Below are 57,550 nucleotides of genomic sequence, written 5' to 3' on the forward strand. Positions count from 1 at the left end.
GCCATTACCTCAACGGTGAAGGCTTGGCGGAAACTCCCGCGGGCCCGATTCGCTTTGAGGGCGATTACAAGCAGACCGATGTCTCGGTCAGCTACGGCGAGGGCGGCGGCCCGCTGGGCCTGGGCTTTGGCTACGGCACGGACAGCAAGCGCGGCGGCGCGCTGCTCAATGACTTCAAGAACAAGTGGATGCTGGTCGGCTCCTACGACTTCGGCGAGGTCCGTGCCTGGGCGGTCTACAACCGCGACAACTTCGCGGGCGGCCCGCTGTCACGCAGCAAGGTCGATGCGCAGATGATCGGGGCTTCGTGGGACCTGACGCCCAACAGCAAGGTCATGGCCAACTACATCCGCAAGGACGTGCAGAGCGATCCGGCTGCCAAGCTCAAGCGCTTCCAGGCAGGCTACTCCTACAAGATGAGCAATCGCACCTCGCTCTACGCCTTTTATGACCGCCAGGACCCGAACAACCGCGTGGCCAATGACGTGATTCGCGTTTACGGCGTCGGCATCCAGCACAACTTCTGAAGGCCACAGGAACCGGCCTGAACATCCGGTTCGCAAAGCCCGCCGCCGGCGGGCTTTTTGTCATAGGCAACAGGAATGCCTAAACAGGTTTCATTATTTTGGAAGGCATAGCCATGTCGATTAAACGTTGGATCATCACAAGCATTCTGGCGACAGCCAGCGCCGTTGCTTCATCCGCTCCGCAAGACATCGTGATAGGCCAGGTCGGCCAGCTCAAGGACCCAGCCTCTGCGGCGAGCCAGGTCAAGGTGGGCGTTCAGCTGTATTTCGATGCCGTGAACGACCGGGGTGGCATCAACGGGGCAAGGCTGAAGCTCGTCACCAGGGACCGCGGGCCGGAGGGCGCCGACTCGGTGGAGAAAACCCGGGAGATCCTCCAGGAAGAGAAGCCTGTCGCGCTCATTGGTTTTTCCGGAACCGCCCCGGTGGAGGCCCTCGTTCGGGAAAAGGTGCTCGCCGCAGCCGGCATCCCTTTGGTAGGGCCTCGCACGGGAGCCGTTTCGCTTCATGAGCCGGTGGATCCCTGGATTTTTCATACGCGCGCCAACTATGCCCAGGAGGTACAGAAGATTGTGTCCCACATGGGCATCATCGGGCACAAACGCATCGCGGTTCTCTACGAGAAGAGCCCGTTCGGGATCGAGGGCTATGACCGGGCACTGCGCGCCATCAAGGCAAAAAACCTGCAGCTCTCCGGCACCGCGAGCTACGAATACGGCACGACCAACGTCGGCGAGGCGGTCACAACGATTCTCAAAGCGAAACCCGACGCGGTGATCGCCGTGGCGACGAGCGCCGCGACCGCCGAGTTCTACAAAAGCTTCCGCCAGGGCGCAAGCTCGGCGTTTGTCGTTGCGCTTTCGGTGACTGATGGCGCCGCCGTTGTGAAAAGAATCGGCAAACAGGCGGCCTACGGCCTGGGCATAGCGCTGGTTGTCCCCGATCCCTCCAGCAAGACGTCCATTCTGGTGAGGGAGATGCAGGAGGACCACAGAAAATATGGCGCACCGGGGTCCGACTTGAACCTGGCGGTGACCGAGGGCTACATCGCGGCCAGGGTGTTGGCCGAAGGCTTGAAGCGCGCCGGGCCTAACCCGGCTTCGGCAAAGATCAAACGATCCTTGGAGTCATTGAGAGACCTGAATCTTGGCGGATTCAGCATCAATTTTTCTCCGAACAATCACTCGGGCTCGTCATATGTCGACATCATCGTATTGAGCCCGGACGGTAGAATGCTTCGCTAATTCAAACACAACCGCCGAAAGCAAATCGGCGCCAAAGAAGGCAATGGACTATAACGTCGCGTCGGTAGATGAAGCACTCGGCTTATTGATGCTCGTAGCCCAGAACCCGGGGTTGGGCGTGACCGAGCTTTCCAAAAGATCGGAAATCACCAAGGCCAGGGCGTTCCGCCTTCTCAGCACGCTGGAGCGGCGCGGTTTCGTGCAGCGATCAGGTGATGCCGCCACATACCACCTGGGCTACAACGCCTTGCTGGTGGGGCTCGCCGCCGATGAGCAGGTCAGCCTGGTGCGGCAAGCCGGCAAATACCTTCAGCAGCTGGCCAGCCAGTTCAACGAGATTGTGCAGATCCGCGTGCGCGACGGCTTTGAGTCGGTGTCCGTCGCGCGGTGGGACTCCACCCACGATGTGCGCATCCACGGCTCCGTCGGCATGAGAAGGCCTCTTCACGGCGGCGCCTCCGGAAAGGTGTTGCTGGCCTACGCGTCCACGGAATTTCTGAACGAGTTCTTTGCCCAGGACTTCCAGAAGTTCACCACCAACACCATCGTCCAGCGCTCCAAATGGAACGAGGAGCTGATTAAGATCCGCAAGCAGGGCTACGCCACGTCCCTGGGCGAAATCGCAACGGAGGTCCTCTCCATTGCTGCGCCGGTTCGCGACGGCACGTCAAAAGTCATCGCAGCCATGGCAATCTCGATTCCTTCAAGCCGCATTACGCCCAAAGGGCTTGAAAAGCTGGCAAAGCCGCTGTGCGCGGCGGCCGACGACCTTTCGGCGGAGCTCGGCTACCGCGCCGGCGCGTCCGCGGCCTGACTGTGGCGCAGGGCCTCAGGTCCTCGCTTCACTTGATCAAGAACGCTTCGGGATCACGGGAAGCACCACGTGCGATGGGTACCGGCTGCTCATATGCACCTTGTTGAGAGCCGCTCTGCTTGTCGTCGCCTGGGCTTCAGGATCCCCGGTGTTCGGGTTGACGTCAAAGTGTGGGAAGTTGCTGCTCGARATGTCAACCCGGATGCGATGCCCGGCCTTGAAAAGGTTGCTGGTGGGAAAAGCCTCAATGCGTATGGGATAGATGGTTCCGGGCGTCATCAACTCCGGGCTCTCCCATGAGTCCCTGTACCGCACCCGCAAAATCCCGTCGGTGAGGTTCATCGCAAAACCATCTGGATAGTCTTCGTTGGCCGGGTAGACATCGACCAGCTTGACGGTGAAATCCGTGTCGGGGCAATCGGAAGATATCCATAGATTCGCCACCACAGGCCCTGTGATTTCAATGTCTTGCGGCAGCGGATCGGTGGAAAAGGAAAGCACGTCATCACGGTCCGTCAAGGGGTGGAAGGGTTCCGCGCAGCCAAAGAAGCGCTCATCGGTCGTCTGGTCAAAGGCACCGGCCAGTATCCCGGGCGGGCGGGAAACCACGCCGCCGCCCAAAGTGGGCACCGGGTTTTCCGGGTCGAAGCGATACTGCAAGACGCCGGTATCGCCCTGCGGGATGGCGAGCGAAAGAGAACGATTGGTGTGCAGGTGGTAGGGCTTGTACTGCGCATCTGGAATCGGCCAATCCTGCTCGGAGCGCCAGCGGCCGCCGTGGTCAAGCCGTCCTTCAGAATTCTTCCTGCCCGAGCCGCCTCCCATGACAAACAGCCGCACCGGTGCATCCTCTTCGGCGGCCGGCAGGCCTTTGAGCCAGCGGTCAAACCACTTCAGCCTGGCTTCGAGAAAAGTCGCCGCAAGGTGAGGGCCGAAGGTGGATTGTTCGCCGAAGTCCACATCGCCTGAATAGCTCAACCAGCGGTTGCCGTGCACCCACGGGCCGAAGACGAGTTGCACGGGTGCGCCCATCTTCTTGAGGCTCATGTAGTTCTCGGCCGCGGTGCGCGTATAGACGTCGTACCAGGAAGACATGTGAACCGTGGCTACATCTTTCAGGTGATGGTAGAAGCCTTCCGCATAGATGCCGGGCTGCTTCCAGTACTCATCGAACGAGCCCCGCTCCCATTGGTCGAAGAGAAACTCTTCATACTCGGGTGTTTCGGAAAGCGGGGAATTCCCGCGGCGCCACGGCATTCTCCTGAACCAGTCGTCGACATCGATATTCTTCAATGTGCTCGCGACAGCCGTGTTTCCCGACCTCTGGGCGATGCTGGATGCGAAGAGGACGGCCCAGGCCGCCTGCTTCAACTCATAAGCCCCGCCCTGGCGAATGCCGCTTTGGTAGCCGTTTGAAAACCCGCCGGAGTCGACATACATCGCCACCAAGCCCGGCGCGCCCGTGGACGCCAGTGCCATTTGTGTATGCGCCGCGTAGGAAAGGCCCTTGGTCGCTATCTTGCCGTTGGACCAGGGCTGGCGGACTATCCATGCGCAGGTGTCGTGGCCGTCGTCGGCTTCGCTGAGGTATTTGGTGAACGTTCCTTCGGAGCCGTACCTGCCGCGGCAATCCTGGTAGACAACGATATAGCCTTGGGCCACAAAATACGTGGCGACCTCTTCCCGCGACATGGGGCCCGTGCTTCCCGGTTCGCGTTCAGTGCGGCTGTCGAGGTGCTTTCCGTACGGGGTGCGTTCCATGATCACTGGGAATGATCGTCCCTCCTCGCCGGGCTCCGCCCTCGGGCGGTAGATGTCGGTGGCCAGCCTGGTGCCGTCCCTCATGGCAACCATCACATTGCGTTCAATCACCATAGCGAGATTGCTGAACGTCGAGTCTTTCATTGATTTCCCTGGTTGGGCGCGGCGGAAACCGCCACCGCCCGGTTTGTTGGTTGGCTTACTTTGAGGCCGTGTCTTTGATACTGCTCGCGAGGGTGAGCCCGTCGCTGCGCGGGGCCATGCTCAGGCCTTTTCGCAATCCCCAGGCCGCCTTCGCGTTGTGGACTGGTACGAGGGCAACGTCCTCAGCGGCCAGTCTTGCGGCCTTTCGCTGCAGCTCCTCGCGTTCCTTCTCGTTCAGTGTCCTGGAGGCGGACTGGATGGTCGCGTCAAACTCCTTGTTGCTGTAGCGGCCGTAGTTGTTGGCTCCGGTTCCCAGGGCCTTGTCAAAGGTGGTGACTGAGGCGGTGTAAGGCTCCAGCGAATCGCCGAGAACCGCGCCGACGCCAAACATGGCCAGGCTGAACTCAGGCATGCCGCCCGCACCGCCGCTTGTGGCCCGGGTCACAAAGTTGGCATAGGGGAGGGTCCTGGCGTCGGTTTTGATGCCGGCCTGGGTCAGCATCTGGGCAATGGCCTCGCAGACCCTCGCGTCGTTGAGGTAGCGGTCGTTGGTGCAATGCAGGACCACCTTGAATCCGGAGGGATACCCGGCTTCGGCCAGCAGGGCTTTGGCGCGCGCCGTGTCCGCGGCTTGAAGCTTCAGCGCAGGCTCGTATCCGAAGAATCCGGCGGGAACGATCTGCGTTGCGGGTTCGGCATCGCCCTTCATGACGAACTTGTTGATGGCCTGCCTGTTGATGGCCATTGTGATCGCCTGGCGGACTCTCTTGTCCTGGAAGGGGTTTTTAGCCAGCGGCTTTCCGTCGTTGCCCGTGACGTAGGGGGAAACCGGGCGGAACTGGTCCATGTGCAGGTGATTGAACATATAGGATGGCGTCGAGACCACGGACACCTTCTCGCTTTTCTTCAAGGTGTCGCTCAAACCACCGGCCGCCCCGTCAATGACGTCGACACTTCCGCCCAGCATCGCGGCGGCCCTTGCCGGTTCTTTGGGGATGAACTGGTAGGTCACTTTGGACCAGGCGGGCTTGGCACCCCAGTACGCCTCATTGCGTGTCATGGTCACTTGCTGGCTTGGAATCAGTCCTGCGTACTTGTAAGGCCCGGTGCCGATCGCCGCTTTCCCCTTCTCGAAGTCCTCCTCCTTGATCTCCGCACCGCTTCCTTTGGGAAGGATGGCCACGAGGCCCACGTTTTCAGGCAGGGTCGGCGCTGTCTCTTTCGTTTTGATGATGACCGTCAGCGGATCCTGGACCCGGACGCTGTCGACCGTTCTCAAATAGGTCTTGAATGTCCGCGGGCCGGCGAGCGCCTTGGCCCTGTCCAATGAAAACTTCACGTCGTTGGCCGTCATGGGCTCGCCGTTGTGGAATTTGACGCCGGGACGCAGCTTGAACTCCCATTGCTTGTCATCTATCGCCTTCCAGGACAAGGCCAGCAGCGGAACGGGGTGCAGCTTTTCGTCCTGACCGATCAGCGAGTCGTAGACGTTCACCCAGACACTGCGGTTCGCGGCGCTCAGAACATGCGGGTCGGCGGACGTCACTTCGGACTTGAAACCGATGCGCAAGTCCGCGGCCGACGCAATACCCGACAGCGTCACAGCCATAGCAGCCACCAGCAAGCGACGCGGATGATTCAATACGATTTCCATTCCCATGCTCCATTCGGTTAGACCAGGTTTTCCCACAAAAAGAATCTCATCTCAATGTATCAATCAATGATACGTTGTTTTGTTGTATGATACATCAGGTCGATCGGCTTTGAAAGCGTCCCGTTCGCTGCGGGCGGGCTTTCCACCCGTTCGGAAGAATGGCGGTCAACTGGGAGCATGCGCCGACGTGTCTGGCCGCTGCTCCCCGCCATGCGCACGCGCGTGTAGAAGTCCTTTGAATCTTGCGCACCGATAATCAGTGCATGAACACCCCATCGAAGACGACCGCATCCGGCGCAGCAAGCATTGACTTCAACACCCTGCCGCTGACGCCCGCCATGCTGGCCAACCTGCAGCAGCTCGGCTACCTCGGCATGACACCTATCCAGGCGGCCAGCCTTCCGGTGGCGCTGCTCGGCAAGGACCTGATCGCCCAGGCCAAGACCGGCAGCGGCAAGACCGCGGCTTTTGCCATTCCCCTGCTGGCCAACCTCAATGCGCGGCGCTTTGCGGTGCAGGCCATGGTGCTGTGTCCCACGCGCGAACTGGCCGACCAGGTGGCGACCGAGATCCGGCGGCTGGCGCGTGCCGAGGAAAACACCAAAGTCGTGGTGCTGTGCGGCGGTGTGCCGCTGCGCAACCAGACAGCCAGCCTGGAAAACGGCGCCCACATCGTGGTCGGTACACCCGGCCGCATCATGGACCATTTGGCGCGCGGCAACCTCACGCTCGAGGCGCTCAACACCCTGGTGCTCGATGAAGCCGACCGCATGCTGGACATGGGATTTTTTGAGGACATCGTCACCGTCGCCAAGCAGTGCCCCAAAGAGCGGCAAACCCTGCTGTTCTCGGCCACCTACCCCGAAGGCATCGCCAAGCTGAGCCAGCAGTTCATGAAGGCACCGCAAACCATCGCGGTCCAGGCCCAGCATGAAAAAACCAAGATACAGCAGCGCTGGTACCAGGTGCCCGACAGCGACCATGATGAAGCCCGCCTGGGCGCCGTCGCGCAGGTGCTGCGACACTTCCGCCCGGCCAGCACGCTGGCGTTCTGCAACACCAAGTCGCAGTGCCGCGCACTGGTGGCTTATTTGAAGGAGCAGGGCTTCAGCGCGCTGGCTTTGTTCGGCGAACTCGAGCAGCGCGAGCGCGACCAGGTGCTGGTGCAGTTCGCCAACCGCAGCTGCTCGGTGCTGGTGGCCACCGACGTCGCCGCGCGCGGCCTGGATATCGCGCAGCTCGCGATGGTCATCAACGTCGACGTCACGCCCGACGCCGAGGTGCATATCCACCGCATAGGCCGCACCGGCCGCGCCGACGAAGAGGGCTGGGCCATCAGTCTGGCCAGCATGGACGAGATGGGCTACGTCGGAAAAATCGAAGTGCTGCAGAAAGCCGAATCAGAATGGCACAAACTGGCCGAGCTGACGCCTGCGAGCAATGAGCCCTTGCTGCCGCCCATGGTGACCCTGCAGATCGTCGGCGGCCGCAAGGAAAAAATCCGCGCGGGCGACGTGCTGGGCGCATTGACCGGCGAGGCCGGCTTCACGCGCGAACAAGTCGGCAAGATCAACGTCAATGAGTTCTCCACCTACGTCGCGGTGGAGCGCAGCATTGCGGAGCAGGCGCTGCACAAGCTCACGGCCGGCAGGGTCAAGGGCAAAAGCGTGAAGGTACGCCTGCTGGAAGAGTGATACCAGGGTGCATGCCGCCCTCGGCGCTCTTGCCGCCACACTCCTGAGTCCGACTTAGAACCGGCAGCCACACGCGCAGCCTGCGCGGCTATGCTTGCCTGGTTCTCGTTGGCGCGGAACGTTGACGCTCGCGGTCAGTGCGGTCAGCGCTGTACGCCACAGCGCTGATTCTGTGTTCGGTTTTTCTGCCTGTCCCCTGACGGGCATCAACGGTGCCTTCGCACTCCCATTTTTTCAGTTCTCCTCGCGCGCCTCGTCCGCGTGGACAGGCGCGTGCGTGTCTGGGTCTGTGTTCATCCTTGTGGGGCGCCGGTGTTTGTGTCCATTCTCTCTATGAGAGATGCGTATTTGTGAATGCTCAAACACTATTGGCGCCTTTCCCCACATCTCTTTACAGTCCAGCGACCAAGAAATCGAAAAAGAAAAGAAAGAAAAGGCGAGGTGAGGTTTATGTTGAATCAACAGGTGATGGCGTGCGAAGGCATGCTTGAGCTCCTTCAAAACAAAAGCGACCGATGAAAGGCGCCGCCCTTCTCATCGTGATAACGGCATGGATCGCCTTGTGCGGATGGGTCGTCGAAAAAACCGGCAACCTGATACCCGACCGGTCCCTGCGCTTGCTGACCAAATTTCTGCTGTTTGTGCTGATCGCCACTGCGCCGCTGCTCAACGCGATGGCAAAAGCCGCCGAATTTTGCACGTCCGGAACGTGGAGCGAACAGAAATCGCAGTGGTGCGCCGTTGCGATGAGCGCTTACGGCACGCATCGCAAGAGGGTGCAATGAGCGGCTGGCGTCCTTTATGCGCTGCTACCGGTCTTCCGCAGCATGTCGCTCTCTGGATAACCGAAAAATGTTGAAGCTGGCTGGTTTTGATGCGCTATTCGCCGCAGCGGGAAGTTTGTACTTCCTGCTTGCCCTGGGCGGAATCTGCTTTGCGCTTTGGATGGGCAAGACCTGGACTCGCAAGCTCGTCTATGCGGCGATAGTTCTCGCGCTGTTCATTTCGCCCATTGCGCGTGAAATGTATGGAGCGATCGAGTATCGCGGCAAGCTTGCGGCGGCGCAGAGCTTGTTTGAGGAACGGTGCAAGACGGCGGGGGAGAAGATCTACAAGACGGTGGACGACGTTGAGGGCGTGCTGCTGATGAACGTAAGGTCTGAAGACAAAGCTCTCAATCGAGCTAATCCGAATTGGTCAGATGCAGGATTGCCGGACGAGTCAGGCGGCGATGACTACATCAGAACGTTCCTGTTCTGGGAGCAGCGAGCACCTGCATCGAGTTATGGCTATCGCGGTTACGTAAACAACCTTTCATCGAATACGGCAGGCCACAGAACGTTCTCGGGATACGCGTTCGTGGATGTTAAAGAAGCTGATGGCTCTGTTTATCGCTACCGATTGAGTGGCCCTAGATCGACTGAGCTCCTGCGCCAAACCACCGACGAGCCACCAGCGCGCTACGCAGTTTCGTTCGCCAATCTGAACGACCCTGCCGGCCGCCAGTTGTGGGTGGCCGGTACCACGGTGACGGTAACTGACACTGCAACTCAAGAAATGCTGGCGAGCAGCACGTGGTACGCATTGGAGCCGGGACAGGGAAGCCGGGCAGGGGGGCGTCAGCCGTGGGGATTCGCGACGATATGCCCCAGGTCAGGCAATGGAAATTCACCTACCAGATTCTTTGTGGACCAAGTCTTAAAGCCTAAACAGAGAGGTTAAACAGATGACGACGGCAATTGCGACCTACCTCAAATTCGCCAACATACAAATAGCGGCAGAAGCGCTGTATGGGAAGAAAACGGCCCCCGTCGATGCGACTTACGAGGGGGCGCTAACTGTAGATAACTTAACCACCGGCAACGAACGCACCAGTGTATTCACTTTGACCCAGGCAAAGGAATTCAGTCTTGACTGGGAAGTCGTAGAGCACAAGAGCAATACATCCACGGGCTTTTCTGGGACGCTCCTCCGCGCATTGCGCACAGATGAAGCTCGCGGGGTCGCCGCAGACGAACTCGTCATGAGTTTTCGCTCCACAGAGTTCGCCGATGACGCTGTCCGGGACAACCAGGCGACCAATGCCCTGGAAATCAAGGAGAAGGGCTGGGCGTTCGGGCAGATTGCCGATATGGAAGCCTGGTATGCCAGCCTCAAACAAAGCGGCAAGCTTGATCCGGGGGCGGCCATCGCCGTGACCGGCTACAGCCTGGGCGGCCACCTGGCGGCAGCCTTCAATCTATTGCACAAGGGCGACACCACATCTTTTGGCGCGCCGCTGATCAAGGAGACCTATACCTTTAATGGTGCGGGTGTGGGGCAAATAAATGCGGGGCATACGCTGCGGGATGTCATTGATGCATTCAGTCAGTATCGGAACGCGCCCGCTTTGGTGAACCTGGGGGACGCGCAGCTGAACGATATTTATATGAGCATTCGTTCTCGCATGGATGGAAGGCGGATGCCCGCTGAAACGGACTTCAGCCAGGTGCAGGCCTTGATCGTCCAGTATGGAGATGCGGCGCGTCCCATTCTGGAGGCCTTGCAGCGGGTCGACAAGGTGATGCGTGAACAAGAGCGCGTCAGCGGTATCCGCAACGGCAGCACCGGCCCCCTTGATGTACCGCTGGACCGGATTGAAGCGGCCACCATGGACTATCAAATGGCGGTGGTGCTGGCCTCCATGAACACCAGCTCATATCACACTGCGCCGATTCAAGCAGGATGGGACGCTTTTCGCGATGTCCGGACGCCGGCTCCGGCGCCCGGGCTCTCCAATGTGTTTGACATCTACGGCGCGACTTACCCGTCGGCCGTTTCCAACTCCCAGTTGCACTACGGCGAGCCCATCAGGGTTGCGATCGAAAACCAGCCTCTGCTTCGCGGCAATGTAGTCTGGAACTCCCTTGTCCAGTCCTTGTTGTATGCGGACGTGAAGCTGCTGACGGACAACTTCAGCCAGAACGATTTCGGTGATACGCACAGCCTGGTGTTGATCGTTGACTCGCTGTCGGTGCAGAATGCCTTCGCCCAGCTGGACAACACTTTCACGCTGGGCAAGGCGCAATCGCTGATGAATGTTGCGACGAACGCCAAGGCCGAAACCAGCACATTCAGCCAGGGGCACGCGGAAGGAGATGCCCTCGAGAAGCTGCTGACGGCGTTGGCCGCCCAGCTCGGCATCGGCATTCCGGAGCTGAAGCCCAGCCTGGACGGCAACACCTGGTTTGAAGTTCAGGACAAAAATGGAAGTACGGGCCGCGCCACATTCCACGCGGCGTTAAACAAAGTCGTCAGCTCGGAAATCTACGGATCGCTGCTCGGAAAAACAAGCATCCAGTTGGTCGACGCCAATTTGTCCCATCAGGCCAAGGCGCGGGTTGGTTTTGAAGAGATTGCGGCCCTTCAGACTCTCAGTCCATTTGTGATGAGCGGCGTGGGAGAGGCGGGAAAAGCTGCACTGGATGGCCTGTGGCTGGGCAGCACCTGGGGAGAGAGCTATACCGATTGGCTGCAAGACAGGTCCTTGAGCACCCTGGGCAAGGCGCCCGCAGCTTTCACGGATCAGTGGATCGATGACAGGGCCGCCATGCTGCAGGCCTTGATCAGTGCCAACACCCGGAATGCCGACGCCAACCCTGATGGCTACCTGGCCGTGCAAGGCTCACTCAATGAAAGTGTCAATACCCGATACATTGACTTGCCTACCGGCAACCTGCTGCAGGTCAATAACACACGTATCGACCCCAATACCGCATCGAACGAGAATAAATATGTCATTTTCGGTGGCAAGAGCGACAACACACTTAACGGTGGCTCCGAAGCGGATCATCTTTACGGCGGTGGCGGCATTGACACCTTGAATGGCAAAGCCGGAATCGACTATCTCGAAGGCAATGCCGGTGACGACGTCCTGGATGGTGGCCAAGGCAATGACACGTTGGCTGGCGGAGCCGGCAACGACACCTACCAATTCACCGGCGCCTTCGGATCCGACACCATTGTCGACAGCGACGGCACGGGCATTATCCAGGTGGACGGCAACCCGCTGCAAGGCGGCAAAAAAGTGGAAGGGCTGGACAAGGTCTGGCGCAACGAGGAGCAAGGCTATACCTTCACCCTGGCAGGCAGCGGCGCCGACCGCAGCCTTCTCATCATGAAGGACAACGGGCTGGATGCCATCCGTGTAAAGAACTGGCAAGACGGCCAGCTTGGTTTGGCCATGGATAGCGCCGCTTCGCCGCCGCTTGTCGTGCAGCACATCTACAACGGGGATCAGCATGCCCCGCTGGCGGGTGACGGCTATGACTGGCTGTCCACCCACTGGGGCGCTGACGGCACGTTAATAGGTGGCGTGGAAGAAGCAGATTTCTTCGACGTCATTCATGGCAGCTATGCCGGTGACGAGATCAGCGGCCTGGGCGGCAAGGATGTGTTGCAGGGCTGGCTGGGAGACGACGAGATCGATGGCGGCGAAGGTGACGACCTGATTGCCGGTGGGCCGGGCCGTGACCTCATTCATGGCGGCGCAGGCAATGACGTCATCATGGGTGCCGGAAATTTCTATGCCCTCGACTACAACCCGTATTCCTACGCATCGGTCCAGGCATGGGACCCCGTATTGGGCACGAGCGTCCTTGGACAAGTGCAGTTTGACCCCGTCGGCACCAACGAGTGGATCAACGGGACACTGACCTGGATCGATCTCACCAGCCCAGACCCCGACGTCATTGTCGCTGGCGATGGGGACGACCTAGTGTTTGGTTCGGGTTATGACGATGTCGTTGCGGGCGACGGGGGCAGTGACCTGTTGTGGGGGATGGAGGGCAACGACATCATGGTGGGCGGCGCCGGCGGCGACGTTCTGGTCGGCGACGTCGACGGCGTGGACTACGCCTTGCTTCAAACACAAGGCAGCGATGTTCCGCCGGTCATCTACGGAAAAGATTTCCTGGATGGCGGTGACGGCGATGACATATTGCTGGGGGGCGGCGCAGGCGATGCGCTTTATGGAGGCGCTGGAAATGATGTGTTGGCGGGAGACGGCTCCTCTGGTCTGCTGCTTGACGGCAGTTATGCCAACCACCTGGTTTCTTCCGTCCAGCAGGGAGACGACTTCCTCGACGGCGGCGATGGCGATGACACGCTGACGGGCGCCGGCGGTGACGACATACTGATGGGCGGCGCCGGGGCGGACATGCTCGACGGCGGCAGCGGCAATGACAGTTTTTCGGCCGGCGCGGGTGATACGGTCACCGACAGCGAAGGCGTGGATGTCCTGATGTTGGCAGACGGCGCGCCTGTTTCCGTGACCGCCGGCGGCGCCGACCTGTTGCTGGGCTATGGCAACCGGGGCACTTTGCGTATCGTGGATGCCTTGCGTGGAAGCATCGAGTTCATCGATGGTGCTCCGATAGAGGACTGGCTCAAGAACAACCTGCGCGAAGCGGTTCATGTCGCGTCCAGCGGCGAGAACCAAAGCCTGAGCGGCGGCGCCGGCGACGACACCTTGGAAAGCGGGCATGCGCACGTCAGCTTGGCGGGAGGGACCGGGAATGATACCTACGTCATCGGCAATGCCGGCGTCACGGTGATCGAGCAGGACGACGAGGGGGCGGATACCGTGCGGAGCAACGCCAGCTTCAGCCTGCCCGAGAACGTCGAGAACCTCACGCTCACCGGAGCGGCCGCCAACGGAACCGGTAACACCTCGGACAACGTCATCATGGGCAACGCGGCTGCCAATCTGCTGGCAGGGGGTTTCGGTAATGACGCGCTTGACGGCGGCAGCGGCGATGACACCGTGTATGGCGAAGGCGGCGACGATGTGCTGTATTCCAGCCGCGGCCGCGATACGCTCGCCGGCGGCGACGGACTGGATACCTATGTGCTGAACTACGGCGCAGACCGAAACATTGCGGTTGATGATTCGGCTGAAGGCTCCATCATCAAACTCGGCGCTCCAGGCATGAAGTTCGATGACCTGAGCGCCGCACGCCGCGGCGACGACCTGGTGGTCGAGGTACGCGGAACCGCGGCTTCCATGCTCATCAAGGACTATTACGCCGCCGCCCAGACTTCATGGGTGTTCGAGGACGCGCAGGGCAACACGACCACCGGCGATGCGCTTGTGGAGGCAAGCAGAACGGACTGGACGCAGTTGCAGGCCAAACTCCTCAAGGACTTCCAGTCCGGCGCAGTCGGTTCGATTTCGCGGAGCTACGCCGACAGCGGCTATGTGCAACAGGGTGATGGCTCGTGGTACCGGGCCGCCAGCTACACCATGGGCATGGCGAAAACCTATGAGGTCAGGACGGAATTCTCCAAATCCGTCCATACACCCTTCAATGATCCCGGCCACCCCTGGAGCACCGCATCTTCCTATGTGTCGTATGCCGACTGGGCCACCCAGCAATGGGGACAGGAGACGGCGAGTGACCGGATCGCCACCGTCAGTTTCGATACACGCGTGCTTGAGAGTGGCACCGAAACCATTCAGTCCTACCACGATGCCACCACCCATGAAACAGCCTGGAGCGCGGTGCATTGGACGGGAGACGGCGGAACGCACTCGGAATCGGGCTGGGTCTACGAGTCATCAATGGATTGGCCCGCCGCGCATCCGACAGAGTTCATCAACTTTTATACGCGCTACAACCTCGACAGCGACTACTACGAGGGTGCCGTCGGGCCGCTCAGCTTCCAGGATCCGGGCGCGAGCGCACTTGCCGGTGAGCTGCCGGATTACGTCGCGGTCGATTTCCTGCATCGGCGAGACAGCTACCAGCTCGGCTCTTCGATACTGGCCGATGGCGACCAGACGGTGTGGGCGGACCCGTATTCGGCGGTGATAGGCGGCACAGGCAACAACATCATTTTCGATGCCGGCTTCGCTTATGGTGGAACCGGCAACGCGCAGCTGATAGGCGGCGGAACGCTGATGGCCGGCATCGGCGACCAATACCTGGAGCGTGGCGACCTCATGGTGGTGGGTGATGGCCATGACACCGTGGTGGGGCACAGCGACAGCCGCATCCTGGTCAATCCGGCCAACCTGGGCATAGACCTTRTCGGCGAGGATTTCGACTGGGAATCGGACATGGACTTCCGAGGCCAATCGTATGCGGTCAAGGCCATCTACCAGGCCATGGGCTATGCGAACTGGGAGAAAAACTATCAATACGGCGGCAAATACCGCCTGGACTTTGGTGAGGACTTCCAGGGCTACTTTGATTCGATGGAGGATGCACGCGCCGCCTTCGTCCCCAGCGATGCCTGGCCGAGCTTCGACCTTGCCATGGCCGACGCCCTTACCACCTGGCGTTATGTGGAGCCTTTGACGGTGCTGTACAAAACCCCGTACACCAGCGTGGAAGACCCCGAGAGCGATTTGGTAGCCAGCAGCTACTATGCCGCGCACGGCATCACAGGCACCATGCTGGCGGCCGATGACTTTGCGGCCTTGCAGCCGCTGCTTGACGCCGGCTTGCTGCCCGGGGCCGTCGTCAGCTTCGGCCCGGGGCTTGCGCTGGCGGACCTGAGCGTCTCGTGGAGTGAAGCAGCAGCCCCCCTGGACGGCACCCCCCACGCCGCGCTGGACATCCTTTGGGGCGCGGACCAGGGCCTGCGGATCCTGATGCCGCGCAGCGGCGATGCGCTGGACAGCGTGGTGCAGCGATTCGAGTTCGCCGACGGCACGGTCAGCAGCCTGCTGGACCTGATGGCCAGGGCGGATATCAAGATGGTGGGGACTGCCGATGCCGATACCCTGGCCGGCACCGCCGGCATCGACCGGCTTGAAGGCATGGCCGGCGATGACGAATACACCGTCAACAACCGGGGCGATGTGGTGGTCGAGAGAAAGAACGAAGGAAACGATACCGTCCACAGCAATGTGGACTACACCCTTGCCGCCAATGTCGAGAACCTGACGCTGGTGGGAGGCGCAGCCCTGAACGGCACGGGCAATTCCTTGAACAACTGGCTGGTAGGCAATGACGGCAACAATGTACTGGTGGGCGGCTTCGGCGCGGATACCCTGCTCGGCGGTGAAGGCGACGACGTGATCGATGGCCTGGCCCCGGCTGCCGATGCTGCGGCGACGGCGTATGTCACGAGCGCTGCCGCGGGCAAGTATGTCGTCGACGATGGTGCCGCCATGGTGTTTGCGCTCAGCGACGGCGCAGTTCCTGCCGTATCGCCAGGACAGTCGCTGAAGGTCGTGGATGGCGGCAACTCGGTCCAGGTATATGTCACGCCCGGCAGCAAGCTGGATGGCAGCGAACTGATGGCGAACGAAACCGGCATCCACCTGAGCGGCAAGCTTTCCGACTACGGCCAGGCCATAGACCAGGATACGGGTGTGTACACCTTCACCCGCACTGCGGGCTTGGGGCCGGGGCAAAGCGAAAGCGCCTTGGTGACGGTGTCGGACGCGGATACCCGTCTCTACTTCGCCGACGGCGTGATAGGGCTCAATGGCATTGCCGATGCGCGCCTGGTGGACATGGATACCTTTGTGTTTCACCCGATCCAGCAGGATTGGCTCGCGGGCGGGGCGCAAGCCTGGCCTGCCAGCGTTGCGCTCATGAGCCAGGGCGCGGACCAGCTCGCGGGCGGCGCGGGCAACGACTGCTATTTTGTGGACGATGCGGGCGACGCCGTGATAGAGAAGGCCGGGGAAGGCGCGGACACGGTGCAGGCCTGCATCAGCTACACGCTGGGCGCCAATGTTGAGAACCTGAGCTTGATCGGTACGGCGGCGCTCCATGGCACCGGCAATGCACTGGACAACATCATCATCGGCAGTGCCGCCAACAACGTGCTTGAAGGCGGCCTGGGCAATGACGTCCTGAGCGGCGGCGCGGGTGATGATATCTACATCTTCGCCAGAGGCTATGGCGCCGATACCGTGCAGGAAAACGACGCCGCAGCTGGCAACACCGATGTCCTGCAGATCCGGGCCGGCGTCCGCGCCGACCAGCTCTGGATGCGCCAGCTGGACAATGACCTTGAAATCAGTGTCATCGGCACAAGCGACAAGGTCACTGTGCAGAACTGGTACCTGGGCAACCAGCACCATGTCGAACAGATCAGGGCGGACGGCGGCAAGGTTCTGCTCGACAGCCAGGTCGAAACCCTGGTGCAGGCCATGGCCGTCTATGCACCGCCCGGCATGGGGCAAACGGATCTGTCCGCGAGCTACGCCGCCGCGCTGGCGCCGGTGATGGGCGCCACCTGGCATTGAAGCTGCGGCGCTGCGCCGGGTTCAACGCCCTGCCAATGCCGCACGGTTCGACACCAGGATATTGCTTTTCTCGAGCCGCCCACCTGCCTGTACGGCGTTGATCCAGGCGTCGGTGGAGCCGGTCGCTGCGAAGCGCGTGTGAAAGACGACGCTGAACACACGGTGGATTTCCTCGGCGCTGGCGCTGCCGGCTTCATTGGCATAGGGAAGGGCGCCGGTGGCGTCGCTCAAGAACTCCACATGCAGGCCGCGGTGCGTGGCCTCGAAAATGGTGGAGGCATCGCAGTTGTGCGTCATGTAGCCGATCACAGTCAGGGTGTCTATGCCGCGCTGCTCCAGCCAGGCGGCGAAGTCGGTGCCGGTGTAAACGCTGGGCCAGGCCTTCTCGATGTAGTGGTCGCGTGGGCGGCTGGCCACGGCCTCATGCAATTCCCAGGCGGCCGAGCCTTTGGCGAACAGCGCCGCGGCGGGGGATTCGCTGTGCTGCACCACAACGACGGGAATGCCGGCCGCGCGGGCAGCATCCATGGCGCGCGCGATGTTGGGCAGGGTTTGGGCCACGGGTGGGTGTTCGATCAGCAGGCCGCCGTTGAAATATTCCATCTGCACGTCAATGACGACGAGGGCGCGGCGTGGGGCTTTTGGGGTGTTGCTTGCGGTCATGAAAAGTTTCCTGTGTTGAAAGCGGTGGGTGATGGAAGGATTGTTGGCCGGTGTCCGTTTTGTCGAAAGTGGCCCAAATGCCAATACTCGATAGAATCGGGCCATGTCACCGCGCACCCAGAAATCAAGCCGAAAAACCGTCAAAGCTGCAAAACAGGACGGCAGCGTGGCGGTGGTCGCGTTTGACGGCATCAGCCCTTTTCATCTGTCGGTGCCCTGCATGGTGTTCGGCAACGATTTTTCGGGGGCCGACCTGCCGCGTTTCAAGCTGGTGGTCTGCGCCGAAAAGCCCGGCACCTTGCGCACCACTTCGGGCTTCGGCATCAGCGTGCAAAAAGGCCTGGGCGCGCTCGCGAAGGCGCAGACCATCGTGGTGCCGTCCTGGCGCGATGCGATGGAGCGCCCGCCCGAAGCCTTGCTCAAGGCGTTGCAGGCCGCGCACCAACGCGGCGCGCGCATTGTGGGCTTGTGCCTGGGGGCGTTTGTGCTGGCCGAGGCCGGGCTGCTTGACGGGCGGCCGGCGACTACGCACTGGGCGCTGGCCGGTGAATTTGCCGCGCGCTACCCGCAGGTGCGGCTGCAGCCCGATGTGCTCTATGTGGATGACGGCGACGTGCTGACTTCGGCTGGTACGGCGGCGGGCATAGACTGCTGCCTGCATGTGCTGCGTCTGGACTACGGCGCCGAGATGGCCAACCGCGTGGCGCGCCGCATGGTGGTCGCGCCGCAGCGCCAGGGCGGGCAGGCGCAGTATGTGGAGCAGCCCTTGCCCGCCACGGGAGCGGGCCACCGGCTGTCGACCATCCTGGCCTGGGTGCAGAAAAACCTGGACCAGCCGCACAGCCTGGACGCGCTGGCGGCGCGGGCGCTGATGAGCCGGCGCAGCTTCACGCGGCACTTCCGGCAGGTCACCGGCACCACGGTAGGCCAATGGCTCACCAGCCAGCGCCTGGGCCTGGCGCAGCGCCAGCTCGAATCGACGGACCGCTCCATGGAGCAGATCGCGCTCGATGCGGGTTTTGGTTCAGCGGTGTCGCTGCGCCAGCATTTCGCGACGACGCTGGGGACTTCGCCGTCGGCTTACCGGCGCGAGTTTCGCGCGGCCTGATGTGTTGTAGGCGCGGGCGACGCCGTCTTGTCGGCCCCGGCGGCCAGGGTTTCCCGGCAAATATCGCCAAACGCGAATACCGGCCTTTTTTGCGCGCCTAATGGGTGGTGATGGCGACGGGTTCCCGCCGCCGCGGACAAACAGGCTCCTTTTGCGGAGCCAATCCCCAAGGCATAAGACACCCTATGGTCAGGCTTGAATTTTCCACCGTGCTGGTCTACGAGGTGATGGCGCCGGGCTGTGATTTCATCTTCAACATCCAGGCCGCCTACACGCCGCGGCAACTGGTAATGCACGAATCCCTGGGGCTGAGCCAGCCGGTGGCCACCAGCAGCTACACCGACCCCGCCACGCAAAGCCGCTTTCTGCGCCTGCACGCCGAACCTGGCAACTTCACGCTGAGCTATACGGCGGTGGTGGACCTGGTTCACTACGAGGCGCAGCCGGGCTCGCTGCCCGAGCTGAGCCCGCTGGCCCTGCCCGGCGAGGTGCTGCCTTACCTGTATCCGAGCCGTTACTGCCAGTCGGACCGCTTGCTGACCCTGGCCAACAGCCAGTTCGGCCACCTGCCGCTGGGTTACGGCCGGGCGCGGGCGATCTGCGACTGGGTCCAGCAGCATGTGAGCTTTCAGGGCAATACCAGCAACAGCACGACCTCGGCCATAGACACCCTGATAGAGCGGGTGGGTGTGTGCCGCGACTTCGCGCATCTGATGATCGCGCTGTGCCGCGCGGCCAGCCTGCCGGCGCGCATGGCCAGCGGCATGGACTACGGCGCCGACCCCGCGCTGGGCCCGCCGGATTTCCATGCCTATGTGGAGGTCTACCTGGGCGACCGCTGGTACCTCTTCGACCCCTCGGGCACGGCGATTCCCATGGGTTTTGTGCGCTTTGCCACAGGGCGGGACGCGGCCGACATTGCGTTCGCCACGATTTTCGGCAGCGTGCGCGCGGCGCAGCCGCAGGTCCACATCGAGGCCGTGCCCAACAGCCTGGGGCAGCTGGTGCTGCCGCAGCATGTGAACTACGCGCTGTCGACCGATGGGCCCTGACCGCCCGAAGGCCGCGCAATAAAAAGCGCGCAGGCCTGCGCGCTTTTTTGGGGGTGGTGCTGCTCAGCTTCGCTGCGATGCCGCCTTGGCGGCGTTGCGGCGGCGCTCCAGGAAAGCCTGCAGCTCGCCGATCACGCCCTTGCGGAAGGCCAGCACGCACAGCACAAAGATGGCGCCGATGATGACGGTGACCCAGGAACCGACCTTGTCGGCCAGCAGGTTTTGCAGCGCAATCACGATGCCCGAACCCATGACCGGGCCGAAGAAGGTGCCGACGCCGCCCAGCAAGGTCATCAGGATGACCTCGCCGGACATGGACCAGTGCACGTCGGACAGCGTGGCAAAACCCATGACCAGGGTTTTCATCGAACCGGCCAGGCCCGCCAGCGCGGCCGACAGCACAAAGGCCAGCAGCTTGTAGCGGTCCACGTTGTAGCCCAGCGAGATGGCGCGCGGCTCGTTCTCGCGGATCATCTTGAGCACCTGGCCGAAAGGCGAATGCACGATGCGCGAGATGAAGAGGAAGCAGGCCACAAAAATCGCCACCACCACGTAATAAAGATTGATGTCGGATTCGAGCGGCAACAGGCCGAAGAGCTTGCCACGCGGCACGCCCTGCAGGCCGTCTTCGCCGCCGGTAAAGCTGGCCTGCAGGCAGACGAAGTAAACCATCTGGGCAATCGCCAACGTGATCATGGCGAAGTAAATACCCTGGCGGCGAATCGCCACCAGGCCCACCAACAGACCTATCAGCCCGGCCGCCACCGCGCCGGCCAGCAGAGCCAGCTCGGGTGTCCAGTTCAGCGACTTGATGAACCAGCCCGTGACGTAAGCCGCCGAGCCGAAGAAAGCCGCATGGCCGAAAGACAGCAGGCCGGTAAAACCCAGCAAGAGGTTAAAGGCGCAGGCAAACAGCGCGAAGCACAGCAGCTTCATCACAAACACCGGGTACAGGCCCAGGAAAGGCGCGGCCAGCGCAAACGCCAGCAGGACGAGGTAAGTAATGCGCAGCATGTTGGCGGCTTTGGTGGAGAGGGCGCTCATGGTCACGCTTCCTTTCCGAAGAGGCCGGCGGGCCGGAACATCAGCACGATGACCATGATGACGAACACCACGATGTTGGAGGCTTCAGGGTAAAACACGCGGGTCAGGCCTTCCACAATACCCAGGCCCAGGCCGGTGATGACCGAGCCGAGGATGGAGCCCATGCCGCCGATCACGACTACCGCGAACACCACGATGATCAGGTTGGAGCCCATCAGCGGGTTGACCTGGATGATGGGCGCGGCCAGCACGCCGGCCAGGGCCGCCAGTGCGGCGCCGGCGCCGTAGGTCAGCATCACCATCATGGGTACGTTGACGCCGAAGGCCTGCACCAACGGCGCGTTTTCGGTGCCGGCGCGCAGGTAGGCGCCCAGCCGGGTGCGCTCGATCAGGAACCAGGTGCCCAGGCAGACCACCAGCGAAACCACGACCACCCAGGCGCGGTAAATCGGCAGGCGCATAAAGCCCAGGTCCATGGCGCCGGCCAGCAGGTCGGGCACGTTGTAGTTCTGGCCCGAGACGCCGTAAATTTCACGGAAAACGCCCTCGAAAACCAGTGCCAGCCCGAAGGTCAGCAGCAGGCCGTAGAGCGGGTCCAGCTTGTACAGATGCTTGAGGAAAAGCCGTTCAATGATGACGCCGAGGATGCCGACCGTCAGCGGCGCCAGCACCAGCGCGAACCAGTAATTCATGCCGAACTGGTCCATCATGATCCAGGCGGCGAAGGCGCCCAGCATGTACAGCGCGCCGTGCGCGAAGTTGACGATGCCCAGCAGCCCGAAAATCACCGCGAGCCCCAGGCTCAGCATGGCGTAGAAGGCGCCATTGACCAGGCCCAGCATCAGCTGGCCCATAAACGCTTGCAGGGGAATACCGAAAATTTCCATGGGAACCTGTCAGGACACCAATACGTTCTTGGGGCGGGAGCAAAGGGTTGTTAAAGATGCAGCCGGTCATTCATGCGTTGCCGCGGAATGACCGGCTGGACCAAAGCCCCTCGTTCTTCTCCGTTTTTCTTTTCTGTCTCGCCAGTTCAGGCTTGCGCCATGACTGTCATGACTGTCGCTGTTGCCATTACTTCTTCAGGGCCGAGCACTTGGATTCGGCCGCTGTGGTGAAGGCCTGGTCGCCGGGCACCTTGGCCACGGTCTTGTAGTAGTCCCAGGGCGTGGTGGACTCCTTGGAGCCCTTCACCTGGAACAAATACATATCGTGGATCATGCGGCCGTCGGCGCGGATCTGGCCCTTGTTGTAGAAGTCGTCGATCTTCATGCCCTTGAGCGTGCTCATGACCTTGTCGGAGTCGGTCGTGCCGGCGGCCTGTACGGCCTTGAGGTAGCTCATGGTGGCCGAGTAGTCGGCGGCCTGCAGGCTCGAAGGCATGCGCTTGTATTTGTCGAAGAAGCGCTTGGCGAACTTGCGCGAGGCGTCGTCCTGGTTCCAGTACCAGCTGTCGGCCAACTGCAGGCCTTCGGTGTTGGCCAGGCCCAGGGAGTGCACGTCGTTGATGAACACCAGCAGGCCGGCGACCTTCATGGTCTTGCCGATGCCGAATTCCTTGGCGGCCTTCATGGCGTTGGTGAAGTCGCCGCCGGCGTTGGCCAGGGCCAGGATCTGCGCCTTGGAAGACTGCGCCTGCAACAGGAAGGACGAGAAGTCGGAGGCGTTCAGCGGGTGGCGCACGGCGCCGGCAACGGTGCCGCCGTTGTCCTTCACGACCTTGGAGGCATCGCCTTCCAGCGAGTAGCCGAAGGCGTAGTCGGCGGTCAGGAAGTACCAGCTCTTGTTGCCGGCCTTGACCAGCGCGGAGCCGGCTACCTTGGCCAGCGAGACGGTGTCGTAGGCGTAGTGAACGGTGTAGGGCGAGCAGTCTTCATTGGTCAGGCGGGCGGAACCGGCACCGATGGCGATGAAAGGCTTTTTCTTTTCGGTGGTGACCTTGGACATGGCCAGCGCCGTGCCGGAGTTGGTGCCGCCAATCAGCATCTGCAGGCCGTCCTTGTCGATCCACTCACGGGCCTTGGACGATGCGACGTCGGCCTTGTTCTGGTGGTCGGCGCTCAGCACCTCGATGGGGCGATTCAGCACCTTGCCGCCGAAATCCTGCACCGCCCACTTCAGCATCTCCGCGCCGGCGGGGCCGTCGATGTCGGCGTAGAGGCTGGACATGTCGGTGATGATGCCGATCTTGATCGGGCCGGTGTTCTGCGCAAAGGCGGCGCCTGTGAGGCCTACGGCGAGTGCGGCAACTAGTGTTTTGAGTTTCATGGTGTCTCCTGTTATGGATGGGTGAACGGAAAGTCGAAAAAAACTGAAAAGCAATCCGGCTGGCGTCAGACGCCGAGATATTCCTGCAGCATGCCCATGTTGCCCGCCAGCTCGTTTTGCGCGAACTGCTTGACGATGCGGCCGTGCTCCATGACATAAAAGCGATCGGCCAGCGGCGCGGCGAAACGGAAGTTCTGCTCCACCAGCACGATGGTGTAGCCCTTGGCCTTGAGTGTGAGGATCATCTCGGCGAGCTTTTGCACGATGACGGGCGCCAGGCCTTCGGAGATTTCATCGAGCAGCAGCAGGCGCGCGCCGGTGCGCAGGATGCGCGCCACGGCCAGCATCTGCTGCTCGCCGCCCGACAGGCGCGTGCCGGGGCTTGCGGCGCGCTCCTTGAGATTGGGGAACATCGCATAAATCTCGTCCAGGCTCATGCCGCCCGGACCTATGGTGGGCGGCAGCATCAGGTTTTCCTCGGCCGTGAGGCTGGCAAAAATGCCGCGCTCTTCAGGGCAGTAGCCCACGCCCAGCCGGGCTACTTTGTGCGGCGCGAGCTTGATGGCTTCCTCGCCGTTGATCTTGATGGAGCCCTTGCGCGCACCCGTCATGCCGACGATGGCGCGCATGGTGGTCGTGCGGCCCGCGCCGTTGCGGCCCAGCAAAGTCACGACCTCGCCTTCATTGACGCTGAGGTTCACGCCATGCAGGATGTGCGATTCACCGTACCAGGCGTGCAGGTCTTCAATTTTGAGGAGCTCTTTGGTCATCTAGTGGGCTCCCTGCAGTTCGGTGTTCGCCGTGCCCATATAGGCTTCGATCACCAGCGGGTTTTTGGCGACTTCGGCATAGGGGCCGTCGGCGATGATGGCGCCGCGCTGCAGCACGGTGATGCGGTCGGCAATCGACGACACCACGTTCATGTTGTGCTCCACCATCAGGATGGTGCGGCCGGCGGAGACTTTTTTGATCAGCTGCGTCACGCGGTCCACGTCTTCGTGGCCCATGCCCTGGGTGGGTTCGTCCAGCAGCATCAGCTCGGGCTCCAGCGCCAGCGTGGTGGCGAGCTCCAGCGCGCGCTTGCGGCCGTAGGGCAGGTTCACGGTGAGCTCGTCGGCGAAAGCGCTGAGGTCGACCTCGGCCAGCAGTTCGCGGGCGCGGCCGTGCAGATGAAACAAGGTATCTTCGGCCTTCCAGAAGTGGAAAGAGGTGCCCAGGTTGCGCTGAAGCGCCGCGCGCACGTTTTCCAGCACCGTCATGTGCGGGAACACGGCCGAGATCTGGAAGGAGCGCACGATGCCGCGCCGCGCGGTCTGCGCGGGCTGTTCGAAGGTAATGTCGCTGCCGTTGTAAACGATGCTGCCGCGCGTGGGCGTCAGGAACTTGGTGAGCAGGTTGAAGAAGGTGGTCTTGCCGGCGCCATTGGGGCCGATCAACGCGTGGATATGCCCGCGCTGGACCTTGAGGTCCACGTTGTTGACGGCCACGAATCCCTTGAATTCCTTGGTCAGCCCTCGCGTTTCGAGAATGAACTCCACGGACACATCGCTCTCCGGCAGGTAAGGGGGTTGAAATCACGGAGCGCGAAGACGAGTGGCAGTCCTGGCCCGTGAAACACAACTGGTCATCGTAGCCACGGGCTCCTCAAGGGGATACCGGGTCTGACCCTTAGGTAGTTTTGCGTGATCCATAAAGCCCGAAACTCTTAGTCCAAGTAGGGGCCGCAGGCGCAGCGCCCCCTCGGGGGCAGCGCATTACACGGAGCCGAAGGCGAAGTGAAAAGCGTGGGGGCCCTATTTACTGTTCTCGATTGCGGTTGGGGCCTCCGTCGCCGCGAGCGTCGCGTGCATTGGCTTGGCGGGTTTCCCTGGCTTGGTCAGCGGCTTCGCGTTGGGCTTGCTGTTGTTGTGCCTGTGCCTGCTGTTGGCGTTGTTGCTGTTGCTGTTGCCGCCGCTGTTGTTGCTCCTGGGCCTGAGCTTGCGCTTGCGCTTGCGCTTGCGCTTGCGCCCGGTGCTGCTGTTCCTGCTGTGCGCGTTGCTGCTGTTGTTGCAGGTGCTGTTGCTGCAACTGCTGCTGTCGCTGTTGTTGCTGCCTTTGCGCGGCCTGCTGCTGGCGTGCGTTTTCCTGGTCGCGCTGGGCCTGTTCGCGCAGGGCGCGCTGGCCTATGGCTTCTTCACCCGAGCGGCGCTGCTGTTCCAGCTGAGGCCCTTGCAGTTTTTCCTGCTGCTCCCTTTGCTGGCGCTGCTGTTCGCGCTGGGCTTGCTGCTGGCTGCGCTGCGCCTGTTCGGCGGCATGGCGGTCGGCGGTGGCGCGGGCTGCGGCATTGGCCGCTTGGGCTCGTTCCTGTGCCTCGTTGCGGGCCCGCGTGTCGCGCTGCGCCTGTTCACGCAGGGCGCGCTGGCCTATGGGTTCTTCACCCAGGCGGCGCTGTTGCTCCAGCTGGGGCGCCTGCAGCTGTTCCCGCTGTTCTCTTTGCTGGCGTTGCTGCTCGCGTTGTGGGTCGCGCTGTGCGCGTTGGCTCGCTTCAAGGGCAGTGCGATCCGGTACTGGAGTGAGGACGGGCCGTACGGGACCGGCATTGCCTGGCGCTGGGGGGCCGGCGTGCCTTTCATCCCTGTTGTCATCGCGCCGGCCGTTTCGTTGGTCGTCCCGGCGATCAGCCTGGTGCTCGTCACGCCTGCCGTCGCGGCTGCTGACCACAGGCCGCGTGGCCACGGCGGGCGGCGGCAAGGCGGCCGCGGCTACCGGGCGCTGCCGCTCGCGCAGCTCCGCCGGGTTGGGGCGTTGCGGCAGTGCGCTGCGGTCCGCCACCAGTTGCGCGCGGCCCAGGTCGGCGCGGCTCAGCGCCTGCTGCACGCGCACCGGCCGGCCGCGTTCGAAGTCCTCGCGGCTGATGGCCGTCACGGCGGCGGGCTGGCGCTGGTAGCGGTAAACATTGGTCACGTTGTTGGTCACGTTGACGGTGTTGTGGACCACGATGTTGTTGTTCACCTGCGTGACATAGCGCGGGCTCACGCGGTAGGCCGGGCGAAAGGCTTCGCCGGGCGCCAGCGGGAACCAGCCCACACCGGGGCGGGCCGCGCCGCCTATCGAGATGTTCCAGTTCACGCCGCCGCTGCTGCCGCCCACAAAAGCGACCAGCGCGGGCGCGTACACCGGCCGCGGCGCCAGCCGCCCCGGCACCCAGGCCCAGCGCGGGCCTATCTGCGCCCAGCGGCCGTAGTGAAAGGGCGCGAAACCCCAAGGCGCGTCGTCCACCCAGGTCCAGCCCCAGGGCGAAACCCAGGCCCAGTGGCCCATGCGGTAGGGCGCCCAGTTGACGGGCACGGCGCGCGGTATCCAGATGGCGCCGTAGCCCGGGTCCTGGCTCCAGCTGCCGTAGCTGTCGAGCTGCTGGTAGCCCACGGTTTCGCGCGGCACATAGCGCGCCGACACCGACCGGTCCTCGAGCCGGTCGCGGTTCGCGGCCCACAGGTCGAAATCATCCTGGCGTGAAGCACCGGGGCCCGCCGGAACAAGCTGTGTGCCGCTGAAGTTGGCCTGCTGGCCGGCGGCGATGTTGACCGAAGTTGAGTTATCGCCGTAAATCACGCCGCTGCCGGTCTGCGCGATCACGCGCGTGGTGTTGCCGGCCGGGTCAACGTCGAGGCGGTAGTCGCCGGGCTGTGACACCACAAAGGCCAGGTTGGGCGTGTCGACTTCCAGGCGCTGGCCGTCAAACAGCTGGCGTACGCGCAGCTTGAGCGTGCCCTGGGCCAGGCGCAGCTGGGTGTTGTTGTCGTCCAGCGCGAGCAGGTCCAGGCTGGTCTGGCCGTTCATGCGCACGGCGGTGGAGCCGGCATAGACTTCGGCGCGCGCCTGCGGGCCCGTCCAGAGCCTGTCACCGCCGGTCAGCGGCCGGTTCAAGCTGGCGGCAGTCCATGCATCATTGGCGTCGCCGGGTGCGAAGCTCACGGGGCCTTCAGCCAGGTTGAGCCGGGCCACGCGGCCGGGCGGGTCTATCGCGTCAGCCTGTGGTGCGGGTTGCTGGGCCCAGGCTATGGGCTGCAGCAGCGCCAGCACAAAGGCGACCGCCAGCAGCACAAGGTACCAATAGAGGTCTGAGAAACGAAAGCCCCGGAATTCTTGGCCGGAGTCGTCGCGAAATGGTTCGGTGTCGGTGCGGGTCATGGTGCACGCTCTCTTCCTGTCGTTGGGGCCTCATCGATGTGACCGTTGATGAGGCCGGATGAAGCCAGTGGCTCTGTGGCCCTAAGAGCCTGTTCAATGCTCTAAGACCACCATACCCATGACAACGCGCCTGAAGATGGATGGAGTGCTAACAGCTCGTAAAGATTGCGCGATTCACGGTGGCGATGAAACAGGATGTAATGCCCGGCAAACGACCCCGGCATAAATGATGTGAGACCATGTCGCCCATGCAAGATTTCTGGCCCTCCAGCGGCTTTCACCAACTGCAGCGCACAGCGCGTGGCTGGCTGCGGCCCACCGACGATTACCTGCGGCTCTTTGTGGGGCGGCCCGAGCTGGCCCTGGTGCCCGAGTCCTGCGACGCCGAGCGCGCCCTGCACGCCGCGCTGGTGGCATCGCCCTCAAAGTCCGTGGCGTCCGGCGAATTGCAGGCCTTGCAAGATGCCGACGCTCGGGACAACTATGCGCACTTCCTGCGTTTTCGCGACGGCCTGCTGGCTGCGGGCACGCTGGAGGCTTATTACCTGGGCCTGTTTCCGCGCGACGGCACGGGCCGCATCGACATACCGCCGCTTTTCATCGATCTGATCGTGCAGGCCATCCTGAGCAACTTGCTGGCCGATTCCACGGATGCCTATGAGCTGCGCGCGGCCGAGATGCTGTTTCGCGCGCAGCGCATCAGCACCGAAGGCGGCCGGGTGCTCAGCGGCGACCTGGCGGTGCTGGACATGCTCCATGAAACCGGCGGCGTGGGCGATTTCGGTCGCTTCCTGGCCGAGGCCGGGGCGCCTGTGCCGGCCATCGAGCTGCGGGTGCTGGCTGACGACAACGCGGCTGCCTATTGGCAGGAACAGGGGGCCGGTCACCGTTTTCTGCTGGACCTTACGCATGAACTCAACAATGAACTGGGCCACGGCCTGGTGCTGACCGTGGTCCGCGCGCGATCCGGCCTCAAGGCGCTGGCCGTGGTGCTGCAAAAATGGACTGCGCATTTGCTGGGCGTGGCCGTCACCATACGCCCGGTGCAAAAAGTGGACGACGAAGCCTGGCGCTGGCATGTAGGCCTGGACGCCGGGGCCACGGCGCTGCTCAATGATTTGTATGAAGGCCGCGAGGTGGAGCCGGCGCGTTTGCAGCGGCTGGTCAGCCTGTTCCGGCTGGAGTTTGCCGATCCGCGCGAGATGCGCGCCGACGTGGCGGGCAAGCCGGTCTACCTGGGACTGATGATGGACGCCGGCGGCGTGCTCAGGCTCAAGCCGCAAAACCTGCTGGTCAACCTGCCGCTACCTGCTGCGGCTTCGTAAGTTCAGTCACTGCCCTCCACTTCAACTACCAGCACGCGGGCCTCGCCCACCGGCGAGGCGATGTGCTCGGTGCCCGCGCTCGCGAAAAAGATGTCGCCGGTTTCCAGCATCACCGAGCACTGGCCGCAGTTGTCGCGGTAACGCATCTCGACGCGGCCGTCGAGCACGGCAAACACTTCTTCGCCCTCGTTGATGTGCCACTTGTAGGGCTTGTCGGTCCAGTGCAGCCGGGTGGTGATGCCCTGCATATTGGCCACCGTCATCGCGCCCCAGGCGCGTGTCGCGGTGAAATCCTTGCTTCGAATGATCTTCATGTGGATCTCCATCAGGTGAGCGCGTGGCGCAATGAAAGCCACGCCATGCTACGTCGCGGGGCCGACGGAAACATGAATTCTTCGGCCACCATTGATTCCATACGCGCATCACTGAGATGACCGCGCCACCCGCGCTGCCGCCTCTGCGGGGCTAAGATGTTTCTCATGAAAACCGTATTGCTTCCTTGCGGCGAAGCCGTCCCCGCCCTGGGCATGGGCACCTGGAACGTCGGCGATGCGCCTTCGCGCCGCGCCGATGAAATCGCCACCTTGCGGCTGGGCCTGGACTTGGGCTGCACGCTGGTCGATACCGCTGAAATGTATGGCGAAGGGCTGTCCGAGGAACTGGTCGGCGAAGCGCTGCAAGGCCGGCGCGACGAGGCCTTTGTGGTGAGCAAGGTCTATCCGCACAATGCGTCGAAGGCCGGCATGGTCGCGGCTTGCGAGCGCAGCCTGCGCCGCTTGCGCACCGACCGCATTGATCTTTATCTGCTGCACTGGCGCGGCTCGGTGCCGCTGGCCGAAACCCTGCAGGCCTTCATGGCACTGCAAAAGGCCGGCAAGATCAGGCACTACGGCATCAGCAACCTGGACATCGCGGATATGAAAGAGCTGTGGGCCTTGCCCGGCGGGAAGGATGTGCAGGCCAACCAGCTGCTCTACAACCTCACGCGCCGCGGCATCGAGTGGGACTTGCTGCCCTGGCTGCGCGAGCACCGCGTGCCGGTGATGGCCTATTCACCGATTGAGCAGGCGCGCCTCTTGCGGCATGCGGGCCTGGCCCGCTTCGCCAAAAGCCACTGCATGCTGCCGGCCCAGGCCGCGCTGGCCTGGCTGCTGGCGCAGCAGGGCGTGATCGCGATCCCCAAAACCAGCCACCCGGACCGATTGCGCGAGAACGTCGCGGCGGCACAGATTCTGCTCAGCGACGAACAACTGGCCGAGTTGGACGCGCTTTTTCAGCCACCTGTGGGCCCGGTTCCCCTTGAGATGATCTAGTCCGGTGCGTTGCGCCGCTCGATCGGCTGGGCTTACGCGTTCAACCGGCGCGACGGGTCGGTCTGGTGCAGGTACACCGCGAAGGTGTCCCATGGGATGCTGATTGCGAGCCGCGACATGATGCGTCCGATCTCGCCGCGATGGTAGCCACTATGGATGACAAGGTGGGCCAGAATTTCCTCGCGTGACATGCACCCTCGGTCCCCGTCGGTGAACACAAAGGGCACGGATTCGGACAACAGTTCAGGCGTGGCGGTTTCCAGGTAGTTCAGGTACCAGCGGTCGGAAGCCGTCAGTGCCTGGCGCAGGTCTTCCAGTGTGGGTGTGTCCGGCGTGTTGTCTGCGGCAAAGCTGTGCGGAGCACCGACGAGATGCGCCGCAAATATCTGGTCAACGATGTAGTTGTGGTTGAGCAGCCGCAGGGCGGCCTGCCGGTCTTCGGCATGCAGGTTGGCATCGAAGCCCTTCATCTTGTCCAGGAACTCGGCATTGGCCCAGGCGCGGTAGCTAAAAAGGGTCCGCAGCAATGCGATAGCGCTCATGTTGAAGGTGTCCTTTGTTGTTCGAGGAATGTGAGTACCATGTACATATATTCTTGGGAATGGGGTCACGTGTCTACTCGCATTTCAGCGGCACGGTCATCGATGCGCAAAGAGCCGCGCCAGGCGCGTTCCCGGGCTACGGTGGAGGTCATCGTTCGAGCCGGGGCTCGCGTTCTGGCCGACCGGGGCTGGGCTGGCTTCACGACGAACGAGGTTGCCGAGGTCGCCGGCGTCAGCATTGGCTCCATTTACCAATATTTCCCCGACAAGCTGGTGTTGGTAGATGCCATCCGGCGCCATCACCTGGACGACGTGCTGGGGGTGCTGCGAAAGGCCGGGCAGGGCGCGTCGCTGGACCAGCTGATTGATGATCTTGTGGATGGCATGGTTGCGGTCCATAGTCTTCATCCCGCCCTCCACCGGGTGCTGCTGGACGAGGTGCCGGGCGGCGCCGGGAGCTCCGCGCATCGCGCGTTCGAATCCGAGTACCTGGAGCGTTACCGAGCGATTGTTGCGAAGGCCGGCCGTCGGAAAGGCCTGGCCGTCGAGGCCATGGTCCAGGTGCTTTCTTCCGCGGTCGAAGGCGTGATTCATGGTGCTACCCGGAGAGGAACTTTGGCGTCGCCGGGCCTCAAGCGTGAACTCGCGATGATGATCCGCTCATACCTGATCCCGCAAGGTCGTGTGACATAGGCCGCTGTTGCACTGGAAACGGCGAATTGCCACGGGCCCATCGCCGGCCGCGAGGCCGGCCCCCGCGGATCACGGCCCATTCAGGCCTTGTATAGACAGGTCGGCGAATAAAATCGAGGGTCAAAAACCGGCCGCACGCGGGGTACCCATCATGGGCCTTATGCTTGCAAGCCCCATCTGGAGACTTTCCCCCATGTTTCGCAAAATTCTGTCCTTCGTCGCCCTCGCGTTGGTGCTCTGCGCCGCGCAGGCCCAGCCTTTCCCGGCCAAGCCCATCCGCCTGATCGTTCCCTTCCCGCCCGGCGGCGGCACCGACATCCTGTCGCGCCTGGTGGCTACCAAGCTGACGGAAACCAGCAAGTGGACGGTGATTCCCGACAACCGCGGCGGTGCGGGCGGGACCATTGGCATCGCCGAAGCCGTGCGCGCCGCGCCCACCGGCTACGACATGGTCATGGGTCAGAAAGACAACCTGGTCGTCGCGCCGTGGCTGTACAAAAACCTGAGCTACGACCCGACCAAAGACCTGGTGGCCGTGGCCCACGTGGCCTACACGCCGGTCGTGATCGTCACCGGCGTGCAGTCGCGCTTCAAGACCCTGGCCGACGTGGTGGCCGCCGCCAAGGCCGCGCCCGACAGCGTCACCTACGGCTCGCCCGGCAATGGAACGACCATCCACCTGGCCGGTGAAATCTTCAACAGCGCCGCCAACATCAAGCTGCGCCACGTGCCTTACAAAGGCTCCAACCCGGCCATGATGGACGTGCTGGCCGGCAATGTGGACCTCATGGTGTCTTCGCTGCCCTCGGCCATTTCCCAGATCAAGTCGGGCAAGCTGCGTCCGCTGGCCGTCACCTCGGCGCGCCGCAGCACCTCGCTGCCTGAGGTGCCCACCGTGGCCGAACTCGGCTACAAGGACTTTGACGTCAGCACCTGGTACGGCCTCTTTATGCCGGCCGGTACGCCCAAGGACATCGTGGCCACCGTCAATGCCGAGGTCAACAAGCTGCTGGCCACGGCCGACATGAAGGCCGCCATCCATGCCCAGGGCGCCGAAGTGCAGAACATGACGCCCGAGCAGTTCTCCAGCCTGCTCAAGACCGACTATGCAAAGTGGAAGGGCATCGTGCAGGCTTCGGGTGCGACCATCGAATAAGAGCGGCCAAGCCCCCGCGCAAAGCGGCGTCCGAAAGGGCGCCGCTTTTTTTTCGCCTCTCGCTCCCTGGCGCTACGTGAAAACCCTAGGAGGCGACTCGCTTCGCCCGTGACATGATCTAGTCATCTATAGGACTAGATCAATCATGAGCAAGCCCTCCCTCACCGTGGTGCCCGCAGAACCGGGCCAAAGCCGTTACGCCGCGCTGGCCGCGGCCTTGCGCGCCCGCGTGGTGGCGGGCGAATGGCCTCCGGGCAACGCCTTGCCGGCCGAGCAGACCCTGGCCGCCGAGCACGGCGTGGCGCTAGGCACGCTGCGGCGCGCGCTGGAACTGATGGCCGAGCAGGGGCTGATTGAACGCATCCATGGCCGCGGCACTTTTGTGCGCGCCGGCATGACGGGCGGCACCATGATGCGTTTCTTCCGTTTTGGCGAAGGCACAGGCGAGGTGCCCGCTTCGCGCATCGTCTCGCGCCAGGTGCTGGGCGCGCCCGCCGAGGTGGCGCGCCGCCTGAGCCTGGCGCGCGGCGACACGGCGCTGCGCCTGCAACGCGTGCGCTCGCTGTCGGGCCAGCCCTGTGTTTATGAGGAGATCTGGCTGCCCCTGGCCTTGTTCGCAGGGCTCGCCGAGGGCGATGCCGGCAGCTGGGGCGACCTGCTTTACCCCATGTTTGCCGAGCGCTGCGGTGTGCATGTGGCCCGCGCGGTCGATGAAATCGCCTTCGGCGCGCTGACGGCTGCGCAGGCCAGGCACCTGGCCCTTTCGGCCGGCCACCCCTGCGCATGGGTCACTCGCTGCGCCTATGACCTGGCCGGCCATTGCGTGGAAGTGCGCCACACCCGAGGTGATGCCCATGCCTTTCACTACACCGTCACGATCACTTGACCGTGAAGGGAACGCGTCGCCACTCGAACACTTTGCCAAACCCCACTGAACAAACTGAACTCACGAAACCGGAGCACCCATGTCACACACCCCTGACAACTTCTCACGCCGCCTGATGCTGCAAGCCACAGGCGCCGCCGTCGCCGCACCCTGGGCCTTCGCCGCAAACGCCGCGGGCCAGATTGCCGGTGGCAAGCCGATCACGCTGGTGGTGTCCTATGCCGCGGGCGGTGGCGCCGACCTGATGGCGCGCCTGATCGCGCCGCGCATGGCCGAATTCCTGGGCCAGCCCGTACTGGTGGACAACAAGCCCGGGGCAGGCGGCCAGATCGCCGCGACGCAGGTGGCGCGCGCCACGCCCGACGGCACGCAGCTGCTGGTCGATGCCTCGTCCTTCGCCGTCAATCCCGCGCTCTATCCCAAGCTGCCCTACGACACCGACACGGCTTTCGCGCCACTGGCCGTACTGGCGCAGTTCCCCAACGTGTTGGTGTGCACGCCCGGTTTTGAAGCCAAAAGCGTCAAGGACCTGATTCGCCTGGCCAAGGCCAAACCCGGGCAGATCGCCTATGCCTCCTCCGGCAACGGCTCGGCCCAGCACCTGGCGGGCGCGCTGTTTGAAGACCTGGCAGGCGTGAAGCTGGTGCATGTGCCTTACCGTGGCGGCGGCCCGGCCATGAACGACGTGATGGCCGGCCAGGTGCCGCTGTTCTTTGCCAATGTGGCTTCTTCGCTGGGGCAGATCCAGTCGGGCCGGTTGCGCCCGCTGGCGGTCACCAGCCGCCGCCGCACACGTTCACTGCCCGACATGCCGACCATGGAAGAAGCCGGCGTGCCGGCTTACGAGGTGCTCGAATGGAACCCGGTGCTGGCGCCCGCCGGCATAGACGCCAAATCCAGGGCCGCGCTGGTCGCCGCCATCCGCAAGACCATGGCCGACCCCGAAGTGCTGGGCCGCATCCGCAGCCTGAGCGGCGAGGTCTTCCCCGAAGGCCCCGAGGCACTGACCCAGGCCTTCCTCAAGGCCCAGCAGCTCAAGTGGGGCCGCATCATCAAGGACCGCAAGATCACCGCAGGTTAAGGCATGCAGCATCCAGTGACAGCACCGGTGGCACCCGGCTGGGACAGCCACGTCCATGTGTTCGATGCGCAGGCGCCCGTGGCCGGCGGCCACTACCGGCCCGCGCACCGGCCGCTGGCCGACATTGAACAACTGGCCCAGGCCCACGGCTTCGGCCACCTGGTGCTGGTGCAGCCCAGCGTCTACGGCACCGACAACAGCGTGCTGCTCGATGCGCTGCGCGCCGGCCAGGGGCGGCACCGCGGCGTGGTGGTGCTGCCGCCTTCGGTGGATGACGCGGCATTGACCGGCATGCATGCGCTGGGTGTGCGCGGCGTGCGTTTTAACCTGGTGTCACCCGTCGGCGACAGCCTGAGGGCGGCGGAAGGGCCCGGTGCGCTGGACAGCTTCCAGGCCCTGGCGCCGCGTCTGCGCGCGCTGGGCTGGCATGTGCAGTGGTATGCCTCGCCTGAAGACCTGCCGGTGATCGCGGCCCTGCATGCCGCCACGCCCGTGCCGGCGGTGCTCGATCACCTTGCCGGCCTGCACGCCGGCCTGGCGCCCGGCCACCCGGCCTGGCGGGCTCTGGAGCAGCTCGCGGGCCAGGGCGCCTGGGTCAAGCTTTCGGGGTGGTACCGCCTGGGGGCGCCGGCGCCGTACCAGGCGCTCGATGCCACTATTCACAAGGTGACGGAGTTGTTCGGGCAACGCATGGTTTGGGGCTCAGACTGGCCGCACACCGCCTTCGCGCCCGATGCACTGCCCGCTTATGCCAGCACCTGGGAACCCGTGGCCCGCGCGCTCACGGCGACCCGGCAGCAGTGCGCCCGGGAGCAGGCGCCAGCCGCCTTGTACGCCTGATCGCCCCCTGGAGCGGCCCGGAGCCCGGAGTGGCTTAAAATCGCGGGCTACGCCATTTTTAACCGGAGTTCTCCATGCCCAAGAAAATCAGAGTCGAAGCCGACATCTGCGCCCCAAAGCCAGTCCCTCCCAAGGGCTACACCATCACCACCGGCCGCGGCCAGAAGATCAGCCTCGAGCGCGGTTCGCACACCCGCAGCAAAAAGAACCCCGGCAAGCGTCCTCACCAGGGTTGAGCCGTTTGCCGATGCGGCCCCAGAGGCTGCGTCCAAAAAAGCGCCCCTTCAGGGCGCTTTTTTTATGGTCCAGAGGTGACGCTCGATGAGTTTGGCTCAAATACCGGTCAATTCAGAGAAAAGATCTGGACTTGCAGTAGAAACGCCTCTTGACGGGAATCGGCCTTGATTTCTAATCGCCTTTGAAATCATCGGAGGGGATTAAAAAAATGTTGCCCAGAATTGCAGTGTTCCTGGCCCTGGGGTTGGGGTGTTTTTCCATTTCAAGCGCCCAGCAGCTTGCAAACCCGATTGCAACAAGGCAGATAGGAACGCCGAACGCATTCCCGATGGCGATCTACAAAAACATCAAAGTGCAGGATTTGAATCAAATCCTGACTGATTCGTTTGTGGAATCCGGCTTCACCCTGCTTGCCGCCAAAAAAGACGCAGACAGCGCCACGGTCTTCCGGTTTTCTTATCCCGTGGACAAGAATGGCAAATACGGTGTTGTGATTTTTGGATTCAAGGTAGATGGCACCGTTGTCAATGGCCGGTGCATGAACTGTTTTTTGCGATGGGGAAAAATACAGGACGAAACGGACATCGGGAAATTTCCATGGATGGTCCAGTACGACCTGAGCAGCAGGCTTTACCCGGACATTGACCAAGCGTATTCGTCCATCAAAAACAAATCCCTGAACTACCTGGATCCCCAGCGCGGGTTTGATTACAAAAACGCATGGGGTGGAGAGCGTAATCGCTGGACTTACGACAACTCCTACGTCAAGGTCAAACTGCCGGATCTGAAGCGGGAGTGGGTCCGCGCCCTCACTGATTCCGGTTTCATCCTGTTGCGCGACAGCAATCCTGCCGCCGATGCCTCTGATTCTGTTGTGGATTTTTCATTTCCCATCGACAGCGATAAACCCGGTGGGGTGGTCTATTCCATTCAATTCCGGAGCCAGTTTGATGCCGATGGGCTTTGCTACCCTTGTGAGGCCAGCCCGTGGTATGACCCCTACCAGACATTGCCGCCCGCTGGTTTGTCTGCCATGCCCGGCAGGCTGACGCTGGCTTCGCGGTTTGAGGCCGGCCTCAACAGCGCATACGAGCAGATCAAGGCGTCGACGGAACGCAATCTTCGGCCAAGAACCCAATTCACCCGGCCGCCAAAATACGTTCCACCTGGCTCTCCGCGGCCGCCTCCGGTCCCTATGGTTGTGACATGAACCTGCACTGGCCGGTCGATACCGCCAATCACGGCCCACTCCTCTACGGACCGTGGTTTGACAGGCTGTTCCTCTTTGGCACGGTCGGCATTGCGCTGATTCTGGGCGCTTTGGCGATGATCTCGCCGGCGATGTTTTTGGCGGTAGTGCTGGTCGACGTCTGGCTGTTCGCCAGCCCCCACGTCATTGCCACCTACACCCGCATCGGGTTTGACAAAGCCCACGTTAAAAGGCACTGGTTCCTGATTTTCTGTTTGCCGCCCATCGTGCTGGTTCTTGTCACTATGGTCGCGCTGGCCTATGAGCTGGGTGGCTTGTTCACCTTGTATTTCATTGCCCAGACCTACCATGTCACCCGGCAGTCCTTCGGTATTTCAAGGGCGTACAGAAGGGCCGACCCGCAAGCGGCGGGCCCTGATCGTTTGTCGGAAAGCCTGATCTACCTCTTTCCCCTGTGGGGTTTGATGCATCGGTGTGCAGCGGCCCCCGACTTTTTCTATGGATATCCCATCTATCTTCCGCCTGTTAACGCTGCGTTGGCCGACGCAACAGGCATAGTCGCCATCCTTGCCGGCGCATGGTGGGCATATCGGCAGATACGCCTTGCTCTGGCGGGGCGGCTTAACGTGGGACACAGCCTGTTTGTGGCATCGCACCTGCTTGTCATCAGCGTGGCCTACCTGTGGGTCAAAGACATCACGTCGGGGTGGCTGGTGGTCAATATCTGGCACAACCTGCAATACCTGCTGTTTGTATGGCTGCAAAATGTTCGGCGTGACGCGCTGGGGCCTGTCGATACTCAGTACCTTCAGCGCCTGGTGAAGCCCTTGAAAAACGCGGGCAAATATCTCGCCGTATGCATGGTGTTGGGGGCAGTGATGTACCAAGCGCTGTCGGTGGCCGGCCAGCAATTGGTCTGGCTGGGACTGCCCACCGTGTTCATCCTGCATTTCACCGTGAATTTCCATCACTACCTGGTGGACGGCGTGATCTGGAAAAGACCTAAACCCGCTGCTTGACGCATCCGGTGCAAGAGTGCCCGTCGGTGCCTCAAACGTTTCAGGTATGGCGCTACCCGCCCTGGACCTGCATAAAGGCCTTCATCTGCTGGCCCAGCGCTGGCGGGAACGCGCAGGACTTGCGCAGTTGTGTGTCCATGTGAACGCCCAGCAGGGTCGTCACCGCGGCAAGTTCGCCGTCCCCCTCGCCGCCGTCCGCGCTGCGCATTTCGTGGCGAAAGCGGATTTTCTTGTCGTGCAGCTCAAGAATCTCCGAGTACACCGTCACCACATCCCCGGCCTTGAGTTCCCGTTTGTATTCGATGTGCTGGTCCACCGCCGCCATGCCGCGCCCCTGCTCGCGCAGGTAGCCGGGGGTGATGCCTATCTGGTGAAACAGGTTCCAGGTCGCTTCGTCGAATTTTCCGACGTACCACATCACATTCATGTGGCCCACATGGTCGCAATGCCAGGGGTAGACCGTGCCGCGGTAAGTGAGGTGCCGTGTGCTCATGTGGGTGCTCCTTTCAGGGTGATGGGCCAGTTTCAGGTCTCCAGCGCAGCCGCCATGCGGTGCGGCATGAGGCGTTCGCGTGGCGCTGCGCCGCCCCACAGGCTCAGCATCAGGTCCACGATGACCGGTCCGAAATCCTGGTGCGGAATTTCGACCGAGGTGAGCCACGGGGCGAGCCAGGCATTGATCGGGTTGCCGTCGATGCCGACCAGCTCGCAGTCGCCGGGCACCCGGATCCCGCTCTCGCGGGCCACGCGGTGCAGCCCGTAGGCGACCTGGTCGCTGATGCACATCGCGCCGCGCGGCCAGGCACCGGGCGCCGCGAACTGGGCCGCGGCGGCGTAGCCGATTTCCAGGTGCGAGATGCCCGGGGCCTCCACCCGGCGGATCCGGTCGGCTGACAAGCCCCTGGCGACGGCCCGCTCGCAGAAGCCCTGCACGCGTTCCCGGGTCGTGGACGATCCGCGTGACGGAAATACCACGGCCGGGGCATCGATGCCGCGGTCGAGCAGGTAGTCTGCGGCGGCGGCGCCGGCCGCCAGATTGTCCGGCCCCACGAAGGCGCAGGTGCCGAACGGGCTGCGCCGGCTGACGAAGACCATGGGCGCACCGCGCTCCACGAAGTCGCGCAGGCCGTCACTGGGTTGGGCCGCGACCATCACGTAGCCCTGCACGACCTGCGAACGCATGGCATTGAGATAGTCGTCCTGCAGCTCCGGCCGGTCGTGCGTGTCGCACAGGATCATCGTGTAGCCTGCCTGGCGCAGCGCGGCCTCGGTGGAGGCGGCCAGCGTGGCCATCACCGGGTTGTCGAGGTTGGCGGCCAGCATCGCGACCAGGCGGCTCTCACGGCTGCGTAGCGCGCGCCCCAGCTGGTTCGGGTGGTAGCCCACGGTCTTGATCGCCTCGCGCACGCGCGCCAGCGTTTCCGGCGAAGCCCGCCGGGTCTCGCCGTTCACGATGCGCGAGACGGTGGAGATGGAGACGCCGGCCTGTACGGCGACTTCGCTCAGCGAAACCGGGCCGACGCCCTTGCGCCTGCGCGGGGTGTCGTCGGTCATCGCTGCGGGCGGCAGGCCTGCCGGGTCTGGACGCCGCAGCGAATGTTAGGTTGGCGCGAAGGCCGGACAGGCGGATGGCGAGGCGGGAGTCCGGCGAGTGGAAAGCGAAGCATCGATGGGTCGTATTGTGGGAAAACAAGGGCGACGGCGGGTGGCCGACCGGCGGCGCGATCGGTGCGTGCCATCAACAACATATAACCGAGAAAACCGCGAATGACAAGTGTGGCAAACGATTGCCAAGCCTTGGCAAACGTTTGCCATAATACTTCAAAGTTCCCAATAATCGCAAACCCACGGCACAGGACGACATGGTTTTCACGTCGCCGGTGGCCGACGCGCATTCCTGAAGCCGACGACCGATCGGCCCCACTTTCCTTTTTTCCAGAAAGAGACAAGCATGAACTTCCAACTTCGCTCCCTCTCCAGCCATGCCATGCGCGCCGGCCTCCTGGGCGCCGCCGTCGCCACGCTGGCCACCAGCGCTTTCGCCGACATCCGCGTCATGTGCTACCAGGACGGTAATGAATGTGATGTCACGGCCGACCTCATCAAGCGTTATGAAGCCCAGAACGCCGGCGCCAAGGTGATCCTCGACGTGGTGCCCTACAAGACCGTGGTCGAGCAGTTGCCCGTGCAGCTCGCGGCCGGCCAGGGCCCCGACATCGCGCGTGTCGCCGAGATCGGCGGCCTGTCGAAGAACTACATCGACATCAGCGCCTATGTGAAGGACCGCAAGTACTGGGAAGACAACTTCGGTAGCACCCTGCCCTGGATGCGCAACAAGGCGGGCGACAAGGGCATTTACGGTTTCCTGTCGCAAATGACCATGACCGGCCCCTTCGTCAACAAGACCTTGTTCGAGCAGGCCAAGGTGCCCATGCCCGGCCCCAAGGCCACCTGGGAAGAGTGGGTCGATGCGGCGCGCAAGGTGGCCAAGGCCACGCAGACCCCGGCCGCCATGGCCTGGGACCGCTCGGGCCACCGCTTCGCAGGCCCCGCCGTGAGCTACGGCGCGAAGATCTTCGACGCCAAGGGCAACCTCACGGTTGACGCGGGCTATAAGACCGCCGTGGGCAAGTTCGTCGGCTGGCACAAGGACGGCACCATGCTCAAGGATGTCTGGGGCGGCTCGGGCGGCTCCAGCTATGCCGATGCCGTGGGCGAATTCAAGAACGGCCGTGTAGTGATGATCCTGTCGGGCTCCTGGCAGATCAACCGCATGCAAAAGGAAATCGGCAATGCCTTCGACTGGGTCGCCGTGCCCAACCCTTGCGGCCCCGCAGCCTGCTCGGGCATGCCCGGCGGCGCGGCCTGGGTGGCGCTCAAGACCACGAAGTCCCCGAAAGAGGTGGGCCGCTTCCTGGACTTCATGGCGCAGGAGGCCAATGTCGCCGAATTCGCATCGCGCACCAACACCATTCCCGCCCACGCCGGGGTGGCCAAGCGGGGCCTGGCGTACACCAGTGCGGGCCCGGCCGCCAAGGCGGCGCTGACCGTCTTTACCAACGGCACCGGCACCATCGCGGCCCCGGCCTATGCGCTGCAAGGCTACAAGTACAACCGCGCCCTGATGCTGCCGACCGTGACCCGCGTCACCCAGGCCATCGTGGGGGAGATCAGCGTGGATGAGGCCGTGACCAAGATCGGCACCGACATGGCTGAGGCGGTCAAGCAAGCCGAGAAGTAGCACACCCCCGTGGCGCGCACTGCGTGCGCGCCTCCCCCCTTTGCAGGGGGCGATACCTGCGGCCTGGCGAAGCCAGTTCCGCGGTATCCCTGGCATAAGGCAGCGGTGCAGTGTGCTGCGGATGGGACAGTAGATCGGAGTCGGTATGTCAGTCTTTTCGGCCTTTCTGGGCTTTTTGTTCAACCTGTTCGAGCCGGTTTTCCGGCTGGGCCAGAAATGGCTGGGCGCTTCGCGCATAGGCTGGCTTTTTGTCGGGCCCAACCTGGTGATCATCAGCATCTTCACCTTTTTGCCCATTGCGGTGAACCTGGTGTACGCGGTGACCGGCGGGGTGAATTTACTGCCCACGCAGCGGCCTTTCACCGGGCTGGAGAACTTCGCCATCCTGCTGGAATGCCGCGACTATGCGGACCTGCAAACCTGCCGTACCGACATCTTCTGGCGATCCATTGCCAACACGGTCAAGTTCAGCCTGATCCAGGTGGCCTTGATGGTGTTTTTCTCGCTGGTCACGGCCCTGGTGCTGAACCGAAAAATCATAGGCCGCGGTTTCTGGCGCGGCGTGTTCTTTTACCCGGTGTTGCTGTCGCCAGTGGTGGTGGCGCTGATCTGGAAATGGCTGCTGCAAAGCCAGGGCGTGTTCAATGCCGCGCTGGTGGCCATGGGCGGCTCGCCCATGGACTGGTTGCTGGACAGGCACTGGGCCTTCTTCTGGGTGGTGGTGGTGTCGATCTGGGCCCACATGGGTTTTTACACGCTGATCCTGCTGGCCGGCCTGCAGGCGATCCCCAAAGATGTCTACGAAGCCGCCGAGATGGACGCCGCGCCGCCGTGGCGCGTGCTCAGGCGCATCACGCTGCCGCTGCTCATGCCCAACCTGATCGTGGTGCTGGTGCTGGTGATGATCCGCGCGGTGCAAAGCTTTGACGAGGTGTTTGTGCTTACCGGCGGCGGCCCAGGCTCGGCCACCACCTTCATCGTGCAGTACATCTACCAGACCGGCTTTGCCGAGCAGATCCACCTCTACGGCCTGGCGGCAGCGGCCTCGCTGATCCTGGCGGCCGGACTGATGGCCCTGACGCTTGCGCAGTTGCGGCTGTCCAAGGCCAGCGAAGCCGGCAAGACAAAGAAATAAGCAGAGAACAGGACAAGGGTCATGGCAAATTTCTTTACCCGCACCAAGGGCCATAAATACGGTGGCACCCACCTGCATTGGACCGACTGGGTCTCCTACGCCTACTTGCTGGCCGGCCTGATCGTGATGTTCGGCCCGGTGCTGTGGCTCGTGGCATCGTCGTTCAAAACCGAAAGCGCGCTGAGCCAGTTCCCGCCCACCTTTTTGCCCTACACCCAGAAAGAAGTGGTGGTGGCCGGCTACGACAAACCGCTGCCGTTGTATCAGGCCAAGGATGAGCAGGGCAAGACCCGCGAGCTGGCCCAGGTGCGGCGCATAGGCCTGGTCGCCACCATGGTCGACCCCGCAGCGCCGCAGACCGAGTTGCGCGTCAACATCAACGACCGCAAGCCGGTCAACGAACTCAAATTCGCCGGCAGCAACTACACCGAAATCTTCGGCAAGTTCGCCTTCGGCACCTATTTGTGGAACAGCGTGTTCATCACCGTGGTGGCCACCCTGCTCACGCTGCTGTTCAATTCGATGGCGGCCTTTGCGCTCTCCAAATACCAGTTCACCGGGCAGAAGACGGTGTTTGTGCTGATCATCGCCACGCTGATGATTCCGCCCACCATCATCCTGGTGCCGGCCTTCCTGGTGATCTCCGAGCTCAATCTGCTGAACAACCTCTGGGGTGTGATCCTGCCCGCGGTAGCCACGCCCACCGGCGTGTTCCTGCTGCGCCAGTACATGCTGACCATTCCGGACGAGCTGCTGGAGGCCGCGCGCATGGACAACGCCAGCGAGTGGCGCATCTACTGGAAGATCATCCTGCCGCTGGCCGCGCCGGCCATGGCGGTGCTGGCGATTTTCTCCTTCATGTGGCGCTGGAACGATTTCCTGTGGCCGCTGATCGTGCTGTCCAAGTCGGAGCACTTCACCCTGCAGCTCGCGCTCAACGCCTTCCAGGGCGAGCTCAACACGCAGTGGCATTACCTGCTGGCAATGACCGTGATCACCCTGATCCCGATCACCCTGGTCTTTGCCTTCCTGCAGAAATACATCGCGACCGGCATTGCCAGTGCCGGCGTCAAATAAACCGAGGACTCCCCGTGGCCACTCTTGAACTCGCCAACGTCGTCAAAACCTTCGACAAAGCCACCATCATCCACGGCGTGGACCTGACCGTTTCAGACGGTGAATTCGTGGTCTTCGTCGGCCCCTCGGGCTGCGGCAAATCCACGCTGCTGCGCATCATCTCGGGGCTGGAGCCCGCGAGCAGCGGCGACATCCGCATCGACGGCCAACGCGTCAACGAAGTCAGCGCTGCGCACCGCGGCTGCTCCATGGTGTTCCAGTCTTATGCGCTGTACCCGCACATGAGCGTTTACGACAACATGGCCTTCGGCCTGGAAAACCTGGGCGTGGCGAAATCCGTGATCGAAAGCAAGGTCAACGCCGCGGCCACCATGCTGCAACTCGCACCGCTGCTGCAGCGCAAGCCCACCCAGCTTTCGGGCGGGCAGCGCCAGCGCGTGGCCATAGGCCGCTCCATCGTGCGCGAACCCAAGCTGTTTCTGTTCGACGAGCCGCTGTCCAACCTCGATGCCGAACTGCGCGTCTCCATGCGTGCCGAGATCCGCGACCTGCATGCCCGCCTGGGTGCGACCATGATTTACGTCACCCACGACCAGGTCGAGGCCATGACCATGGCCGACAAGATCGTCGTGCTGCGCGCCGGCCGCATTGAGCAGGTCGGCTCGCCGCTGGAGTTGTACAACCGGCCCTGCAACCAGTTTGTGGCCGGCTTTATCGGTAGCCCGCGCATGAACTTTGTGCCGGCCGCTGAAATTCCGGGCGCCAAGGCCGGCGCCCAGACCGTGGGCATCAGGCCCGAACACGCGCAGCTGTCAAACGACGGCCCGCTGCAACTGGTGGTGTCCCAGGTTGAGCAGCTCGGCAGCACCAGCATCCTGCACGGCAAGGTGGTGGACGGCGCACCTTTCGAGTTGATCTTGAGCGGCCAGACGGCCATCAAGCGCGGCGACACCGTGCGGGTGAGTGCGCCTGCGGAGCAGCTGCACTACTTCGACCAGAACGGCCTGCGCCTGTGAGCGCCGCGCCTGCCCAATCCGACTCCCGATCTCTCCCGAATTTTTCGACCATGCGCCTGGACCACCCTCCCGTATTCACCCTTCAATCCCAGAGCGGCAACCACCTTGTACTGGGCAGCGACGGCGCCGCCGTGGCCCACATCTGGGTGCTTGAAGAAGACATCGTCCGCGTGCTGCTGCTGCCGCAAGGCCAACTGCAAATGCCGCGCAGCTGGACGGTGGCGCCCGGCCTGGAAAACCTCCCCGTCGAAGGCCGCGACCGTTTTGACGTGAGCGGCTTTTCGCTGCCCAAGTTTGAGCTTGAGCAGGACGGCACGCAACTGCGCATCACCACCGCCGCCGTGCGCCTGACCGTCTCGCTTGAGGGCTTCTTTTGCCGCTGGGAAAGCCTGCACCAGGGCTGCTGGCAGGCCACCGCTGCCGACCGCTCCACGCAGAGCTACAACTTCGGCTGGTGGGACGAAAAGGTCTACCACTACCTGCAGCGCGAGCGCGGCGAGGCCTACTTCGGCCTCGGCGAGCGCGCCGGCGACGCCAACCGCGCCGGCCAGCGCTACCGCATGTGCAACCTCGACCCCATGGGCTACAGCGCGCGCAGCACCGACCCGCTGTACAAACACATCCCGTTTTACATCACGCGCAAGGGTGGCGAGCATGACGCCGGTTTGAGCTACGGCCTGTTTTACGACACCTTGTCCGACTGCAGCTTCGACATGGGCCGCGAGATGGACAACTACCACGGCCACTACCGCTACTTCGTGGCCGACCATGGCGACCTCGACCTGTATTACATCGCCGGCGACGGCCCGGCCGCCATCACGCGCCGCTACACCTGGCTCACCGGCCGGCCGGTCTTCCCGCCGCGCTACGCACTGGGCTATTCGGGATCGACCATGAGCTACACCGACGCGCCGAATGCGCAGGAGCGCATGGGCGAGTTCCTCGAACGCTGCGAAGAGCACGACATTCCTTGCGACTCCTTTCACCTGTCGTCGGGCTACACCTCGATAGGCCCGGGCCGCTACGTCTTTAACTGGAACCGCGACAAATTCCCCGACCCGGCGGCCTTTGTGCAAAGCTACCTGGATCGCGGCGTGCGCCTGGTGCCCAACATCAAGCCCGCGCTGCTCGGCAACCATCCGCGCTTCGAAGAAGCCCGGCAGGCCGGCCTGCTGGTGCAGGACCCGGACGGCCAGCCCACCGCCATCCAGTTCTGGGACGGCACCGGCGCCTACCTCGACTTCACCAACCCCAAAACCATAGACTGGTGGAAAAAGCAGGTGACTGAGCAGCTGCTTGAGTACGGCATCCCCGCCACCTGGAACGACAACAACGAATATGAAATCTGGAGCGACAAGGCGCTGGCCCACGGCTTCGGCGCGCCGCGGCCCGCGCGCGAGGTGCGCCCGCTGCAGACCCTGCTGATGATGCAGGCCTCGCACGCCGCGCAGACCGAATTCGCGCCCGCCGAGCGGCCTTACCTGGTGTCGCGCTCAGGCGCCGCCGGCATGCAGCGTTATGTGCAGACCTGGTCGGGCGACAACTACACGGCCTGGGAAACCCTGCGCTACAACATCCGCATGGGCCTGGGTCTCGCGATGTCGGGCGTGTCCAACACCGGGCATGACATCGGCGGCTTCTCCGGCCCCGCGCCCGGGCCCGAGCTGTTGCTGCGCTGGGTGCAGCACGGCATCTTTTTGCCGCGCTTCAGCATCCATTCATGGAACGACGACAAGACCGTCAACGAACCCTGGATGTACCCCGAGGTAACGCCGCAAATTCGCGAGCTGATACGCCTGCGCTACCGGCTCATGCCCTACCTCTACGACCTCGTGTGGCGTTATCACAGCGCCTACGAACCCATCATCCGGCCGACCTACCACGACTTCCCTGAAGACACGCGCTGCCTGGAAGAAAACGACGACATGCTGTTGGGCGCCAACTTGCTGGTGGCCTCGGTGGTCGAGCCCGGCCAGACGCGGCGCCCCGTGTGGCTGCCAGGCACCGGGGGCTGGTACGAAGTGCACACGGCGCGGCGCTTTGATGCCGGCCAATCGGTGACGCTGGAAGCGCCGCTGGACGGCCCGCCGCCCTTGCTGGCGCGCGAAGGCTGCGCCATACCGCTCAACCTCGGCGAGGTCCATTTCGCGAACGCGCAGGATGTGCGCGGCTTCCAGGTCTTTCCGCAGCGAGGCGAGGGCAATTTCGAAGCCAGCTGTTTTGAAGACGATGGCCATAGCCAGGCCTGGCGCAGCGGGGCTTATGGGCAGTGGTGTTTGCGCGTCGAATCCACCGCGCAAGGCCTGCACATCGCGGTGTCCCGCGAAGGCGCAAAGCCGCCGGTGCAGGGTAGCCTGGTTTTGCTGCTGCCCGCCGCCGAGCAACGCAAGCTCAGCTTTGCCGGCGGGGCGTTGATGCAGGACCAGCTGGAAGGCGCCTGGCGTCGGCTGACTCTGAAGCTTTAACCCGGAGGCGCAACAGCGGCGCCTTCTATGCCATGGCGCGCCAGGGCCTCCGCCACAAAACCGCTGGCCTTCATGTCTTCCACAAACGCACGAAGCGCATCGGCGGCCGCTTCGCCGCGCGTCTTGGGCACGCCCATGGCTTGGCGTATCACCATGAAATGGCCGGGAAGCAGGCGCAGGCCGCCGATCTGGCGGGCATCGGCTTCCAGTTGCTGCTTGACGCCGGCTGCGACGTCGAGGTTTTGTTCCACAAAAGTGGCCACCGTGGTCGGTGAGCTTGGCGCCCTGACGATTTCCGCGTGCTTGAGTTCCCGGGTCAGAAACAGGTCATAGGCGCTGCCCAGGCCCACCGCGACACGGCGGCCGGCTTTGTCCACCTCTTCATTCGCGCGCAGCGGAGAATCTTCGCGCACCAGGTAGCAACCCTCGATCAGCACATAGGGCGCGGTGAACGCAATCTCCTTGCCGCGCACCGGGTCGATTGCAAAGAAACCGAAATCAGCGCGCTCCTCGTTCACCGCCTGCACGGACTTGCCTGCCGTGTCCATCACCACCAGCTCCAGGGGCAGTCCCAGCCTTTCGGCGAAGGCGCGCGCCAGGTCTATGGACACGCCGAAAGGTGCGCCCGTGGCCGGGTCGGCATTGGCCAGGATGGGGTTGCCCAGGTTGATGGAGGCGCGCAGCGTTCCGGTCGGGGCGAACAGTTTGGCAAGCGAGGCGTTGGTAGCCATCGAGGTTTCCTTTTAGCTAGCGAGGATTCTGGTGATTTTCTTCGGATTGTGCAGTGTGCTGGAGGGGATACCTGCACTCCGGCAGGTCGGACCGGTTCAAGGGCGCCAGGTTCTAGCCCGCATGGCTCTGCACTTTGTAGACCCGCCAGGAGCCGGGGCCCTGCTTGCGCAGGTAAAAGCGAACCGAGCAGTCAAAAAAATCCACGCTGACTTCCGTCGGATCAGGGTCCTGGCCACCGGCCAGGCGGCGAAGGCGGTTGCCATGGGTCTGGAAGGGCGTGAACGAAGTCGGGCTGACGCAGCTGCGCAGCCGGGCTTTCCAGCCGGGGTCGGTGTCCACGCTTTCGATGTAGGCATGGGTCGCGGCGATGGCTTCCTCGGGCCTGTGCTCGCGCTTGGCCCACCAAACCAACAGGGCCGCGCCGGCGAGGACTGCGGCAAGGGTGGAAATCACGGCTTTGCGCATGGCGAGCATATGGCCGCTTCAGGGGCGCGGTCAGCGTAAGACATTTTTAATGTATTGGTGTGTGGCCCGATGGATGCCTGAAATTGGCTTTTTGAGCCTGCAATAGGCCCTTCTCTCGGCCAACAGACCAGCCCGGGCGCTTGTTCAGGCCCGCTTCTTGAACATGGCAGACGCACCACTCGCCGCGCGAATCTCGTCAGCCGTGTGCAGCAAAGCTTCCGACAACTCCTCCATGCGCGCCTCGGTCAGGCGCACCAGCGGTCCGGCGATGGTGACCACGCCGATCGCGCCCGTGGGCGACATCACCGGCGCGGCCATGGCCGTCATCTGCGGGGCAAATACTTCGTTGATCATGCTGAAGCCGCGCTTGCGTGCCGCCTGCACATAGGCCAGCAGCGCCTTGACGGTGGTGGGGGCCTTGGGGCCGAAGTCTTTGGGCAAACCAAAGCCCTGCCTGGTAACGAGCCGCATGGCTTCCTCGTCGCTCATGGTCGACAGCCAGGCGTGGCCGGCGGCGCTGCACGACAGGCGCACCGACAGGCCCATGTCGGGGTCATAGCGCAGGCCGCGGCGTGCGCCCTGCGCCTTGGCGACAAAGGTGAGGTCGTCGCCGTCGACCACGGCCAGGCGCACCAGCTCGCCCGATTCTTCGGCCAGGCTGTCGAGCAGCGGCTGCGCCACATCAACCACGCCGGACGCGCTCAAAAAGCCCAGGCCCAGCGACACGAGCTTGATGGTCAAAACATATTCGCCCTGCTCACGCACCTGGCGCACATAGCCGCAACGGCACAACTCGGCCAGCAGGCGGTGGGTGGCGCTGAGCGGCATGTCGAGCGTGGTGGCAATCATGGAGACGGTTTGCCCCTCGGGGTGCGCGGCCAGCTGCTCCAGGGTTTTAAAGCTTCGTTCGAGAAGGGTGCTCATGGGGAAATGACGTTTTTGGGCAGAGGCATGGGCCGTATTTGGCCATGCCTCTGGGCCGGGCGAATCACAAAATGATAGTGGTTTTCCATAATGGAAAGACTTTCCACATTGATTGATGATCCAGCCTGCCCTGAGGGTGGCGCGCGTAGCGGCGCAGCCCGTTCGTTCACTTTCCCCTATTCAAATCCGAGACAAAAGGAACCTTCCATGACGTCGATGCCCTCCATCCGTTTCACCCGCCGCACCCTCGCCCTGGCCGCAGCCGCCCTGTTGGGCCTCTCGACCGCCGCCCTGGCGCAGGACATCCAGGAACGCACCATCAAGTTCGGCCACCTGAACAACCCCGACCACCCGACCAGCCTGGGCGTGCGCAAGTTCGCCGAGATCGTGGCCGCCAAGAGCGGCGGCAAGATCAAGGTGCAGGAATTCGCGGCCTCGCAGCTCGGCAACGAGCTGCAGCAGCAGTCGGCGCTGCAGGGCGGCGTGCAGGAAATGCTGGTGGCCTCGACGACGTCGCTGAACGGCATCGTCAAGGAATTCGGCCTGCTCGACTTTCCCTTCCTCTTTGCCAACGCAAAACAGGCCGATGCGCTGGTCGACGGCCCGCTGGGCAAGATGCTGACCGCCAAACTGCCTGAAAAAGGCGTGATCGTGCTGGGCTTCTTCGACCTGGGCTTTCGCAACGTCACCAACAGCAAGCGCCCCATCATGAAAGGCGCCGACCTGGAAGGCCTGAAGCTGCGCGTGATCCCGAACCCGGTGTTCCTGGAAACCTTCAAGACCTTCAAAGCCAACCCGGTGCCCATGCCCTTTGCCGAGCTGTACGGCGCGCTCGAGAGCAAGGCTGTGGACGGCCAGGAAAACCCCTTCGCGGTGATCGCCTCGAGCAAGTTCTATGAGGTGCAGAAGTACGTGAGCGGTACCAACCACGTCTATGCCACCAACCCGATCCAGATCAGCAAGCGCTTCTGGGACAAGCTCTCGGCGACGGAGCACAAGATCCTGCAGGACGCCGCCATCGAAGCCCAAAACTGGCAGCGCGTGGTCAGCCGTGAAGTCTCGGCCAAGGCCCTGGGCGAGCTCACCGCCAAGGGCATGCTCTACAACGACGTGCCGCCCGCCGAGCTGGCCAAGATGCGTGCCGAAGTGCGTCCTGTCTACGAGAAATTTTCCGCCGCCTATGACCCGGCCGTCGTGACCCTCTTCAAGTCCGAGCTGGAACGGGTTTCAAAGTTCTGATGGTGAAGTTCTGACATGAAAATACTTGTCCTCCACGGGCCCAACCTGAACCTGTTCGGCCGCCGCGAACCGCACATCTACGGCACCACCACGCTCGCACAGATCGACGCCATGCTGGCAACACTGGCCGGGGAACTGGGCGTGACGCTGGAAACCCTCCAGTCGAACCACGAAGGCGCGCTGATTGATTTCCTGCACCAGCACATCGACGCCGCGCAGGGCGCGCTGGTCAACCCCGCCGGGCTCACGCAGCATGGCGTGCCGCTGCACGACGCGATCAAGGCCATGCCCTTCCCGGTGGTCGAGGTGCACATGTCCAACCTCGCGACACGCGAGCCCTGGCGCCATCACTCGATCATCTCGCCGGCGGTGAAAGGAACGATCCAGGGATTCGGTCCGCGTTCCTACCTGCAGGGCCTTCGGGTCGTGACCGACATCGCGCGCGAAGCACAGGCCCTTGCCACGCAGAACTGACATGGACACCTTCGTCGACAAGGCCTGCAAAGGCATCGAGTTTCTGATCGCGCTCGGCCTGGCCGTCATGGTCGTGCTGGTGTTCGGCAACGTCGTGCTGCGCTACGGCTTCAACTCGGGCATCACGGTGTCCGAAGAGGTATCGCGCTGGCTCTTCATCTGGGGCACTTTTCTTGGTGCGCTGGTCGCACTGCGTGAACACGGCCACCTCGGCATGGACATGGTGGTGGGGCGGCTGCCGGTCATCGGCAAAAAAATCTGCCTCGTCGTCGGCCACGCGCTGATGATCTTCATCGTGGTGCTGCTGGCCTTGGGTAGCTGGGAACAGGTCAAGATCAACTGGGACGTGACGGCGCCGACGACCGGCTGGTCCATGTCCATCGTTTACCTCTCGGGTCTCGTGTTCGGCGTGCTGGCGTGCGGCCTGCTGCTGCTGGATTTGTGGAAGGCCGTCACCGGCCGGCTGTCGGATGATGAACTGGTCATGGTGCAGGAGTCGGAAGAGGCCGTGCAGCTCAAGCAGGTGCTGGACGATGCGCGGCAGCCGGACAACACCGCGGGAGCACGGCCATGACGATCTTCATTTTCATCGGCTCGCTGCTGGCCGCGATGGCCCTGGGCATTCCCATCGCGTTTGCGTTGCTGGCCAGCGGTGTCGCCCTGATGTGGCACCTGCAATTGTTCGACGCGCAGATCCTGGCGCAGAACCTGGTCGGGGGCGCCGACAGCTTCCCGCTGCTGGCCGTGCCCTTCTTCATGCTGGCCGGCGAAATCATGAACGTCGGCGGCCTGTCGCGCCGCATCGTCGACCTGGCGCTGGCGCTGGTCGGCCACGTCAAGGGCGGCCTGGGCTACGTGACCATCATGGCGGGTTGCCTGCTGTCGGCGCTGTCGGGCTCGGCCGTGGCCGACGCGGCCGCGCTCACCGCCTTGCTGCTGCCGATGATGGTCAAGGCCGGGCACGACAAGAAGCGCGCCGGTGGCCTGATCGCCTCCGTGGGCGTGATCGGCCCGGTGATCCCGCCCAGCATCGGGCTGGTGATCTTCGGCGTGGCGGCCAATGTGTCGATCTCCAAGCTCTTCTTCGCGGCCGTGGTGCCGGGACTGCTGATTGGCGGCGCGCTGTGGATCACCTGGGCCTGGCTGGTGCGGCGCGAGGCCATCGTGCCGCCGCCGCGCAAGAGCGGCGCCGAGGTCATGAAGGCCTTTCGCAACGCCACCTGGGCGTTGATCCTTCCGGTCATCATCCTGGTCGGCCTGCGCATGGGCGTGTTCACGCCCACCGAGGCAGCCGTGGTGGCGGCCGTCTACGCGCTGTTTGTCTCGACCGTGATCTACCGCGAACTCAAGCTCCCGCAGCTCTACGGCGTGTTCGTCGCCTCGGCCAAGACCAGCGCCATCGTGATGTTCTTGATCGCCGCGGCCATGGTCAGCGCCTGGCTGATCACCGTCGCCAACCTGCCGGGCATGGTGGTGGACTTGCTCAAGCCCTTCATGGGCAGCCCCATTCTGCTGATGGCGGCGATCATGGTGCTGGTGATGCTGGTGGGCACCGCGATGGACATGACACCCACCATCCTGATCCTCACGCCGGTGCTGATGCCCGTGGTCAAGGCCGCAGGCATCGATCCGGTCTACTTCGGTGTGCTGTTCATCATCAACAACTCGATCGGGCTGGTGACGCCGCCGGTGGGCACGGTGCTCAACGTGGTGGCGGGCGTCGGCAAGATCAGCATGGACGACGTCACCAAGGGTGTCATCCCGTTCATGATCGCCGAGTTTGCGGTGATGTTTTTGATGGTGGTGTTCCCCAAGCTGGTCACGGTGCCGGCAAGCTGGTTCTACTGAGGCTCTGCGGAGATTCGAAGACATGGCACTTTTAGGCAATGCAGCAGTCGCCATGTGGTGGGACATCCTGCCTGCGCAACGGGACGAGTTCCAGGAGTGGCACTCTCGCGAACACTTTCCGGAACGCATGGGCATTGATGGCTTTCTGCGCGGCTCACGCTGGGCCCACGTTGACGGAGGAACGGGGTTTTTTGTGATGTACGAACTGGCATCGTATGAAACCCTTACTTCTCCGGGATACCTGCAGAGCCTCAATAACCCGTCGCCGTGGTCGGCGAAGATGATGCCGCACCACCTGCACATGGTGCGCAGCCAGTGCAAGCTGCTCAGCAGTTTCGGCGCCGGACTGGGTCAGGCGGTGCTGACGATTCGCCTGTCACCTGCGGATGGACAGGCAGCGCCATTGCTGGCCCGGCTGGAGAGGCTGCTGGCGCACCAGGCGGAAAGCAGGGGCATCGTCGGGGCGCACCTGCTGCAAACCAGAACGCCGGAGGTAGCCATGACGCAGGAGCAAAAAATCCGCGGCGGAGATGCCACCGCCGACTGGATTGTCTTGCTGTCGTCTTATGAGACGGAGGTCTTGCGACTCGCCCTGACCAACGAGCTGTCGCCGCAGCGCCTTCAGGCTGCAGGCGCCCTTGCGGCCATGAAACACGACATCTACGCTCTCTCCTATTCATTGGGGAGGCATGACTTGAAACCTGTCGCGCAGTAGCAGGCTCTACGGGCTGGTCACGTATTCCGCCGATACTGCCCACCCACGTGTGTTGGATCACGCCGCCTCTGCCCCATTCAGCAGGCCACCGCCGCAGCGTCAGGGGCCAGGCGGCGACTGGCCCGTCAACCACTGGCGCAGCGATTGGATGACGGGCGCCTTGGCGCGCTCGTTCGTCGTCACCAGAAAGTAACTGCGCGGCGAAATGAAGGGCTTGTCATTCAGTTTGATCAAGCGCCCGGCTTGCAGCGCCGAGGCGCTCGCATAGTCCGGCGCCAATGCGACGCCCAGGCCGGCCTCTGCTGCCATCAACCCAAGCGACAGCAGGCCGTAGTGGGCGCCCGGCATCGGGACTTCTACAGACGCGCCCAGCTGCCGCAGGTAGGCTGCCCAGGAGTTGGGCGCCATGCTCTGGTGCAGCAAGGGCAGCGCGGCCATTTGCGCGCCCGTCAGCGGCGCCCTCAGCCGGCTCAGCGTGGGCGCCGCAAGAGGAAAGGAGTGCAGAGGGTGCAGCAGGTCGGCCACGCAGCCAGGCTCCGGCCCTTCGCAGTGGACGATGGCCGCGTCCAGCCCCGAGTCGCGCATGCTGATGGGCCCGGTGTGCGTGGCCACGTCCAGCTGGATCTGCCGGTGCGCGGTGGCGAAGGCGCACAGCCGTGGCATGGCCCACAGCGTGCCAAAGGTAGTGGGCACAGACAGCCGCAGTATCTTGCCTGGCATGGAGCCCATGGATGCGGCGATGGTCGCTGACTCCAGCTCGTCCAGCAGGGTTCGCACCCGCCGCAGGTAGCTGGCACCGTCAACCGTCAGCTCCATCCCGCTGGTTGTGCGCCGGCAAAGTGCAACGCCGACAAAGCCCTCCAGGTCCGACAGCTGGCGGCTCACCGCGCTTTGCGTCAGGCCCAGTTCATCGGCGGCGGCAGTGATGCTCAGGCGCCGGGCAATCACCTCGAAGGTGTTGAGGTTGACGATGGAGGGCAAGTGGCGCTGCGTCGGATATTTCATGGCGGTTACGGCCATTATTGGCATGGCATCCATTCGTCCGCAATGAAAAAGGCCGTGTGGTCATGAAATAAATGCAGGGGGGTATGCGCTTATTCCGTTGGACAGGCCATCGCGCATGTCAGATATTCAGGGCGCCCGGTAAGGGCCCCTCAAGAACAGAAGTTGGAGTCATAGATGTCGAAATTTCAAGCACGCCTTGTTGTACTGCTGCTGGCGGCGGCCACGCTGGCTGGCACCGTCCTGGCGGCGGATTGGCCCGCCACCCAGCCTATCAAACTGATCGTGCCCTCGTCCGCCGGCGGTACGCCAGACCTCACCAGCCGCAAGCTGGCCTACTACCTGCAGGAAAAGCTCAAGCAATCGGTGATCGTCGAGAATCGCCCGGGCGCGGCAGGCACCATCGCCATGCAGGCGGTGGCTACCGCTAAGCCCGACGGTTACACGCTGGGCTTCGGCAATATCGTGACCATGGCGATCAACCGCGGCCTGATCGCCAAGATGCCCTACAACCCCGACAAAGACCTGGCACCGGTGGCCGTGCTCTCGCAGGTCCCCAACGTCCTGGTGGTCCGCCAGGGTTTGCCCATCACCTCGGTGCGCGAGTTGGTCATCTATGCCAAGAGCCACCCGGGCCGCCTGGCCATGGGGTCCGGCGGCAACGGCACCACCAGCCACCTCAGCGGCGAAATCCTCAAGGAAAAAGCCGGCATCAGCTTCAGCCACATTCCCTACCGCGGCGCCCCGCAGGCGCAGAGCGACCTGATCGGGGGGCAAATCGATTTCATGTTCGACAACCTGCCGTCCATGGTGGGCGCCGTCCAGTCGGGCAAGGTGCGTCCGCTCGCAGTGACCAGCAAACGTCGCTCGGCGCTGCTGCCCGACGTGCCGACCATGGAGGAGGCGGGCATTGCAGGCTTCGAGGTAGTCGCCTGGGGCGGCATCGTGGCTCCGACGGGCACGCCCCGGCCGGTGATCCTGCGCCTGAACCGTGAAATCAACAACTGGTTGCAGGCACCTGCGACTAAGGCTGAATTCGCGCAAACAGGGCAGGTCGCACTCGGCGGAACGCCCGAGTTTTTCAAGACGCATATCGACAGCGAGGCAAAAAAATGGGGTGACGTGATCCGTACCGCCGGAGTCAAGCTTGACTGATGTTGCCTGGCCTTTCGCGTAGACCTGCAGTTGCGTTTCGGCTATTCGCTTTACACAAGGATGCGCTGACAGGCGCAGCCCATACCAAACACACCTCAAAGACAAGCATGCCCAGTTCCTCCGTTCCCGCCACCCATGTTCTCGCGCACTGGGCCGCCACGGTCCCCAATCAATGGGGTGAATCCACCTTGCGCACCGCAGAGCACTCCCTGGAGGACACCATCGCCGCCATGGTGGCAGGTGCGGGGGATCCGGTTTGCGCCTCGGTACGGGCGGGATTGCGTGTCGCGGGACCGGTCCCGGTGGTGGGCAGCAACACCGGGACTTGTGCCGCCTTCAGTGCGCTGGCCAACGGCACGGCCGCCCATGCGCGGGAGCTCGATGAGATGTTTTTCGTCGCCGGAGGTCATTTTGGCTGCGCTGTGATCCCAGCCATCCTGGCGCAAGCCCACGAGATGGATGCCACACTGGACGCCGTGCTGGACGCGCTGATCGTCGGGAGCGAGGTGATGGCCCGCGTCGGGATGGCGATGGACCGGTCTCATGCCGAAAAAGGCTGGCACGGCACTCAAACCATTGGCGTGATCGCTGCCGCAGTAGCTTGCGGCAGACTGCTTGGGCTGGACGCGGCCAGGATGACGCATGCCCTGAGCCTGGCCGTTTCCATGGCAGCTGGACCCAAGGTCCAGTTCGGCACCGACACGAAACCCGTACATGCCGGACTGGCGGCTCAAGGCGGTGTCCTGGCCGCATCGCTTGCAGCGTCGGGCGTCACGGGCAGCGAGAAAGCCCTGGAAGGCCCGCACGGGTTTGGCGCGCTCTACGCCGGGGGCTCTGCGGCCGACTGGCAGTCCGTGGCTGCGGTCGGTGACGGCCCGCTGGCGATCGACAGCCACGGCCTGGCGTTCAAGCTGTATCCCAACTGTGCGTCCACACACCGCTGCCTGGACGCGTTGCAAGCCCTCGCCAGCGAAAACCGATTCGGCATGGAAGACGTTGAGCGTGTCGAAACATGGGTAGGGCGCGTCAACCTGGTGAACCTCAAATACCCGGAGCCCAGGAATCCCCGCGAGGCCATGTTCTCCATGCCTTACGTGATAGCAACGATGCTCCGTTACGGCACGGTCACCTTGGCCGACTTCACGCCGCAAGCGGTGCATGACGATATGACCCGACGGCTCATGCCACGCGTCGAATTGCGCTTGAACTCGACACGTACAGAAACCGCGACGCAGCTGCTTCCCCACACCACAGCCGTGACCTTGAAGGACGGACGACGCCTGGAGCGCGTCGTTCAACACGCCAAAGGGTCATTCCTGAATCCGTTTTCGGCCTTGGAGCGGCAAGCCAAATTTGAACAATGCACAACAGGCATCCTTCCGCAAGAGCGCCTGGCACCGCTTCGCGACAGCCTTGCCAGGCCGCAAGGCGTCAAGGTTCGCCAACTGATGGCGCAGCTGCAGTTCGAAGCCGAGGTCGATGACGGTACACGTTTCGGCCGCCCACGAAGAGGCGGGCCAGAGTCCCTTCCTTGATCCATGGAATACAGCCTTGCTGACCACTGATCGATACCCAGGTCCGTCAGATTCGCAGCACAAAAGGAAACTCTCATCATGCGCAACCGTTGTTTATCGTCGGCTTTCGCCAAGGCCCTGAAGGCACTGGCCGTGGCTGCCCTTGTGATGGGAATTGGTCCGATACTCGCCGCCGAGATCGTGGTGGGCCAGGTCGGCCCCATGTCAGGGCCGGAGGCCGGTCAGGGCCGCGCTTACGCCGCCGGCATGCAATTGCATTTCACCGCCCTGAACAAGGCCGGCGGCATCAACGGCCATAAGTTCACACTCTTGCGCAAGGACGACGGGGGAGCACCCGACGACACAGTCACCTTGACAAAGCAGATGATTGCCGAAGATAACCCGATGGTCCTGGCCGGTTACTTTGGTGGCAGGAATGTGGCCGGTCTGGTGTCTGCGGGCATCTTGGCAAAAGAGAAGATTGCCCTGGTGGGCTACCGCACTTCGGAGATCCAGCCGGACGCTCCCTACCTGTATAGCGTGCGGGCAGGCCTGCGGGACGAGATTTCCAGACTCATTGAGCATCTGGCCACCATCGGGATCAAGCGCCTGGGCTTCTTCCATGAGGCTGGGCCGGGCTCGACTTCGGTCATCGCCGCGGCCGAGGATGCGGCCAGGAAAGCCGGGGCGACTATTGAGGGACGCGGCTCCTACGTCGCCAACACGGTCGCCGTGACTGACGCCGTGGACACTTTCATGAACATGCAGCCGCAAGCGATCATCATGGTCTCCAGCGGAGCTGCCGCGGCCGGCTTTATTGAGAAGTACCGTATCGCTGGCGGCGCGGCTCAACTGC

Annotated in this window: 49 protein-coding genes (1 of these 49 cut by a window edge); 32 read left to right on the forward strand and 17 right to left on the reverse strand. The window is 63.1% G+C overall.

Translation table 11 applies throughout. The features are described 5' to 3' along the window. From AC1DXS_RS13590 to AC1DXS_RS13600, 3 genes are all read left to right on the forward strand, one after another. The coding region (locus AC1DXS_RS13590; protein ID WP_477738014.1) for a porin at positions 1-527 on the forward strand (527 nt) is incomplete at its 5' end. Between the two features lie 113 nt (positions 528-640). Beyond that, the gene (locus tag AC1DXS_RS13595; protein WP_477738015.1) at positions 641-1,771 is read left to right on the forward strand and encodes an ABC transporter substrate-binding protein; all 1,131 of its coding nucleotides are present in this window, start codon (positions 641-643) and stop codon (positions 1,769-1,771) included. A gap of 43 nt (positions 1,772-1,814) precedes the next feature. Then, the gene (locus AC1DXS_RS13600; RefSeq protein ID WP_477738016.1) at positions 1,815-2,585 is read left to right on the forward strand and encodes an IclR family transcriptional regulator; all 771 of its coding nucleotides are present in this window, start codon (positions 1,815-1,817) and stop codon (positions 2,583-2,585) included. A 36-nt stretch (positions 2,586-2,621) separates the two neighbouring features. Here AC1DXS_RS13600 and AC1DXS_RS13605 read toward each other — a convergent pair whose 3' ends face one another. Together AC1DXS_RS13605 and AC1DXS_RS13610 are read right to left on the reverse strand one after the other, a co-directional pair. After that, a complete protein-coding gene (locus AC1DXS_RS13605; protein ID WP_477738017.1) occupies positions 2,622-4,490 on the reverse strand; it encodes a CocE/NonD family hydrolase in 1,869 nt (622 codons plus the stop codon). 55 nt (positions 4,491-4,545) lie between these two features. Further along, a complete protein-coding gene (locus AC1DXS_RS13610; RefSeq protein WP_477738018.1) occupies positions 4,546-6,144 on the reverse strand; it encodes an ABC transporter substrate-binding protein in 1,599 nt (532 codons plus the stop codon). 263 nt (positions 6,145-6,407) lie between these two features. Here AC1DXS_RS13610 and dbpA point away from each other — a divergent pair, with 263 nt between their 5' ends. From dbpA to AC1DXS_RS13630, 4 genes are all read left to right on the forward strand, one after another. Next, complete coding sequence (gene dbpA / locus AC1DXS_RS13615) at positions 6,408-7,838, forward strand: ATP-dependent RNA helicase DbpA (protein WP_477738019.1); 1,431 nt, start codon at positions 6,408-6,410, stop codon at positions 7,836-7,838. A 515-nt stretch (positions 7,839-8,353) separates the two neighbouring features. Continuing rightward, positions 8,354-8,623: a hypothetical protein gene (locus AC1DXS_RS13620; RefSeq protein ID WP_477738020.1), complete on the forward strand. Its 270-nt coding sequence runs from the start codon at positions 8,354-8,356 to the stop codon at positions 8,621-8,623. 67 nt (positions 8,624-8,690) lie between these two features. After that, positions 8,691-9,560, forward strand: coding sequence for a hypothetical protein (locus AC1DXS_RS13625; RefSeq protein WP_477738021.1), 870 nt, complete (start codon positions 8,691-8,693; stop codon positions 9,558-9,560). Between the two features lie 4 nt (positions 9,561-9,564). Beyond that, positions 9,565-17,085: a calcium-binding protein gene (locus tag AC1DXS_RS13630; RefSeq protein WP_477738022.1), complete on the forward strand. Its 7,521-nt coding sequence runs from the start codon at positions 9,565-9,567 to the stop codon at positions 17,083-17,085. 21 nt (positions 17,086-17,106) lie between these two features. Here the strand turns inward: AC1DXS_RS13630 and AC1DXS_RS13635 are convergent, their stop codons facing one another. Continuing rightward, positions 17,107-17,748 carry a cysteine hydrolase family protein gene (locus AC1DXS_RS13635; protein WP_477738023.1) on the reverse strand — a complete coding sequence of 214 codons (642 nt, stop codon included), beginning with the start codon at positions 17,746-17,748 and terminating at the stop codon, positions 17,107-17,109. A 103-nt stretch (positions 17,749-17,851) separates the two neighbouring features. On the opposite strand from AC1DXS_RS13635, the gene AC1DXS_RS13640 reads away from it, so the two are divergent. Both AC1DXS_RS13640 and AC1DXS_RS13645 read left to right on the forward strand, forming a co-directional pair. Then, on the forward strand, positions 17,852-18,856 hold the full coding sequence (locus AC1DXS_RS13640; protein WP_477738024.1) for a GlxA family transcriptional regulator: 1,005 nt from the start codon (positions 17,852-17,854) through the stop codon (positions 18,854-18,856). A 185-nt stretch (positions 18,857-19,041) separates the two neighbouring features. Continuing rightward, a complete protein-coding gene (locus AC1DXS_RS13645) occupies positions 19,042-19,908 on the forward strand; it encodes a transglutaminase-like domain-containing protein (RefSeq protein WP_477738025.1) in 867 nt (288 codons plus the stop codon). 63 nt (positions 19,909-19,971) lie between these two features. On the opposite strand, the gene AC1DXS_RS13650 is transcribed toward AC1DXS_RS13645, so the two are convergent. From AC1DXS_RS13650 to AC1DXS_RS13675, 6 genes are all read right to left on the reverse strand, one after another. Next, positions 19,972-20,952 (reverse strand): branched-chain amino acid ABC transporter permease, encoded by a 981-nt coding sequence (locus tag AC1DXS_RS13650; RefSeq protein WP_477738026.1) that lies wholly within the window; start codon positions 20,950-20,952, stop codon positions 19,972-19,974. Between the two features lie 2 nt (positions 20,953-20,954). Next, positions 20,955-21,839 carry a branched-chain amino acid ABC transporter permease gene (locus AC1DXS_RS13655; protein WP_477738027.1) on the reverse strand — a complete coding sequence of 295 codons (885 nt, stop codon included), beginning with the start codon at positions 21,837-21,839 and terminating at the stop codon, positions 20,955-20,957. 187 nt (positions 21,840-22,026) lie between these two features. Further along, a complete protein-coding gene (locus AC1DXS_RS13660; protein WP_477738028.1) occupies positions 22,027-23,220 on the reverse strand; it encodes an ABC transporter substrate-binding protein in 1,194 nt (397 codons plus the stop codon). 65 nt (positions 23,221-23,285) lie between these two features. Then, positions 23,286-23,990, reverse strand: coding sequence for an ABC transporter ATP-binding protein (locus AC1DXS_RS13665; protein WP_477738029.1), 705 nt, complete (start codon positions 23,988-23,990; stop codon positions 23,286-23,288). Next, a complete protein-coding gene (locus AC1DXS_RS13670) occupies positions 23,991-24,764 on the reverse strand; it encodes an ABC transporter ATP-binding protein (RefSeq protein WP_413330338.1) in 774 nt (257 codons plus the stop codon). Between the two features lie 253 nt (positions 24,765-25,017). Next, positions 25,018-27,390 carry a DUF6600 domain-containing protein gene (locus AC1DXS_RS13675; protein ID WP_477738030.1) on the reverse strand — a complete coding sequence of 791 codons (2,373 nt, stop codon included), beginning with the start codon at positions 27,388-27,390 and terminating at the stop codon, positions 25,018-25,020. Positions 27,391-27,638: 248 nt separating this feature from the next. Here AC1DXS_RS13675 and AC1DXS_RS13680 point away from each other — a divergent pair, with 248 nt between their 5' ends. After that, positions 27,639-28,715, forward strand: a complete 1,077-nt coding sequence (locus tag AC1DXS_RS13680) for a DUF6352 family protein (RefSeq protein ID WP_477738088.1) — start codon at positions 27,639-27,641, stop codon at positions 28,713-28,715. A 2-nt stretch (positions 28,716-28,717) separates the two neighbouring features. On the opposite strand, the gene AC1DXS_RS13685 is transcribed toward AC1DXS_RS13680, so the two are convergent. Next, the gene (locus AC1DXS_RS13685) at positions 28,718-29,029 is read right to left on the reverse strand and encodes a cupin domain-containing protein (protein ID WP_413330334.1); all 312 of its coding nucleotides are present in this window, start codon (positions 29,027-29,029) and stop codon (positions 28,718-28,720) included. 165 nt (positions 29,030-29,194) lie between these two features. On the opposite strand from AC1DXS_RS13685, the gene AC1DXS_RS13690 reads away from it, so the two are divergent. Next, positions 29,195-30,028 (forward strand): aldo/keto reductase, encoded by an 834-nt coding sequence (locus tag AC1DXS_RS13690; RefSeq protein WP_477738031.1) that lies wholly within the window; start codon positions 29,195-29,197, stop codon positions 30,026-30,028. 32 nt (positions 30,029-30,060) lie between these two features. On the opposite strand, the gene AC1DXS_RS13695 is transcribed toward AC1DXS_RS13690, so the two are convergent. Further along, positions 30,061-30,570 carry a DinB family protein gene (locus AC1DXS_RS13695; RefSeq protein ID WP_477738032.1) on the reverse strand — a complete coding sequence of 170 codons (510 nt, stop codon included), beginning with the start codon at positions 30,568-30,570 and terminating at the stop codon, positions 30,061-30,063. A 102-nt stretch (positions 30,571-30,672) separates the two neighbouring features. On the opposite strand from AC1DXS_RS13695, the gene AC1DXS_RS13700 reads away from it, so the two are divergent. The 8 genes from AC1DXS_RS13700 to AC1DXS_RS13735 all read left to right on the forward strand — a co-directional run bounded on the left by AC1DXS_RS13700 (position 30,673) and on the right by AC1DXS_RS13735 (position 37,692). After that, positions 30,673-31,263, forward strand: a complete 591-nt coding sequence (locus AC1DXS_RS13700; protein ID WP_477738033.1) for a TetR/AcrR family transcriptional regulator — start codon at positions 30,673-30,675, stop codon at positions 31,261-31,263. A 193-nt stretch (positions 31,264-31,456) separates the two neighbouring features. Further along, entirely contained in the window at positions 31,457-32,419 is a 963-nt protein-coding gene (locus AC1DXS_RS13705) for a Bug family tripartite tricarboxylate transporter substrate binding protein (protein ID WP_477738034.1), read from the forward strand. Between the two features lie 145 nt (positions 32,420-32,564). Beyond that, positions 32,565-33,305, forward strand: coding sequence for a GntR family transcriptional regulator (locus tag AC1DXS_RS13710; RefSeq protein WP_477738035.1), 741 nt, complete (start codon positions 32,565-32,567; stop codon positions 33,303-33,305). Between the two features lie 79 nt (positions 33,306-33,384). Further along, positions 33,385-34,386 (forward strand): tripartite tricarboxylate transporter substrate binding protein, encoded by a 1,002-nt coding sequence (locus AC1DXS_RS13715; protein WP_477738036.1) that lies wholly within the window; start codon positions 33,385-33,387, stop codon positions 34,384-34,386. Positions 34,387-34,389: 3 nt separating this feature from the next. Next, positions 34,390-35,226 carry an amidohydrolase family protein gene (locus AC1DXS_RS13720; RefSeq protein ID WP_477738037.1) on the forward strand — a complete coding sequence of 279 codons (837 nt, stop codon included), beginning with the start codon at positions 34,390-34,392 and terminating at the stop codon, positions 35,224-35,226. A gap of 74 nt (positions 35,227-35,300) precedes the next feature. Next, positions 35,301-35,462, forward strand: a complete 162-nt coding sequence (locus tag AC1DXS_RS13725) for a hypothetical protein (protein ID WP_007863796.1) — start codon at positions 35,301-35,303, stop codon at positions 35,460-35,462. A 209-nt stretch (positions 35,463-35,671) separates the two neighbouring features. Then, positions 35,672-36,673: a hypothetical protein gene (locus tag AC1DXS_RS13730; RefSeq protein WP_477738038.1), complete on the forward strand. Its 1,002-nt coding sequence runs from the start codon at positions 35,672-35,674 to the stop codon at positions 36,671-36,673. Continuing rightward, on the forward strand, positions 36,670-37,692 hold the full coding sequence (locus tag AC1DXS_RS13735; RefSeq protein ID WP_477738039.1) for a hypothetical protein: 1,023 nt from the start codon (positions 36,670-36,672) through the stop codon (positions 37,690-37,692). The genes AC1DXS_RS13730 and AC1DXS_RS13735 overlap by 4 nt, the downstream gene beginning before the upstream one ends. 52 nt (positions 37,693-37,744) lie before the next feature. On the opposite strand, the gene AC1DXS_RS13740 is transcribed toward AC1DXS_RS13735, so the two are convergent. Continuing rightward, positions 37,745-38,185: an acyl-CoA thioesterase gene (locus AC1DXS_RS13740; RefSeq protein ID WP_477738040.1), complete on the reverse strand. Its 441-nt coding sequence runs from the start codon at positions 38,183-38,185 to the stop codon at positions 37,745-37,747. A 32-nt stretch (positions 38,186-38,217) separates the two neighbouring features. Continuing rightward, positions 38,218-39,246, reverse strand: a complete 1,029-nt coding sequence (locus AC1DXS_RS13745; RefSeq protein WP_477738041.1) for a LacI family DNA-binding transcriptional regulator — start codon at positions 39,244-39,246, stop codon at positions 38,218-38,220. 397 nt (positions 39,247-39,643) lie between these two features. Between AC1DXS_RS13745 and AC1DXS_RS13750 the strand changes: the two genes are divergently transcribed. The 5 genes from AC1DXS_RS13750 (at position 39,644) to AC1DXS_RS13770 (ending at position 46,626) form a co-directional block, all read left to right on the forward strand. Then, a complete protein-coding gene (locus AC1DXS_RS13750) occupies positions 39,644-40,933 on the forward strand; it encodes an ABC transporter substrate-binding protein (protein WP_477738042.1) in 1,290 nt (429 codons plus the stop codon). Positions 40,934-41,078: 145 nt separating this feature from the next. Next, a complete protein-coding gene (locus AC1DXS_RS13755) occupies positions 41,079-42,068 on the forward strand; it encodes a carbohydrate ABC transporter permease (RefSeq protein WP_477738043.1) in 990 nt (329 codons plus the stop codon). 21 nt (positions 42,069-42,089) lie between these two features. Continuing rightward, positions 42,090-43,145, forward strand: coding sequence for a carbohydrate ABC transporter permease (locus AC1DXS_RS13760; RefSeq protein WP_477738044.1), 1,056 nt, complete (start codon positions 42,090-42,092; stop codon positions 43,143-43,145). A gap of 14 nt (positions 43,146-43,159) precedes the next feature. Next, positions 43,160-44,161 (forward strand): ABC transporter ATP-binding protein, encoded by a 1,002-nt coding sequence (locus AC1DXS_RS13765; RefSeq protein ID WP_477738045.1) that lies wholly within the window; start codon positions 43,160-43,162, stop codon positions 44,159-44,161. 50 nt (positions 44,162-44,211) lie between these two features. Continuing rightward, positions 44,212-46,626, forward strand: a complete 2,415-nt coding sequence (locus AC1DXS_RS13770) for a TIM-barrel domain-containing protein (protein ID WP_477738046.1) — start codon at positions 44,212-44,214, stop codon at positions 46,624-46,626. Here AC1DXS_RS13770 and AC1DXS_RS13775 read toward each other — a convergent pair. The 3 genes from AC1DXS_RS13775 to AC1DXS_RS13785 all read right to left on the reverse strand — a co-directional run bounded on the left by AC1DXS_RS13775 (position 46,623) and on the right by AC1DXS_RS13785 (position 48,747). Next, complete coding sequence (locus tag AC1DXS_RS13775; RefSeq protein ID WP_477738047.1) at positions 46,623-47,357, reverse strand: ABC transporter substrate-binding protein; 735 nt, start codon at positions 47,355-47,357, stop codon at positions 46,623-46,625. The two genes, AC1DXS_RS13770 and AC1DXS_RS13775, sit on opposite strands and share 4 nt — an antisense overlap. Positions 47,358-47,469: 112 nt before the next feature. Beyond that, positions 47,470-47,832 (reverse strand): hypothetical protein, encoded by a 363-nt coding sequence (locus AC1DXS_RS13780; protein WP_477738048.1) that lies wholly within the window; start codon positions 47,830-47,832, stop codon positions 47,470-47,472. A gap of 135 nt (positions 47,833-47,967) precedes the next feature. Next, positions 47,968-48,747, reverse strand: a complete 780-nt coding sequence (locus tag AC1DXS_RS13785) for an IclR family transcriptional regulator (RefSeq protein ID WP_477738049.1) — start codon at positions 48,745-48,747, stop codon at positions 47,968-47,970. Between the two features lie 207 nt (positions 48,748-48,954). Here AC1DXS_RS13785 and AC1DXS_RS13790 point away from each other — a divergent pair, with 207 nt between their 5' ends. Genes AC1DXS_RS13790 through AC1DXS_RS13810 form a run of 5 tightly spaced genes read left to right on the forward strand, consistent with a single transcriptional unit; the run spans position 48,955 to position 53,023 of the window. Beyond that, entirely contained in the window at positions 48,955-49,986 is a 1,032-nt protein-coding gene (locus AC1DXS_RS13790) for a TRAP transporter substrate-binding protein (RefSeq protein WP_477738050.1), read from the forward strand. 15 nt (positions 49,987-50,001) lie between these two features. Further along, entirely contained in the window at positions 50,002-50,460 is a 459-nt protein-coding gene (locus AC1DXS_RS13795; protein ID WP_477738051.1) for a type II 3-dehydroquinate dehydratase, read from the forward strand. 1 nt (position 50,461) lies between these two features. After that, positions 50,462-51,034 (forward strand): TRAP transporter small permease, encoded by a 573-nt coding sequence (locus AC1DXS_RS13800; RefSeq protein WP_477738052.1) that lies wholly within the window; start codon positions 50,462-50,464, stop codon positions 51,032-51,034. Next, on the forward strand, positions 51,031-52,308 hold the full coding sequence (locus AC1DXS_RS13805) for a TRAP transporter large permease subunit (protein ID WP_477738053.1): 1,278 nt from the start codon (positions 51,031-51,033) through the stop codon (positions 52,306-52,308). Before AC1DXS_RS13800 ends, AC1DXS_RS13805 begins: the two co-directional genes overlap by 4 nt. A gap of 22 nt (positions 52,309-52,330) precedes the next feature. Further along, entirely contained in the window at positions 52,331-53,023 is a 693-nt protein-coding gene (locus AC1DXS_RS13810; protein WP_477738054.1) for a hypothetical protein, read from the forward strand. A gap of 99 nt (positions 53,024-53,122) precedes the next feature. Here AC1DXS_RS13810 and AC1DXS_RS13815 read toward each other — a convergent pair whose 3' ends face one another. Continuing rightward, positions 53,123-54,028, reverse strand: a complete 906-nt coding sequence (locus AC1DXS_RS13815) for a LysR substrate-binding domain-containing protein (protein WP_477738055.1) — start codon at positions 54,026-54,028, stop codon at positions 53,123-53,125. Between the two features lie 174 nt (positions 54,029-54,202). On the opposite strand from AC1DXS_RS13815, the gene AC1DXS_RS13820 reads away from it, so the two are divergent. The 3 genes from AC1DXS_RS13820 to AC1DXS_RS13830 all read left to right on the forward strand — a co-directional run. After that, the gene (locus tag AC1DXS_RS13820) at positions 54,203-55,180 is read left to right on the forward strand and encodes a Bug family tripartite tricarboxylate transporter substrate binding protein (RefSeq protein WP_477738056.1); all 978 of its coding nucleotides are present in this window, start codon (positions 54,203-54,205) and stop codon (positions 55,178-55,180) included. Between the two features lie 107 nt (positions 55,181-55,287). Continuing rightward, positions 55,288-56,715: an MmgE/PrpD family protein gene (locus tag AC1DXS_RS13825; protein ID WP_477738057.1), complete on the forward strand. Its 1,428-nt coding sequence runs from the start codon at positions 55,288-55,290 to the stop codon at positions 56,713-56,715. A gap of 78 nt (positions 56,716-56,793) precedes the next feature. Further along, on the forward strand, positions 56,794-57,550 hold the 5' portion of the coding sequence (locus AC1DXS_RS13830) for an ABC transporter substrate-binding protein (protein ID WP_477738058.1). It continues 392 nt past the right edge of the window; the window shows 757 of its 1,149 coding nt (coding positions 1-757); its start codon is at positions 56,794-56,796; its stop codon lies off the right edge, out of view.

This window comes from Polaromonas sp. P3_B1 (genome assembly GCF_056402935.1).

Bases quoted from the DNA above. Each gene is read 5' to 3' on its own strand.
- AC1DXS_RS13595 (WP_477738015.1), top strand. From the start codon at position 641: ATGTCGATTAAACGTTGGATCATCACAAGCATTCTGGCGACAGCCAGC.
- AC1DXS_RS13600 (WP_477738016.1), top strand. From the start codon at position 1,815: ATGGACTATAACGTCGCGTCGGTAGATGAAGCACTCGGCTTATTGATG.
- AC1DXS_RS13610 (WP_477738018.1), bottom strand. From the start codon at position 6,144: ATGGAAATCGTATTGAATCATCCGCGTCGCTTGCTGGTGGCTGCTATG.
- dbpA (WP_477738019.1), top strand. From the start codon at position 6,408: ATGAACACCCCATCGAAGACGACCGCATCCGGCGCAGCAAGCATTGAC.
- AC1DXS_RS13620 (WP_477738020.1), top strand. From the start codon at position 8,354: ATGAAAGGCGCCGCCCTTCTCATCGTGATAACGGCATGGATCGCCTTG.
- AC1DXS_RS13625 (WP_477738021.1), top strand. From the start codon at position 8,691: ATGTTGAAGCTGGCTGGTTTTGATGCGCTATTCGCCGCAGCGGGAAGT.
- AC1DXS_RS13635 (WP_477738023.1), bottom strand. From the start codon at position 17,748: ATGACCGCAAGCAACACCCCAAAAGCCCCACGCCGCGCCCTCGTCGTC.
- AC1DXS_RS13640 (WP_477738024.1), top strand. From the start codon at position 17,852: ATGTCACCGCGCACCCAGAAATCAAGCCGAAAAACCGTCAAAGCTGCA.
- AC1DXS_RS13645 (WP_477738025.1), top strand. From the start codon at position 19,042: ATGGTCAGGCTTGAATTTTCCACCGTGCTGGTCTACGAGGTGATGGCG.
- AC1DXS_RS13650 (WP_477738026.1), bottom strand. From the start codon at position 20,952: ATGAGCGCCCTCTCCACCAAAGCCGCCAACATGCTGCGCATTACTTAC.
- AC1DXS_RS13655 (WP_477738027.1), bottom strand. From the start codon at position 21,839: ATGGAAATTTTCGGTATTCCCCTGCAAGCGTTTATGGGCCAGCTGATG.
- AC1DXS_RS13660 (WP_477738028.1), bottom strand. From the start codon at position 23,220: ATGAAACTCAAAACACTAGTTGCCGCACTCGCCGTAGGCCTCACAGGC.
- AC1DXS_RS13665 (WP_477738029.1), bottom strand. From the start codon at position 23,990: ATGACCAAAGAGCTCCTCAAAATTGAAGACCTGCACGCCTGGTACGGT.
- AC1DXS_RS13675 (WP_477738030.1), bottom strand. From the start codon at position 27,390: ATGACCCGCACCGACACCGAACCATTTCGCGACGACTCCGGCCAAGAA.
- AC1DXS_RS13680 (WP_477738088.1), top strand. From the start codon at position 27,639: ATGCAAGATTTCTGGCCCTCCAGCGGCTTTCACCAACTGCAGCGCACA.
- AC1DXS_RS13685 (WP_413330334.1), bottom strand. From the start codon at position 29,029: ATGAAGATCATTCGAAGCAAGGATTTCACCGCGACACGCGCCTGGGGC.
- AC1DXS_RS13690 (WP_477738031.1), top strand. From the start codon at position 29,195: ATGAAAACCGTATTGCTTCCTTGCGGCGAAGCCGTCCCCGCCCTGGGC.
- AC1DXS_RS13695 (WP_477738032.1), bottom strand. From the start codon at position 30,570: ATGAGCGCTATCGCATTGCTGCGGACCCTTTTTAGCTACCGCGCCTGG.
- AC1DXS_RS13700 (WP_477738033.1), top strand. From the start codon at position 30,673: ATGCGCAAAGAGCCGCGCCAGGCGCGTTCCCGGGCTACGGTGGAGGTC.
- AC1DXS_RS13705 (WP_477738034.1), top strand. From the start codon at position 31,457: ATGTTTCGCAAAATTCTGTCCTTCGTCGCCCTCGCGTTGGTGCTCTGC.
- AC1DXS_RS13710 (WP_477738035.1), top strand. From the start codon at position 32,565: ATGAGCAAGCCCTCCCTCACCGTGGTGCCCGCAGAACCGGGCCAAAGC.
- AC1DXS_RS13715 (WP_477738036.1), top strand. From the start codon at position 33,385: ATGTCACACACCCCTGACAACTTCTCACGCCGCCTGATGCTGCAAGCC.
- AC1DXS_RS13720 (WP_477738037.1), top strand. From the start codon at position 34,390: ATGCAGCATCCAGTGACAGCACCGGTGGCACCCGGCTGGGACAGCCAC.
- AC1DXS_RS13725 (WP_007863796.1), top strand. From the start codon at position 35,301: ATGCCCAAGAAAATCAGAGTCGAAGCCGACATCTGCGCCCCAAAGCCA.
- AC1DXS_RS13730 (WP_477738038.1), top strand. From the start codon at position 35,672: ATGTTGCCCAGAATTGCAGTGTTCCTGGCCCTGGGGTTGGGGTGTTTT.
- AC1DXS_RS13735 (WP_477738039.1), top strand. From the start codon at position 36,670: ATGAACCTGCACTGGCCGGTCGATACCGCCAATCACGGCCCACTCCTC.
- AC1DXS_RS13740 (WP_477738040.1), bottom strand. From the start codon at position 38,185: ATGAGCACACGGCACCTCACTTACCGCGGCACGGTCTACCCCTGGCAT.
- AC1DXS_RS13745 (WP_477738041.1), bottom strand. From the start codon at position 39,246: ATGACCGACGACACCCCGCGCAGGCGCAAGGGCGTCGGCCCGGTTTCG.
- AC1DXS_RS13750 (WP_477738042.1), top strand. From the start codon at position 39,644: ATGAACTTCCAACTTCGCTCCCTCTCCAGCCATGCCATGCGCGCCGGC.
- AC1DXS_RS13755 (WP_477738043.1), top strand. From the start codon at position 41,079: ATGTCAGTCTTTTCGGCCTTTCTGGGCTTTTTGTTCAACCTGTTCGAG.
- AC1DXS_RS13760 (WP_477738044.1), top strand. From the start codon at position 42,090: ATGGCAAATTTCTTTACCCGCACCAAGGGCCATAAATACGGTGGCACC.
- AC1DXS_RS13770 (WP_477738046.1), top strand. From the start codon at position 44,212: ATGCGCCTGGACCACCCTCCCGTATTCACCCTTCAATCCCAGAGCGGC.
- AC1DXS_RS13775 (WP_477738047.1), bottom strand. From the start codon at position 47,357: ATGGCTACCAACGCCTCGCTTGCCAAACTGTTCGCCCCGACCGGAACG.
- AC1DXS_RS13780 (WP_477738048.1), bottom strand. From the start codon at position 47,832: ATGCTCGCCATGCGCAAAGCCGTGATTTCCACCCTTGCCGCAGTCCTC.
- AC1DXS_RS13785 (WP_477738049.1), bottom strand. From the start codon at position 48,747: ATGAGCACCCTTCTCGAACGAAGCTTTAAAACCCTGGAGCAGCTGGCC.
- AC1DXS_RS13790 (WP_477738050.1), top strand. From the start codon at position 48,955: ATGACGTCGATGCCCTCCATCCGTTTCACCCGCCGCACCCTCGCCCTG.
- AC1DXS_RS13795 (WP_477738051.1), top strand. From the start codon at position 50,002: ATGAAAATACTTGTCCTCCACGGGCCCAACCTGAACCTGTTCGGCCGC.
- AC1DXS_RS13800 (WP_477738052.1), top strand. From the start codon at position 50,462: ATGGACACCTTCGTCGACAAGGCCTGCAAAGGCATCGAGTTTCTGATC.
- AC1DXS_RS13805 (WP_477738053.1), top strand. From the start codon at position 51,031: ATGACGATCTTCATTTTCATCGGCTCGCTGCTGGCCGCGATGGCCCTG.
- AC1DXS_RS13810 (WP_477738054.1), top strand. From the start codon at position 52,331: ATGGCACTTTTAGGCAATGCAGCAGTCGCCATGTGGTGGGACATCCTG.
- AC1DXS_RS13815 (WP_477738055.1), bottom strand. From the start codon at position 54,028: ATGAAATATCCGACGCAGCGCCACTTGCCCTCCATCGTCAACCTCAAC.
- AC1DXS_RS13820 (WP_477738056.1), top strand. From the start codon at position 54,203: ATGTCGAAATTTCAAGCACGCCTTGTTGTACTGCTGCTGGCGGCGGCC.
- AC1DXS_RS13825 (WP_477738057.1), top strand. From the start codon at position 55,288: ATGCCCAGTTCCTCCGTTCCCGCCACCCATGTTCTCGCGCACTGGGCC.